Source organism: Pseudomonas sp. NPDC085632 (genome assembly GCF_044541255.1).
GTDB lineage: Bacteria > Pseudomonadota > Gammaproteobacteria > Pseudomonadales > Pseudomonadaceae > Aquipseudomonas.
The window spans coordinates 1-57,671 of the sequence record NZ_JBITSX010000012.1 but is presented as its reverse complement, the minus strand read 5'-3'; the positions used below and the strand labels follow the sequence as shown (position 1 = coordinate 57,671).

At 59.8% G+C, this 57,671-nt stretch carries 47 protein-coding genes and 3 tRNA genes (1 of these 50 running past the window's edge); 37 read left to right on the top strand and 13 right to left on the bottom strand.

What is annotated here, in order from left to right; translation table 11 throughout:
• The 14 genes from ACIF4X_RS11650 to ACIF4X_RS11585 form a co-directional block, all read left to right on the top strand.
• A protein-coding gene (locus tag ACIF4X_RS11650) for a fimbria/pilus outer membrane usher protein (RefSeq protein ID WP_397482234.1) crosses the window boundary here: on the top strand, window positions 1–2,128 show its 3' portion. The gene continues 287 nt to the left of window position 1, outside the view; the window shows 2,128 of its 2,415 coding nt (coding positions 288–2,415); the start codon falls outside the window, past its left edge; it ends in the stop codon at window positions 2,126–2,128.
• Between the two features lie 30 nt (window positions 2,129–2,158).
• The gene (locus ACIF4X_RS11645; protein WP_397482233.1) at window positions 2,159–2,893 is read left to right on the top strand and encodes a molecular chaperone; all 735 of its coding nucleotides are present in this window, start codon (window positions 2,159–2,161) and stop codon (window positions 2,891–2,893) included.
• Window positions 2,890–3,912 (top strand): fimbrial protein, encoded by a 1,023-nt coding sequence (locus tag ACIF4X_RS11640; RefSeq protein WP_397482232.1) that lies wholly within the window; start codon window positions 2,890–2,892, stop codon window positions 3,910–3,912. Before ACIF4X_RS11645 ends, ACIF4X_RS11640 begins: the two co-directional genes overlap by 4 nt.
• 115 nt (window positions 3,913–4,027) lie before the next feature.
• Window positions 4,028–5,215 (top strand): EAL domain-containing protein, encoded by a 1,188-nt coding sequence (locus ACIF4X_RS11635; protein WP_397482231.1) that lies wholly within the window; start codon window positions 4,028–4,030, stop codon window positions 5,213–5,215.
• 150 nt (window positions 5,216–5,365) lie between these two features.
• The gene (locus tag ACIF4X_RS11630) at window positions 5,366–5,992 is read left to right on the top strand and encodes a response regulator (RefSeq protein ID WP_397482230.1); all 627 of its coding nucleotides are present in this window, start codon (window positions 5,366–5,368) and stop codon (window positions 5,990–5,992) included.
• A complete protein-coding gene (locus ACIF4X_RS11625) occupies window positions 5,993–9,628 on the top strand; it encodes a transporter substrate-binding domain-containing protein (protein ID WP_397482229.1) in 3,636 nt (1,211 codons plus the stop codon).
• Window positions 9,629–9,758: 130 nt separating this feature from the next.
• The gene (locus ACIF4X_RS11620) at window positions 9,759–10,172 is read left to right on the top strand and encodes a DUF4398 domain-containing protein (RefSeq protein ID WP_397482228.1); all 414 of its coding nucleotides are present in this window, start codon (window positions 9,759–9,761) and stop codon (window positions 10,170–10,172) included.
• A gap of 10 nt (window positions 10,173–10,182) precedes the next feature.
• Complete coding sequence (locus tag ACIF4X_RS11615) at window positions 10,183–10,956, top strand: OmpA family protein (RefSeq protein ID WP_397482227.1); 774 nt, start codon at window positions 10,183–10,185, stop codon at window positions 10,954–10,956.
• A gap of 151 nt (window positions 10,957–11,107) precedes the next feature.
• Complete coding sequence (locus ACIF4X_RS11610; RefSeq protein WP_397482226.1) at window positions 11,108–13,252, top strand: autotransporter outer membrane beta-barrel domain-containing protein; 2,145 nt, start codon at window positions 11,108–11,110, stop codon at window positions 13,250–13,252.
• 96 nt (window positions 13,253–13,348) lie between these two features.
• Window positions 13,349–13,810 (top strand): hypothetical protein, encoded by a 462-nt coding sequence (locus ACIF4X_RS11605; protein ID WP_397482225.1) that lies wholly within the window; start codon window positions 13,349–13,351, stop codon window positions 13,808–13,810.
• Window positions 13,811–13,904: 94 nt separating this feature from the next.
• Window positions 13,905–15,110, top strand: coding sequence for an EAL domain-containing protein (locus tag ACIF4X_RS11600; RefSeq protein WP_397482224.1), 1,206 nt, complete (start codon window positions 13,905–13,907; stop codon window positions 15,108–15,110).
• 90 nt (window positions 15,111–15,200) lie between these two features.
• Window positions 15,201–15,644, top strand: a complete 444-nt coding sequence (locus tag ACIF4X_RS11595; RefSeq protein ID WP_397482223.1) for a chemotaxis protein CheY — start codon at window positions 15,201–15,203, stop codon at window positions 15,642–15,644.
• A gap of 135 nt (window positions 15,645–15,779) precedes the next feature.
• Window positions 15,780–16,406, top strand: coding sequence for a response regulator (locus ACIF4X_RS11590; protein ID WP_397482222.1), 627 nt, complete (start codon window positions 15,780–15,782; stop codon window positions 16,404–16,406).
• Window positions 16,407–16,416: 10 nt separating this feature from the next.
• Window positions 16,417–19,635: a transporter substrate-binding domain-containing protein gene (locus ACIF4X_RS11585; protein ID WP_397482221.1), complete on the top strand. Its 3,219-nt coding sequence runs from the start codon at window positions 16,417–16,419 to the stop codon at window positions 19,633–19,635.
• Between the two features lie 11 nt (window positions 19,636–19,646).
• Here the strand turns inward: ACIF4X_RS11585 and dkgB are convergent, their stop codons facing one another.
• Both dkgB and ACIF4X_RS11575 read right to left on the bottom strand, forming a co-directional pair.
• Complete coding sequence (gene dkgB / locus ACIF4X_RS11580) at window positions 19,647–20,450, bottom strand: 2,5-didehydrogluconate reductase DkgB (protein WP_397482220.1); 804 nt, start codon at window positions 20,448–20,450, stop codon at window positions 19,647–19,649.
• 243 nt (window positions 20,451–20,693) lie between these two features.
• Complete coding sequence (locus ACIF4X_RS11575; RefSeq protein ID WP_397482219.1) at window positions 20,694–21,602, bottom strand: LysR substrate-binding domain-containing protein; 909 nt, start codon at window positions 21,600–21,602, stop codon at window positions 20,694–20,696.
• A 104-nt stretch (window positions 21,603–21,706) separates the two neighbouring features.
• Here ACIF4X_RS11575 and ACIF4X_RS11570 point away from each other — a divergent pair, with 104 nt between their 5' ends.
• The 4 genes from ACIF4X_RS11570 (at window position 21,707) to ACIF4X_RS11555 (ending at window position 25,614) form a co-directional block, all read left to right on the top strand.
• Complete coding sequence (locus tag ACIF4X_RS11570) at window positions 21,707–22,573, top strand: pirin family protein (protein WP_397482218.1); 867 nt, start codon at window positions 21,707–21,709, stop codon at window positions 22,571–22,573.
• Window positions 22,574–22,659: 86 nt separating this feature from the next.
• A complete protein-coding gene (locus tag ACIF4X_RS11565) occupies window positions 22,660–23,343 on the top strand; it encodes an isochorismatase family protein (RefSeq protein ID WP_397482217.1) in 684 nt (227 codons plus the stop codon).
• Between the two features lie 56 nt (window positions 23,344–23,399).
• Window positions 23,400–24,026 (top strand): isochorismate family cysteine hydrolase YcaC, encoded by a 627-nt coding sequence (gene ycaC / locus ACIF4X_RS11560; protein ID WP_397482216.1) that lies wholly within the window; start codon window positions 23,400–23,402, stop codon window positions 24,024–24,026.
• A 145-nt stretch (window positions 24,027–24,171) separates the two neighbouring features.
• Entirely contained in the window at window positions 24,172–25,614 is a 1,443-nt protein-coding gene (locus ACIF4X_RS11555; protein WP_397482215.1) for a mechanosensitive ion channel domain-containing protein, read from the top strand.
• Window positions 25,615–25,617: 3 nt separating this feature from the next.
• On the opposite strand, the gene ACIF4X_RS11550 is transcribed toward ACIF4X_RS11555, so the two are convergent.
• Window positions 25,618–26,199: a GNAT family N-acetyltransferase gene (locus ACIF4X_RS11550; protein ID WP_397482214.1), complete on the bottom strand. Its 582-nt coding sequence runs from the start codon at window positions 26,197–26,199 to the stop codon at window positions 25,618–25,620.
• A gap of 129 nt (window positions 26,200–26,328) precedes the next feature.
• On the opposite strand from ACIF4X_RS11550, the gene xth reads away from it, so the two are divergent.
• Both xth and ACIF4X_RS11540 read left to right on the top strand, forming a co-directional pair.
• Window positions 26,329–27,123: an exodeoxyribonuclease III gene (gene xth / locus ACIF4X_RS11545; RefSeq protein ID WP_397482213.1), complete on the top strand. Its 795-nt coding sequence runs from the start codon at window positions 26,329–26,331 to the stop codon at window positions 27,121–27,123.
• 101 nt (window positions 27,124–27,224) lie between these two features.
• Window positions 27,225–28,058: an arylamine N-acetyltransferase gene (locus ACIF4X_RS11540; protein WP_397482212.1), complete on the top strand. Its 834-nt coding sequence runs from the start codon at window positions 27,225–27,227 to the stop codon at window positions 28,056–28,058.
• On the opposite strand, the gene ACIF4X_RS11535 is transcribed toward ACIF4X_RS11540, so the two are convergent.
• Together ACIF4X_RS11535 and ACIF4X_RS11530 are read right to left on the bottom strand one after the other, a co-directional pair.
• Window positions 28,055–28,381: a BrnA antitoxin family protein gene (locus ACIF4X_RS11535; RefSeq protein ID WP_397482211.1), complete on the bottom strand. Its 327-nt coding sequence runs from the start codon at window positions 28,379–28,381 to the stop codon at window positions 28,055–28,057. The genes ACIF4X_RS11540 and ACIF4X_RS11535 overlap by 4 nt on opposite strands.
• A gap of 3 nt (window positions 28,382–28,384) precedes the next feature.
• Entirely contained in the window at window positions 28,385–28,669 is a 285-nt protein-coding gene (locus ACIF4X_RS11530; protein ID WP_397482210.1) for a BrnT family toxin, read from the bottom strand.
• Between the two features lie 254 nt (window positions 28,670–28,923).
• On the opposite strand from ACIF4X_RS11530, the gene ACIF4X_RS11525 reads away from it, so the two are divergent.
• Window positions 28,924–30,447 (top strand): nucleobase:cation symporter-2 family protein, encoded by a 1,524-nt coding sequence (locus tag ACIF4X_RS11525; protein WP_397482209.1) that lies wholly within the window; start codon window positions 28,924–28,926, stop codon window positions 30,445–30,447.
• A gap of 228 nt (window positions 30,448–30,675) precedes the next feature.
• Here the strand turns inward: ACIF4X_RS11525 and ACIF4X_RS11520 are convergent.
• Window positions 30,676–30,751: transfer RNA gene (locus tag ACIF4X_RS11520), tRNA-Asn, on the bottom strand.
• A gap of 219 nt (window positions 30,752–30,970) precedes the next feature.
• Here ACIF4X_RS11520 and ACIF4X_RS11515 point away from each other — a divergent pair.
• A complete protein-coding gene (locus ACIF4X_RS11515; protein WP_397482208.1) occupies window positions 30,971–31,201 on the top strand; it encodes a hypothetical protein in 231 nt (76 codons plus the stop codon).
• Here ACIF4X_RS11515 and ACIF4X_RS11510 read toward each other — a convergent pair.
• Entirely contained in the window at window positions 31,198–31,398 is a 201-nt protein-coding gene (locus ACIF4X_RS11510) for a hypothetical protein (protein WP_053118898.1), read from the bottom strand. The two genes, ACIF4X_RS11515 and ACIF4X_RS11510, sit on opposite strands and share 4 nt — an antisense overlap.
• Before the next feature lie 155 nt (window positions 31,399–31,553).
• Entirely contained in the window at window positions 31,554–32,750 is a 1,197-nt protein-coding gene (locus ACIF4X_RS11505; RefSeq protein WP_397482207.1) for an amino acid aminotransferase, read from the bottom strand.
• A 337-nt stretch (window positions 32,751–33,087) separates the two neighbouring features.
• On the opposite strand from ACIF4X_RS11505, the gene uvrB reads away from it, so the two are divergent.
• Window positions 33,088–35,103, top strand: coding sequence for an excinuclease ABC subunit UvrB (uvrB, locus tag ACIF4X_RS11500; RefSeq protein ID WP_064116827.1), 2,016 nt, complete (start codon window positions 33,088–33,090; stop codon window positions 35,101–35,103).
• Window positions 35,104–35,241: 138 nt separating this feature from the next.
• Here uvrB and ACIF4X_RS11495 read toward each other — a convergent pair whose 3' ends face one another.
• Window positions 35,242–36,732 (bottom strand): MDR family MFS transporter, encoded by a 1,491-nt coding sequence (locus tag ACIF4X_RS11495; protein ID WP_397482259.1) that lies wholly within the window; start codon window positions 36,730–36,732, stop codon window positions 35,242–35,244.
• 49 nt (window positions 36,733–36,781) lie between these two features.
• A complete protein-coding gene (locus tag ACIF4X_RS11490) occupies window positions 36,782–37,831 on the bottom strand; it encodes an HlyD family secretion protein (protein ID WP_397482206.1) in 1,050 nt (349 codons plus the stop codon).
• A 229-nt stretch (window positions 37,832–38,060) separates the two neighbouring features.
• On the opposite strand from ACIF4X_RS11490, the gene gltX reads away from it, so the two are divergent.
• The 10 genes from gltX (at window position 38,061) to ACIF4X_RS11440 (ending at window position 47,242) form a co-directional block, all read left to right on the top strand.
• Entirely contained in the window at window positions 38,061–39,542 is a 1,482-nt protein-coding gene (gltX, locus tag ACIF4X_RS11485) for a glutamate--tRNA ligase (protein ID WP_397482205.1), read from the top strand.
• A gap of 203 nt (window positions 39,543–39,745) precedes the next feature.
• Window positions 39,746–39,821 (top strand) — tRNA-Ala (locus tag ACIF4X_RS11480).
• A gap of 80 nt (window positions 39,822–39,901) precedes the next feature.
• Window positions 39,902–39,977, top strand: a tRNA-Glu gene (locus ACIF4X_RS11475).
• A 182-nt stretch (window positions 39,978–40,159) separates the two neighbouring features.
• On the top strand, window positions 40,160–40,699 hold the full coding sequence (locus ACIF4X_RS11470; RefSeq protein WP_007913421.1) for a TetR/AcrR family transcriptional regulator: 540 nt from the start codon (window positions 40,160–40,162) through the stop codon (window positions 40,697–40,699).
• A 30-nt stretch (window positions 40,700–40,729) separates the two neighbouring features.
• Complete coding sequence (locus ACIF4X_RS11465; RefSeq protein WP_397482204.1) at window positions 40,730–41,563, top strand: alpha/beta fold hydrolase; 834 nt, start codon at window positions 40,730–40,732, stop codon at window positions 41,561–41,563.
• 46 nt (window positions 41,564–41,609) lie between these two features.
• Window positions 41,610–42,047 carry an acyl-CoA thioesterase gene (locus ACIF4X_RS11460; RefSeq protein ID WP_397482203.1) on the top strand — a complete coding sequence of 146 codons (438 nt, stop codon included), beginning with the start codon at window positions 41,610–41,612 and terminating at the stop codon, window positions 42,045–42,047.
• Window positions 42,048–42,131: 84 nt separating this feature from the next.
• On the top strand, window positions 42,132–43,091 hold the full coding sequence (locus tag ACIF4X_RS11455) for a tRNA-dihydrouridine synthase (RefSeq protein WP_007913426.1): 960 nt from the start codon (window positions 42,132–42,134) through the stop codon (window positions 43,089–43,091).
• A 121-nt stretch (window positions 43,092–43,212) separates the two neighbouring features.
• Entirely contained in the window at window positions 43,213–43,659 is a 447-nt protein-coding gene (locus tag ACIF4X_RS11450) for an Hsp20 family protein (RefSeq protein ID WP_016985252.1), read from the top strand.
• A gap of 188 nt (window positions 43,660–43,847) precedes the next feature.
• Window positions 43,848–44,543 carry a DUF1266 domain-containing protein gene (locus ACIF4X_RS11445; protein ID WP_397482202.1) on the top strand — a complete coding sequence of 232 codons (696 nt, stop codon included), beginning with the start codon at window positions 43,848–43,850 and terminating at the stop codon, window positions 44,541–44,543.
• The gene (locus ACIF4X_RS11440; protein ID WP_397482201.1) at window positions 44,540–47,242 is read left to right on the top strand and encodes a DUF805 domain-containing protein; all 2,703 of its coding nucleotides are present in this window, start codon (window positions 44,540–44,542) and stop codon (window positions 47,240–47,242) included. The genes ACIF4X_RS11445 and ACIF4X_RS11440 overlap by 4 nt, the downstream gene beginning before the upstream one ends.
• Here ACIF4X_RS11440 and ACIF4X_RS11435 read toward each other — a convergent pair.
• The 3 genes from ACIF4X_RS11435 to ACIF4X_RS11425 all read right to left on the bottom strand — a co-directional run bounded on the left by ACIF4X_RS11435 (window position 47,239) and on the right by ACIF4X_RS11425 (window position 53,254).
• A complete protein-coding gene (locus ACIF4X_RS11435; RefSeq protein WP_397482200.1) occupies window positions 47,239–48,930 on the bottom strand; it encodes an Hsp70 family protein in 1,692 nt (563 codons plus the stop codon). The two genes, ACIF4X_RS11440 and ACIF4X_RS11435, sit on opposite strands and share 4 nt — an antisense overlap.
• 86 nt (window positions 48,931–49,016) lie before the next feature.
• Window positions 49,017–52,295, bottom strand: a complete 3,279-nt coding sequence (locus ACIF4X_RS11430; RefSeq protein ID WP_397482199.1) for a PAS domain S-box protein — start codon at window positions 52,293–52,295, stop codon at window positions 49,017–49,019.
• Window positions 52,296–52,369: 74 nt separating this feature from the next.
• Complete coding sequence (locus ACIF4X_RS11425) at window positions 52,370–53,254, bottom strand: LysR family transcriptional regulator (RefSeq protein ID WP_397482198.1); 885 nt, start codon at window positions 53,252–53,254, stop codon at window positions 52,370–52,372.
• Between the two features lie 140 nt (window positions 53,255–53,394).
• Between ACIF4X_RS11425 and leuC the strand changes: the two genes are divergently transcribed.
• From leuC to leuB, 4 genes are all read left to right on the top strand, one after another.
• Window positions 53,395–54,813 carry a 3-isopropylmalate dehydratase large subunit gene (gene leuC / locus ACIF4X_RS11420; protein ID WP_016984527.1) on the top strand — a complete coding sequence of 473 codons (1,419 nt, stop codon included), beginning with the start codon at window positions 53,395–53,397 and terminating at the stop codon, window positions 54,811–54,813.
• Between the two features lie 10 nt (window positions 54,814–54,823).
• Window positions 54,824–55,468 carry a 3-isopropylmalate dehydratase small subunit gene (leuD, locus tag ACIF4X_RS11415; protein ID WP_397482197.1) on the top strand — a complete coding sequence of 215 codons (645 nt, stop codon included), beginning with the start codon at window positions 54,824–54,826 and terminating at the stop codon, window positions 55,466–55,468.
• 146 nt (window positions 55,469–55,614) lie between these two features.
• Window positions 55,615–56,382: a class I SAM-dependent methyltransferase gene (locus tag ACIF4X_RS11410; protein ID WP_397482196.1), complete on the top strand. Its 768-nt coding sequence runs from the start codon at window positions 55,615–55,617 to the stop codon at window positions 56,380–56,382.
• 54 nt (window positions 56,383–56,436) lie between these two features.
• Complete coding sequence (gene leuB, locus ACIF4X_RS11405; protein WP_397482195.1) at window positions 56,437–57,519, top strand: 3-isopropylmalate dehydrogenase; 1,083 nt, start codon at window positions 56,437–56,439, stop codon at window positions 57,517–57,519.
• Window positions 57,520–57,671 lie beyond the last annotated feature (152 nt).

Below are 57,671 nucleotides of genomic sequence, written 5' to 3'. Positions count from 1 at the left end.
TGAGGGTCAATGCGTGGATATGCGCGGCATTGAAAATGCTTCGATCAAGTACATGAAAAACCTTGGGCGCCTGTCGATCAGCCTGCCGCAGGCCACCTTCGAATACGACGACCCCAACTACATTCCGCCCGCCGCCTGGAGCGACGGGCTCAACGGCGCACTGCTCGATTACCGAGTGATCGCCAATAGCCGCGAAACCAATACGCCGTCCGGCGATTCGCGTTCACTACAGAGCTACGGCACGGCCGGGATCAATCTCGATGCCTGGCGCATCCGCGCCGATTATCAGGCGCGCCAGGAGTCCGGTAGCCAGAGCCATGATCCTCACGGCGAAGCGTTCCAGTTGAACCGTTTGTATGCCTATCGGGCGTTGCCATCGATTCGTTCGAAGCTGTCGGTGGGCGAGGATTATCTGAACTCCGACGTGTTCGACACCTTCGCCCTGCGCGGTGCGACCCTGAGCAGCGATGACCGCATGTTGCCGCCGAACCTGCGCGGGTATGCGCCGTTGATCAGTGGATTGGCGCGCACCAACGCGACCGTCACCGTGTCCCAACAGGGCCGCGTGTTGTACTCGACCACGGTAACGCCGGGCGCCTTCAGCATTCAGGATCTCAACAGCAGCGTGCAAGGCACCCTGGACGTGACCGTGCGCGAAGAGGACGGCACCGAGCAGACGTTCACCGTGGCCACCGCCGCCGTGCCGTTTTTGTCCCGGGAAGGTGAGTTGCGCTACAAGGTGTCCGCCGGTCAGCCGCGCCTGACTGGCAACGGCGGCACTGAGCCCGAGTTCGTGGCGACGGAGGCGGCCTACGGTCTGGCGAAAGACTGGACGGTGTACGGCGGCCTGCTCGGCGCTGCGGGTTACCAGTCCAACGCGATCGGTATCGGCAAGGATCTCGGCGTCTTCGGCGCGGTGTCGGGGGACGTCACCACCTCCCGGGCCAAACTGCGCTGGAGCGGTGAAACCGTGGTCGGCAACTCTTACCGGATCAACTATTCCAAGCTTTTTGATGCCATTGGCACCGACTTGCGTTTTTTGGGCTATCGCTTTTCCGACAAGACCTTCACCAACTTTTCGCAGTTTGTCGGCGATGCCGATTCCTATGCGCTGAACTCGGGCAAACAGCGTTATTCGGTGACCGTGGCCAAGCATTTTTCCTGGTTGTCGACGAGCTTCTCTTACGACCACTCGACCTATTGGGATGCGCCCGCCGCCGATCGTTTCGGGTTGACCGTGGCGCGCAGTTTCTCCCTAGGCAACGTCAAGAACATCAACGTCAACGTCTCGGCCTACCAGACCCAGAACAGCCGACAGAACGACTCGCAGATCTATCTTGGCGTGACAGTGCCACTGGGCGGCAACTCGATGCTGTCGAGCAATCTGCAGCGTTCGGGGTCCGGCAATTCCTCAGCCAGTGTCGGATATAGCCATGACGACGGCGAAGGCGTGAATTATCAGGTGTATGGCGGCGTCGGCGACAACCGCTACGTCAACGCCTATGTCGGCAAACGTGCGTCGAGTTACCGCGCCAATGCCTCGGCCTCCACCGATGGCAGCACCTATCGCTCGCTGACCGGCGAACTCGACAGCTCGCTGGTCGCCACCCGTTACGGCGTCTCGGCCCATGGCAACGGCACCAACGGCGATACCCGCTTGCTGGTGTCCACCGACGGCGTGCCGGACGTGGCCTTCACCGGCCAGACCCGCACCAACCGCGACGGCTATGCGGTGATGGATGGCTTGCCGTCGTTTCAGGCTTATGAGGCTCGGGTCAACGTCGAAAAGCTGCCGCTCAACACCGAAGTCTCCAATCCGATCCAGCGTCTGGCGCTGACCGAGGGCGCCATCGGCTACGTGAACTTTTCCACCGGTCAGGGCCATAACGCGTTTGTCGTGTTGACGCGCACCGACGGTAAACCGGTGCCGTTCGGCGCATCGGTGCAAGACAAGAACACCAACAAGGAAGTGGGCATCGTCGGCGAGGCGGGCGTCACTTATCTGTTGGGCATCAAGGCAGGGGCTGAACTGGTAGCGCGTTGGGATGACGCCGGCCAATGCAGTCTGGCCAAACTCCCTGAGGAGGACGTGGTGACCAATGTCGCCAAGCCTGCTCAGTGTCTGTAACCGCGTCTTCCAATGAATCCGGAGTCACCCATGTCTCGTCTCAATGTATTTACCGCTCATCGTCTGTGGCTGGCCGTCGGCCTTTGTCTGCCGCTGCTGGCCAGCGCCGCTGTGGTGCCGGATCGCACCCGTCTGGTGTTCGAAGAAAGTGCGCCGTCCGTCAGCGTCACGGTCAGCAACAAGAACCCGCAATTGCCGTTCATTGTGCAGTCGTGGATCGAGAACGAGAGCGGCCAGAAAGTCACGTCGCCGTTCATGGTCTTGCCACCGCTGCAACGTATCGAACCAAACGAAAGCAGCGTGCTGCGTATCGTCAAACTGCCCGAGCTGGCGCTGCCCGCGGATCGCGAGTCGGTGTTCTATCTGAACATTCGCGAGATTCCCCCGAAGAGCCAGGCAGTCAATTCGATGCAGATTGCCTTGCAGTCGAAGATCAAATTGTTCTATCGCCCAGCAGCGGTGAAGCGTGAGCGTGGTGAAGACCTCGCGCTGGGCCTGAAGCTGAAAATCGACCCGGCAGCGAAACAGCTGATTGTCGATAACCCGACGCCGTTTCACATCACCGTGGTGGGGCTGCTGGCCGGTCCGGAAAAAACCAGAATGCCGATCGACACGGTGATGATCGCGCCACGCGGCAATGCGCGGTTTGCCTTGAGCAACACGTCATTCAATACGTTGCGGGTGTCGAACATGAATGACTTCGGTGGCCAGTCCGACACGCTGTTCAACTGCGTGGCGAACGTCTGCAAGGGTGTGAAACCGTGAGGCTGCGCACGGCGCTGACCCGGCTGACGGTGGCGGCGCTGCTGATGATGGTTTCCCAATTCGCTTCGGCGATGGCCTGTAAAGCGCTGGACGGCAGCAGCAGTCTGAGCGAATACATCGGCCCGGTGTCGGTGCCGGACACGGTGCCGGACGGCACGATCATCTGGCGCTCGAAAACTCATGTGGTGCCGGCCGATTGCTGGAAAGCCTTCGATATCCACTTTAGAGAGGACGATCCGATCTATTTCTACGGCAACCCGGCGGGTCTCAACGCCACGCCGTGGGGCATCGAATTCGGCCTGGTCTATCGCGGCGTGACGGCCTGGGACGGTGACTGGAGTTCCAATCCGACGCAAGGCGTGAACAGCGGTTTCATTTCCCGGGGTTGCCCGGAGGCAACCAGCGATGCCGACATGGCTGCCTGCTCGCGGGTGACGCCAAGCATTGCCTTTCAGGTGGTGATCCGCAAGCGTGGGCTGTTGCCGTTGCAGCGCCCTTCGCAAGACACTTACGACGTCTTTCAGTTCGACGGCCTCTATGGCTTGAATGGCGGACCGGGCAATCCGTTCGGCAACTTTCGTTTTCAACTGTCGGGGCTGCAGAACATTGTCGGCACCGCGTGCACGGTCGATGTCACGGTGACACCGGAGCCGGGCATCGTCGATTTTGGCGTGATTCAGAAAACCACCACCGGTTTCTCGCCACCCAATCCGACCCGGCCCTTCAGCCTCGCGCTGGAAAAGAAGTGCAGCAGTGCAATCAACATCGGTGCGACGTTTGTTACCGCCAACCAGCAAGGGCTTTACAACATTCTGCCGACGGCGGGCAGCCAGTTCGGCATTCAGGTGCGCGATGCCCACAACAATCTGGTGCAGGTCAACGAGCCGTTTCCTTTGGCGAACTTTCCGGCGGACGTCAGCCATATCGATGTGCCGTTCAGCGCGTCGGTGGTGTCACTGGGCGATCCCGAGGTCGGACCGTTCGAAGCGATCATGGTGGTGCAGATTGTTTACTACTGATGACGCCGCAGTTCCTGGGAAATTTCCTACATGGGCGCAGGATAAGTCCTGCGTTCAACCCTGCTGGCGCAGGCCACTATCCCGTCTCCCGGGTCAATTGAGTGATTAAAGGAAGATGACCTCCCCACGTATTCTGGTGCTGGAAAATCATGAGTTTGCCCGCAACGTGCTGGTCAGGATGTTGCAACGCCTGAGCGTGTGTGACGTGCTGCAGGCGCCGGATGCCGAGCAGGCCATGGTGCAGATGCACCTGCAGGGCGGGGTCGATATCGTGATCTGTGACCTCACTGACCGGGGCCTCGATTGCCTGGAATTTCTGCGTGTCGCCAGCCACAGCGGCATGGTGCGCGCGGTGCTGCTGTGCAGTGAGCTGCCGCCGGAGCTGGCGCGTACCCTGGGGCAAATGGCCTCGCTGGCGGGGCTGCAATTGCTCGGGGTGCTAAGCCGGCCGGTGCAACTGCGGGCGTTGAACCGCCTGTTGTATCGCTATAAACACGGGCGGATTCCGCCGGTACTGGCGCCACCGAGCAAAGAGTTGCCCCACGAAGATGAAGTGCGGCGCGGGCTGGCGCTGGGTGAGTTTCGGGCGTGGTTTCAACCGCAGTTTCAATTGCACAGCGGTGCGGTGATCGGAGTGGAGGCGCTGGTGCGTTGGCAGCACCCCGCGCGCGGGACGCTGTTGCCTTGCGACTTTCTCTCCGCCGTGCTGGCGTATGACCTGACCGACCAGATGTTCAAACAGTTGCTCGAGCAGGGTCTGAACCTGCTGGGCATTTTGCGTCATCGCGGTGTGGCGTTGCAGTTGGCGTTCAACCTGCATGCCTCGCAACTGACCCACAGCGCCCTGGTGGAACACATCAAACGGGCGCTGGAGCGGCACGGATTCAACGGTTCGGTGCTGATGCTCGAACTGGCGGAGAACGGTTTGCTCGATTGCCCACCCGGGACTCAGGAGAATCTGCTGCGTTTGCGCCTGCTCGGCTGCGGATTAGCGGTCGACGATTTTGGCGTGGGGTTTTCCTCGCTGAAGCTGATGTGCCAGTTGCCGTTCACCCAGATAAAACTCGATGGGCGTTTTGTCCAGCACCTCGATCGTCAACGCAACCGGGCGATGGTCGCCAGCACGCGGGTACTGGCCCGCTCGTTGGGAATGGAGCTGGTGATCGAAGGCATCAGCAGTCCGAAGGTGCTTGAGCATTTGCGTGAACTGGAATGCGAAAGAGGGCAGGGCTATTACCTGGCCCGGCCCATGAACGGCCACGACCTGCTGCAATGGCTGGAGAAGCCTGAGGGCGAGCGCTGATCGTTGCGTGACGTTGTGCGGAATTTTTCAAGAATTTTCCTACACTCCGATGGTGCTCGTGTATGTTCGGCACGTGGATCATCTGGACTGCTGTCCCATTGTTGTTTGTGGCGTTGCCAAGTAGTTGATCAACGTCTTACAGGGGTTTTTATGCTTAAAGCGATCATCGTGGACGATCACCCGTTCATACGCTCTGCGGTCAAGATGCTGTTGAAACAGGAACATTTCGAAGTCGTCGCCGAGGCGGACAATGGCGCCGATGCTGTGCAACAGGCCCGCGAGCACGCCCCTGACCTGATCATTCTCGACATCGCCATGCCCAAGCTCGATGGCCTGGAGGTGATCTCGCGTATCCGTGCGCTGAACCTGTCCTGCAAGATCCTCGTGTTGACGTCGCAGTCGGCGCAGTTCTATTCCATGCGCTGCATGAAGGCTGGCGCGGCCGGGTACATGTCGAAAACCAACGACCTCGACGAGTTGATCAAAGCCATCAAGGTGGTGATGGACGGCTACACTTTTTTCCCTAATCTGGCCAGCAGCTCGGTGCGCCGCAGCGATGCCCAGGCCACCGATGTGGAACTGATCCAGAGCCTGTCTGACCGCGAGTTGACCATTCTGCAGCAACTGGCCAAGGGTTTGAGCAACAAGGAAATCGGCGAAGCCATGCTGTTGAGCAACAAAACCGTCAGCACCTACAAGACGCGACTGATCGAAAAACTCAACGTCAAGTCAGTGGTGTACCTCGCTGATTTCGCCAAGCGCAACAATCTGCTCTAGATGATTATTTTCGTCAGGAATGGCCTTGCCGGCCTGCTGCTGTTCGGCTCGATGGCGTTGTCGCCGGTGATGGCAGCCGCGCAGCCCGACACGCTGCAGTTGCTCGGTCGCTCGGACGTCGCCGAGTACGCGGTGTCGCTGGATGAACCGGACTGGGGCTGGTTGCGCCGCAAAGGACGCTTGTTGCTTGGCGACAGCAGCCCCGATTATTCGCCTTTCGCGATTACCGGCAACGGCAATGACTATGAAGGCCTGACGGCCGATTACGCCCAGTTGATCGAGCAATTGCTGCACGTCGACGTCGAGGTGCGGCGCTACGCCTCGCGTGGTGATTTGCTGGCTGCGCTGAAGAGTGGCCAGATTGATATGATCGGCACCGCCAACGGCTTTGAAGCCGCGGATCCGGAATTGGCGCTCTCTGCGCCATACGCCGACGATAATCCCACGCTGGTGACGCGCGTTGAGGAGAGCTACAACCTGCCGGAGGACCTGGCGGGCAAACGGGTGGCGATGCTCTATCACTACCTGCCGCCGGACACGGTCAAGGCGTTTTACCCCGACGCGCAAGTGCAGTTGTATCCCTCGACGCTGACGGCCATCGGTGCCGTGGCGTTTGGTCAGGCTGACGTCTATCTGGGGGACTTGCTCAGCTCCAATTACCTGATCAAGAAGAACTACCTCAACAACGTTCAGCTCAGCGACTTTTCGCGCATGGAAACCCAGCCCTTCAGTTTTGCCGTGACCCGGGAAAACGAGCGCTTGTTGCGCATCGTGGATGCGGCGTTAGCGGTCATTCCCGCTGAAGAGCGCATGAGCATCCGGCGGCGCTGGAGTGTCGGTGGCGTAGCCATTCCCGGGCAGCACCGGCTGCACTTCAGCGTCAAGGAACAGCGCTGGCTGGATCATCACCCGCGAATCAAAGTCGCGATCAACGAGAATTTTCTGCCATTGACCTTTGTCGATGAAGCCGGAAAGTTTCGCGGCATCAGTGCTGATGTGCTTGCCAAGATCAGCCTGCGCACGGGGCTGCAATTCGATATACAGCGTGTTGAGTCGGTGGGCGAGCTGATCGGTGAGGTGACCAGCGGCAAGGCCGACATGCTGGCGGCGTTCACGCCGAGCACCGAGCGCGAGGGTGAATTGCGCTTTACCCGGCCGTACCTGATCAACCCGTTCGTGCTGGTCACTCGCCGTGGCGGCGAACCGATGACGCTGGATCAGATGGCGGGCAAGCGCCTGGCGCTGATCAGCGGCAACATTCTGCGCGAGTACCTCATCGAGCAATACCCCAAGGTACAACTGGTGCCGGCAGGCAACGCCGCCGAGGCCATGGAGATGGTCGCGCTGGGCAAGGCCGACGGCGCGATCAATTCGCTGGTCAGTGCGCGCTATTTGATCTCGCGTCAGTACCGCGACACATTGCAGGTCACCAGCACGGTCGGCACCCAGCCTGCACGCATCGCACTGGCCACCAATCGCGGTGCGCTGGAGCTGTACTCGATCCTCGACAAGGCCCTGTTGAGCATCAGCCCGGAAGAAATGGACGAGTTGACCAACCGCTGGCGCAGCGAAGTGGTGGTGGACGACAGTTACTGGTTACGCAATCGCGCGATGATCATCCAGGGTTTCGTGATCGCCGGGGTATTGCTGCTGGTGGCGCTGGGCTGGATTGCCTATCTGCGTCTGTTGATGCGCAAGCGCCGGCAGGCGGAAATCGCGCTGAATGATCAGATGGAATTCATGCGCGTGCTGATCGACGGCACGCCGCATCCGATTTACGTGCGCGATCGCGAAGGCCGCCTGGTGATCTGCAACAGCGGTTACCTGCAAGTGTTTGGCACCGAACGCGAAGCGGTGATCGGCCAGCGGGTGACGGACGGCGTGCTCAGCGACCGGCAGCAGGCGCAGACCTTCCACAATGATTACCTGCAAGTGATGGATGACGGCTTGCCAAGCATCCAGGATCGCAGCCTTAATCTGGCGGACGGCCGCGCGCTGACGATTTACCACTGGATGCTGCCGTATCGCGACAGCGACGGTACAGTCGCCGGCATGATCGCAGGCTGGATCGATGTCAGCGAGCGCCAGCACCTGTTGCAGGAACTGCAAATCGCCAAAGACGTCGCCGATGATGCGAACCGGGCCAAAACCACTTTTCTGGCGTCCATGAGCCACGAAATCCGCACGCCGATGAACGCTATCATTGGCATGCTCGAACTGGCGCTGAAGAAAGCCGATCAAGGCGTGCTCGATCGCTTCGCCGTCGAGGTGGCGTCGGGCGCCGCGCGGGGTTTGCTGGATTTGATTGGAGACATCCTCGACATTGCGCGCATCGAGTCCGGCCGCTTGTCGCTGGCCCCGGAGCGCGCCAATCTGCGGGAGCTGGTGGAATCGGTTGCGCGGATTTTTGAAGGTCTGGCACGGCAGAAACAACTGCGTCTGCAACTGGATCTGGACGCCCTGAGCAATGTCGATGTGTTGATTGATCCACTGCGCTTCAAACAAGTGCTGTCGAACCTGTTGAGCAATGCGATCAAGTTCACGGACACCGGGCAAGTGATGTTGAGCGTGCAGGTCGAGGTCAGCAACGATGAGCGGCTGAACCTGCGCCTGCGGGTCAAGGACAGTGGTCGCGGCATCTCGGCGGCGGATCAGGCGCAATTGTTCAGTCCGTTTGCCCAGGCCGGCAATCATGGGCAGTCGGCCCGCAGCGGTTCCGGGCTGGGCCTGATGATCAGCCGCACGCTATGCGAAATGATGGGCGGCAGCCTCACGTTGAGCAGTGAATTGGGGCAGGGCACGCAGATCGAGGTGCTGTTGAGTCTGCCGACGCTTGATCCTTTGAGCGTCGCGCCGGAGCAGCAAAGCGAGGTGCTGTCGAGCCAACACAGCTTGAATATTCTGGTCATCGACGATTACCCGGCCAACCGTCTGTTGTTGTCGCAACAACTGAGTTATCTGGGGCATCGGGTGACGGATGCCGAGGACGGTGCGCACGGCTTGCGCGCCTGGCGCAAACAGAGCTTCGACGTGGTCATAACCGACTGCAACATGCCGATCATGAATGGCTACGAGTTCGCGCGGGCGATCCGTGATGAAGAGGCTGCGCGAGGTTTGCCGCGCAGCCTGGTGCTGGGATTCACCGCCAATGCCCTGGCCGAAGAAAAGGATCGTTGCGCCGAGGCCGGCATGGACGATTGCCTGTTCAAACCGATCAGCCTGAAAGATCTGAATCTGCGCCTGGCTAGCGTGGTGCCGCGGCCGCGGTCGTCATCCGAAGAGCAGGACGACGTTGCTGCTTGCGGCGACATCGATCTGGGCAGTCTTGAACAATTGACACGTGGCGACCGTGCTTCGATCAACAGTCTGTTGGGCGATCTGGCCACCAGCAATGCGCAGGACATGGCCCAACTGATGCGCCTGTTTACCCAGCACGACATGCCCGGGCTCGCCAATCTGGCCCATCGGGTCAAGGGCGGCGCGCGCATTATCAAGGCGCAAACCCTGATCCAGGCCTGTGAAGCACTGGAGGTCGCCAGCGAAGGGCTCGACACGCAGGTGCTCACCGCAGCGGTGGATGCCTTGCAGCAATCAATGGAGCGTTTGGCGGAGCAACTGGACGAGCGCCTGGCGTAACAAACTATTTCCAGTTTCCCTGTCTTTCTTGCGAATTTTCCTACATTCGTCATTGCCCCTCTGTCGCTAACGTGCGGTGGTCTCGGCGTACAGCCGAGCTCACTTCACTGGTTAACATTTGGAGCTGTTGATGACCCTTCCACGTATGTCTTCCCGTGCACGACTGGCCGTCTGTGGACTGGCCGTCGCTGCCGCGTTGAGTGCCTGTGCCAGCGCGCCGATTCCGGAACAGCAGATCAGCTTGTCCAAGGACGCGGTCAACCGTGCGGTCTCGGCCGAAGCGACGCAGTACGCCCCGCTGGAAATGAAGGCCGCGCAAGACAAGATGTTCGAGATGGAACGCGCCCTTGGCGAAAAAAACTACCCGCAAGCCAAGTTGTTGGCCGAGCAGATCGAAGCCGATGCCAACCTCGCCGAGCGTAAATCGCGCGCGGTGAAATGGCAGAAGCAATTGACTGACGCGCGCAACGGCATTCAGGTGCTCAAGCAGGAAATGCTGCAAGACCCGGTCACCGGTTTCAACCCGCCCGCCAGCGCTCTATAAGGACCTGCCCATGCCAAATTTCAAACTGTTGCCCGCCGCTTCGCTGATCGCCGTGATGCTTGCCGGTTGCGCCACGCCGCCTGAAAATCCGCAACTGCTGCAAGCCCGCGAGCAGTTCAGCGCGCTGCAAAGCAAGCCCGAGTCCAACACGCTGGCGGCCATTGAAACCAAATCTGCGTTTACCGCGCTGAATGCGGCCGATCAGGCCTCGCAGAAGGATCGCAAAGCTGCGCAGATCGATCAGCTGGCGTATCTGGCCAGCCAGAAAATCGCCTTGGCCGAGCAAACCATTGCCGGTCGTCAGGCGGAAGCCGGGCTGAAAAAAATCGATGCCGAGCGCACGCAGGTGCAACTTGATGTGCGCACCCAGCAGTTGAAAGCGCTGCAAGCGATGAAGGCAAAACAGACCGATCGTGGTCAGGTCGTGACCTTTGGTGACGTGTTGTTCGACACCGGCAAGGCTGACCTGAAATACGGCAGCCAGCGGCAGTTTCAGCAACTGGCCGACTTCCTCAATGACAACCCGGAGCGCAAGGTGCGGGTCGAAGGATTCACCGATGATGTCGGCAGCGAAGGGACCAATCAGCGACTGTCCGAGCGTCGTGCCGCCTCGGTGGCTCGGGCGCTATCGAAGCTGGGTGTCGATCCCCAGCGCATTCTGACCCAGGGTTACGGCGAGGAGTATGCGGTTGCCGATAACGGTAATGCGGCCGGTCGGCAGCAGAACCGCCGGGTCGAAGTGATTGTGTCGAACGGCGCCGCCGCCGTGGACGCCCGTCACTGATTCCTTGGGTGCCAGCCGCTCACCCGCAATGGCTGAGCGGCTATTCAAGTGTGACGAGAGTGGGAAATTTCCTACAAACAAAAGGAAATTTCCTGCTCTTTTTTTCTCCCCCGATCTCTAAATTCGCTACCTCATCACTGAGGTACAAAGCATGAAGATTGTCCCGGCAAAAACCTGTCCTGCACTGACCCTGTCACCCCTGGCTCTGGCCGTCGTCATGTTGATGCCGGTGCATGCACAAGCCTTCACTGCCACTGTCAACAATGGCGCTGTGGTCGATGGCGAAACCGTTATCGGTGGCCAGCAGAGCGTTGGCGATAACGGCACCGCCAATAACACCTTGATTGAGTTGACGGGCACCCAGGCGGTGTTCCGCGATGGCGTGTCGAATGACGCGACGGTACTCGGTAGCCAACGGGTGCAGAGCGGCGTTTCCAACCGCACGGTGGTGGGCGCCACGGGGTCGCAATTGGTCTCGACCTCCGGCATTGCCAACGACACCGTGCTCAACGGCGGTTCGCAAACCGTACAGACCCCCAACAGCTTCGCCAACCGTACGGTGATCAATCAGGGCGGGGTCCAGACTGTTCAGCTAACCGCAACGGCGGTGGATACCCTGGTCAACGAGGGTGGGGTGCAGATTCTCACGGATCTGGGCACATCCCAGGGCAGTCGGATTCTCAGTGGCGGTGAGCAGCGTTTGACCACCACCACCTTCGGCGGCGCGATCGCCACCGATACGCTCATCGACGGTGGCGTGCAAAACGTCTATGGCCGCGGCACGGCCAACAACAGCACGGTCACTAATGGCGGGCAGGTCAATCTCTATGCCGACGCTCAGGCCAACGGGCTGGTCGCTCAAACGGGCGGTACCGTCAACGTGATGGAAAACGCGGTGAAGACCGTTGACTCACTGACCCTCAACGGTGGTCGTCTGGCCTTCGCCCCGAGCAGCGATGGCACTTTCAAGACCTTCACGGTCGGTGCTCTGTCCGGCAGTGGCAGTGTGTTGATGAACAGCGACATCGCCAATCAGCAGAATGATTTGCTGGTGGTGCAGGGCGTTGGCCAGGCCAGCGGCGATCACACGCTGATCGTTGGTGATTCAGGGCATGAGCCGACGACGTCGGACGGCCGCCTGCTGCTGGTCGACACCAACGGTGGCAATGCGAAATTCGGTCTCTACGGCGGACACGTTGATGCCGGTGCATTTCGTTATACCTTGCAGCAGCAGGGCGATGACTGGGTCTTGGCCAGCGCGGGTAACGTTCCGGTGGATCCCGTAACGCCAGTCGATCCGGTGACGCCGGTTGATCCCGTCGCCCCCGTCAATCCGGTAGATCCGGTCGCGCCACCACGGCCAATCGACCCGGCACCTGAGCATTTGTCCAAGGGCGCCAACGCCGCCATCGCTGCACACACCGCTGGCGCCAGTTTGTGGGGCGCGCAGATGAACGCGCTGGTCAAACGTCTCGGCGAACTGCGCATGGGCAAGGATGACGGCGGCGTCTGGACTCGCGCCATCGGCAAGCGATTCGATATCAGCGAACACTCCAGTCGTGCCTACACGCAAGATGTCACCGGTCTGGAAATCGGTGCCGACAAGGCGTTCGCGTTGGACAGCGGCAAGGTCTACGTCGGCGGCATGCTTGGCACCGCGCGCTCGGATCTGGATTTCGGTGAAGGCGCTACGGGCAATATCGAAAGCCGCATGTTCGGCCTCTACGCCACTTGGCTGAACGATAACGGCGTGTATGTCGACAGCGTGTTGAAGTACAGCCGTTTTGACAACGAGATCAAGACCCCAACCAATCTCGGTCAGGCCGTGAAAGGTTCCTACAGCACCAATGGCATCGGTGCCGACATTGAAGTCGGCAAGCGCATTGATCTGAAAGAAGGCTGGTTCGTCGAGCCACAACTAGAACTCACGGCAACCCGGACCCAAGGCGCGAGTTACACCGCCAGCAACGGCTTGCGGGTCAAGTCAGATGATCTCGACTCGCTGCAAAGCCGTGTCGGTTCACTGTTCGGCCGCAGCCTCGAACTTAGCAACGGCATGAAAGCCCAGCCGTATATCAAAGCGTCGTACGTGACCGAGCACAAAGGCAACAGCAAGGTCAGTGTGAACGGCAACAAGTTCGATGCCGAGCTTGCGGGCAACCGCGTCGAACTCGGCTTTGGCGGCGTGTTGCAGGTCAGTGAAAAAAGCAAAATCTCGCTGGATGCCGAATACGCCAAAGGCGAGGGTATCGAGCAACCGTTCGGGGTCAGTCTGGGTTATCGCTACCTCTGGTAAATCGAGATCAGCCACGTCGGCTCATCCCGACGTGGCGGATGTCTGGAAAGTGCCTCAGAGCATTCCTGGTGTCTTTTCAGATTCGTCCTACAGGTTTTGCTGGCTCTTTTGCCTAGTGTGGCGCCTATCCCACCACGAGCGGTGACGTTTTCTCTCACTGTTGAAACCATGTCCTACAAAAGCTGGCGAATTCTGATTGTTGACGAACAGCCCGCCCTACAAAACCGAATCGGCAAAGCCTTCAAGGAACTGGGCTGCCGAGGACTGACGCGGGTCCACTCGTTTCGTGAACTGCTGGGTGTGACCCATTATTCCTGCGAGCCCTTTGAGCTATTTGATCTGATGATCATCAATGCGCAACTGATCGTCGCTGCCGGAGTGGACCCGGTTCGATTTTTTCAGACCAACACCCAGATTCGCCACGCGGTGATTCACGACGCTCACCGTGGCCAGCCGCAGGCCGAGACGATTTACGCCAACCACCGACGTCAACTGATGCTGATCCGTAGCGCCGATCGGGACACGCTTGGCCCTTTGCTGGAGCACTTTGATGTTTAGCAATACGCCCACCCGGGTCGACACGCTGGTTGACGATTGCAACAGGCGATCGGCGCCAGCTCGATCTTTCCATTTCTTGCCCGAGCCATTACTCATGCCCGAACTGCCTTTACGTGTATTAGTGCTGGAAGACCATGCTTTTCAGCGCTCAGTCGCGGTCAACATGCTCCGTAGCCTTGGCTGCCGCGAAGTCTTCGAAGCCAGTGACGGTGCGCAGGCGCTGGAATTGCTGGCACGCGTCGGCACGGTCGATATTGCCTTGTGCGATTTGCAGATGGAGGGCATGGACGGCCTGGAGTTTCTGCAGCGGGTTGGTGCATCAGGGCAAGTCAAATCCGTGATCATCAGCAGCTCGTTGTCGGCGGACCTGCGTCGAGCGGTGCATCAGATGGTGGCGTTGCTCGGCCTGGAACTGTTGGGCGATGTCGGCAAGCCTTTGCACGTGCAGGTGCTGGCAAATCTGCTGCGCAAATCGATCGACAGGCCGGTCCAGATGCAACCTGCGGATAGCGTGACGCTGGCCAGCGACAAGACGGTTCGGCAGGCACTCGCACAGCATCAATTGCATGCCTGGTATCAACCCAAGTTCAACCTGTCTACCGGCGAAGTCTGTGGTGTCGAAGTACTGTGTCGCTGGCACCATCCGACCCAGGGTGTCATCCCGCCAGCGCTGTTCATGCCGGTGCTCGAACGTTGCGGCTTGCTCGACGAGTTGCTGTTTGCCCAGATCGATCAGGCCCTGACGGTGCAACGCAGTGCTCGTGCTCAGGGCTTTGCATTGAATGTCGCGTTCAATCTGCAAGCGGTTCAGTTGGCGAATGCGCAGTTGACGGCGACGTTGAAAACGCTGCTGGTCCAACACAGCGCCTGCGGTGCGAACCTGACCTTCGAATTGACTGAAAGTGGCCTGCTCGAAGCCCCGGCCACCAGCCTGGAGAGCCTGGTACGGCTGCGGATGATGGGTTGTCAGTTGTCGATCGATGATTTCGGCGCAGGATTTTCGTCGTTGCAGCGCCTGTGCCAGTTGCCATTCAACGAGATCAAGCTCGACGCTGAATTCGTGCGCAACCTTGAACACGAACCGCGTTGCCGGGCAGCGATCAGCAGCACCCTGGCGTTAGGCGAAACACTCGGCATGACGGTGGTGATCGAAGGCATCGAAACCGATGCACAACGCTGCGAACTGCTGGCGCTCGGATGCACGCAAGGGCAGGGCTACTGGTACGCACGGCCGATGTCCGGCCCCGACCTGTTGGACTGGCTGCAGCGACGCAGTGCTCGGCAAACCACCAATGAATAACCTCTTTTTTCGGAAGATTCCTACAGAACTCTACACGTGGCTTGCGTAGTCTTGCCGCACCCAGAAATCGCAAATCCCGGGAGATTGAACATGATCAACAAAGCCCTGCGCATCCTGATCGCCGACTCGCAGCATTTTCACCGGATGAAAATCGAGCGTCTGTTCAACAGCCTCGATTACTACCGCGTGGCGCCGGTACAGAGCCTTACCGAACTGCTGACGCTGGTGGACTACGGTTGTGAGCCGTTCGATGTGGTGGTCGTCAATGCCGAGCTGGCGCCAGGTTCGCTGGATCTGCCGGGGTTTTTCCTGAATAACCTGCTGGTTCGTCAGGCGTTGATCTACAACGACGACACGGCGCCGGTGCAACCGGCTTCGGGTTTCGCTCAGGAAAATGTGCAGATCAGCCAATTGGCGTTGCCTTCAAAACAGTCGATCAGTCAGTTGATGGCGCTGGTCGACGTACCCGACAGGCCGCGCGAGTTGGCCGTCCACAGGCCATACCTGTCTGTGCAAAGCGCTGCTCATGCATAAAAACTCGCTGGCTGCAACTGTCAGGTCTGACAGGTGATCTGCTCTCCGTTCCATGTAACAGTCCCGGGGCAGCCACTGAGTCTGGATCAGCCCGAAGCGGTGGCCTGTTCGTCGGACCTTGCACTGGGAGTGGTCATGAAGTCAGCGTTGATCGTCGACGATCATCCGGTGGTGCGCGCTGCCATCCGAATCGTGTTGCAAACCGAAGGATTCAATCAGATATACGAGGCGTCTCATGGCAACGAGGTGGTTTCGCTCATTCGTGAACACAAGCCTCGATTGGTCATACTCGATCTGAATTTGCCTGTACTGGACGGGCTGGAAGTCATGGCTCGGATCAAGACCAATGATCTTCGTTGCCGAGTGCTGGTTTTCAGTACCCACGAACCCATGTTCTATCAGGAACGCTGTGTGCGTGCCGGGGCCATGGCCTACGTGACCAAAACCAATAAACTGGAGCAGCTGCGCATTGCCATTCGGGCGGTGATGTCGGGCCATGCCTATTTTTCCTCGTTCCCGGACAGTTTCAGCACGCTGAATGCCGTGCAAACCACAGAAAAACAGATGATCGATCAGCTCTCCGACCGTGAGTTGAGCATTTTCCGGCAACTGGGGCTGGGCAAATCCAACAAGGCGATTGCCGAGGAGATGCACTTGAGCTACAAAACGGTCAGCACCTATAAAACCCGTCTGATGAAAAAGCTCGGGGTCAGCTCAGCAGTGCATTTGCGCGATTTCGCCAAGCGCAATCATGTGATCTGAGCGAACGGCCATGAGGCAGGGACGCTGGATTATCTGGCTATGGTTGAGCCTGATGGCCAGCTGTTGGGCGAATGACGCGCCGCAGATGCTGCAAGTGCTGACACGTGGCGGGCTGGAAAAAGCTCAGATGCGCCTGGACGAACAGGACCGGCAATGGCTGCGTGAGCACCCGGTGCTGCGCATGGGGATTTCCGGAGCGGATTACCCACCGTTCGAAATCACTCGCAATCAACATGAACTCGAAGGGCTCACTGCGGATTACGCTGATCTGCTGGCACAGTTGCTTGGCGTGCGCATCGAGGTGCAGCGGTTTGCCAACCGCGATGCCGTGATGGCGGCACTCAAGCGCGGCGATCTCGATCTGCTGGGGACCTCCAACAGTTTTGAAGCCGCCGACCCGGAGTTCATCCTGTCCCGGGCTTACGCCGAAGATCAGCCGATGCTGGTGACCCGGGTCGACGAGCCGTTGCCGAGCGATCTGGCCGGCAAGCGCCTGGCCATGGTCGAGGACTATCTGCCGCTGGCGAGCGTGCAAGCGTTCTATCCCCAGGCCAGCGTGCGGCGTTATCCCTCGGCAATGGATGCGCTCGGGGCGGTAGCGTTCGGCGCGGATGATGTGTATCTGGGCGACTTCACCAGTGCCAACTACTTGATCAACACCAATTATCGTAACGATCTGCAACTGGCCGGCCCGGCGGGGCTGGATGCCAACGCGTTCGCGTTCGCCCTGCTGCGCAGCGATGTGCGCCTCAAACGCATCGTCGATCGGGCGTTGGCGGCCATTCCCATGGAGCGTCGCCAACGGATCGAACAGCGCTGGAGCGCTGGCCTTGCCGAGATGGCTGAGCAGTCGCGGGTGCAGCTCAGTGCAAATGAGCAGGAGTGGCTGGACCAGCATCCCGTTATCCGGGTCGGTGCCATCGATGACTTCGCGCCGCTGACCTTTTTTGATGCCGATGGCCGTTTCAGCGGGCTGTCGGCGCAACTGCTGAGTCTGATCAGCCAGCGTAGCGGGCTGAATTTCGAAATCGTGCGCGGCACGTCGCTGGATCGGCAGATTGAACAGCTCAAGGCCGGTGAACTGGATGTGTTGCCGGTGGTGACGCCGAGCAGCGAGCGCGAAACAGAACTGCAATTTACCCGCGCTTACCTGAACAATCCGTTTGTGCTGGTCAGTGCAATGACCGCGCAGGGGCCGCTCAACCTTGATGACCTGACCGGTAAACAACTGGCGATATATCGCGGGCATCCGTTGCGCGCTTACCTGTTGGGCCGCGTGCCGCGCATCCGTCTGGTCGAAGTCAAAAGCCCCGCCGAAGGCATGGCGCTGATTGCCAAGGGGCAGGTCGACGTCACGGTGAGTTCATTGCTGGTGGCGCGCTTTCTGATCGCACGTCACTACCGAGAGCGTCTGCGCGTTACTGGCACCATCGGCGATCAACCGGCGCGCATTGCGTTGGCGACGGCCCCGCAGATGCCGGCCCTGCACTCGATCCTGAACAAGGCGCTGTTGAGCATTGCCCCGCAACAGATGGACGAACTGGTTGAGCGCTGGAGCCACGATGTGGTGGTGGAAGACAGTTATTGGCTACGCCATCGTCGCGAGATTCTCCTCGGTTTTGCCGGTGCAGCGGTGTTGCTGGCGCTTGCACTGGGCTGGATCGTTTTTCAGCGCCAACAGATTCGCCGGCGCCAGCAGTGGCTGCAGCAATTGCAGGAGGCCAAGGACGCCGCTGACGACGCCAATCGCGCCAAGACCACGTTTCTGGCGACCATGAGCCATGAAATCCGTACGCCGATGAACGCCTTGATCGGCATGCTCGAACTGGCCCTGAAGCGCGCCGAGGAAGGCGTGACCGATCGATTGGCCATTCAGGTGGCGTCCAATGCCGGGCAACAATTGCTGGCGCTGATCGGCGACATTCTCGACATCGCGCGGATCGAGACCGGGCATTTGTCCCTCGCCCCCGAACGCGCCAACCTGCGTGAGCTGGTGGTGTCGGTGTGTCGGGTGTTTGAAGGGCTGGCGCGACAGAAGCGTTTGTTGTGGCACATCGAACTCGATGCTCGCAGCGATGTTGACGTGCTGATTGATCCGACGCGATTCAAGCAAGTGCTGTCGAATCTGCTGAGCAACGCAATCAAGTTCACCGAGGAGGGTGAGGTCAGTCTGCGGCTGGTGGTGACCGCAACGACGTCCGAGCGCCTGGCGGTGAAGGTGCTCATTGCAGACAGTGGGGTAGGGATCAGCCACGACGATCGGCGCCGGCTGTTCAGCCCGTTCGTACAGGCGAGCAATCACTCGCAGTCGGCGCGCAGCGGTTCCGGACTGGGTCTGGTGATCAGTCGCAGCCTCTGCGAAATGATGGGTGGCACGTTGCGACTCGACAGTGCGCTGGGTGAAGGAACGCAAGTCGAAGTCAGCCTTGAACTGCCGCTGTTGGCCGCGCTTGCTCAGCCCGCTGCAATCGCGCAAACCGTGGTCAAAGCGAGCTGTTCACTTAATGTCCTGGTGGTGGACGACCATCCGGTGAACCGCTTGCTGTTGTGCTGGCAGTTGAGTGAACTCGGCCACCGCACGGTCGATACCGAGAACGGTGACGAGGGCCTTGAGCGATGGCGGACGCAGGCATTCGATGTGCTGATCACCGATTGCAACATGCCGCGGCGCAACGGTTATCAACTGGCGCGGGCGATCCGTGATGAAGAGTCGCTTGCCGCTCGCCAGCCGTGTCTGATCCTTGGCTTTACTGCCAACGCGCAGGCTGAGGAAAGGACGCGCTGCCTGAATGCCGGCATGGACGAATGTTTGTTCAAACCGATCCGCTTGCACGACCTCGCGCAGGCGTTGACGGCTGCCCGTCATTGCGAGATGACGCTAGACCCTGGCGAGGTGCCGGCGCTGGTGGAAATCGACCTGAGCACATTGGAGCAAATGGCCGGAGATGATCGTGCGTTGATCGGACAGTTGCGCAAGGAAGTGTTGAACAGCTTGCAGCTCGATCTGCAAAGTCTCGAAGTATTGCAGCGAGAGCAGAATCGCCAAGGGCTGCGTGAATTGGCGCATCACATTAAGGGCGGGGCGCAGATGGTCGGCGCGGCGCGGGTGGTGGCGGCGTGTGTCGAGCTTGAGCAGGCGTGTCGCGAAGCGCACGCGGCGCCGTTGGGCATGGCAAGCGATACGTTGCGTGAGGCCATGGCCGGCCTCGCGCAACGTCTGCAAAGCTGACGCGTGTCGGCTCAGTCCCAGTCAGGCGCGATGCCTTTCGGGCTGGTCAGGCGATGGCCGCGATCGAGTGTGGCAATCAGCGCCATGTCGGCATCGCTCATGGTCAGCGCCGTGGCGGCAAGGTTGCTTTGCAGGTTGGCGCGTTTGGTCGACGACGGGATCACCGCGTAGCCCGACTGCATCGCCCAGGCGAGGGTGACTTGCGCCGGGGTGGCTTGCAGGCGTTCGGCGATCTGGTGGATCAGCGGATCTTTCAGCACTTCACCGTAGGCGAGGGTCATGTACGAAGTGATGTGGATGCCTTGGCTGCGGGCGAACTCGACCACCTTGCGGTTTTGCAGGTACGGATGCAGTTCGATCTGGTTGGTCGCGATGTTTTCTGCACCGACCGCAGCAATCGCCTGCTTCATCAAATCGATGGTGAAGTTGGACACGCCGATCTGCCGGGTCAGGCCCAGACGCCTGGCTTCGAGCAGGGCGGCCATGAATTCTTCGACGGGTACCTGGTTTTCCGGCGATGGCCAGTGAATCAGCGTCAAGTCGAGGTAGTCGGTCTGCAATTTCTGCAGGCTCTCCTTGAGGCTGTCGATCAGGCGATCCTTGGCGAAGTTGGCGACCCAGATCTTGCTGGTGATGAACAGCTCTTCGCGCGGGATGCCGCTGGCTGCGATGGCTTGACCGACATCGGCTTCGTTTTCGTAGATTTGCGCGGTGTCGACGACCCGATAGCCGAGTTCGAGGGCGGTACTGACCGAATCGATGACCACCTGGCCTTGCAGGCGAAACGTACCAAGACCGAAAGCGGGAACAGACATGGAAGACTCCAGGGTTGCAGTGGGAATAGGCTGGAGTATCCGTGTCTGAATCGTTGAGAAAAACAGCGTGTGAGGCAAAGCACTGTTGAACAGAAGTCATGAATCAAATGTTCATTTTGTGTTGTCCGGGCTGGCCCCATCGCTGGCAAGCCAGCTCCCACAGAGATTTGTGTGAGTGATGAATTATGTGTACACCCCGAAACCTGTGGGAGCTGGCTTGCCAGCGATGGGCGCACCGCCGATTCAGGCAATGTCGCTGTGGGCAAACTCCTCGCCGAGAAAATCGATCAACGTACGCACCGACGGCAGCAACCCGCGCCGCGACGGGAAGATCGCATGCACCACCCCGCACTTCGGCGCCCAGCCCGGAATCAGCTCCACCACACGTCCCGCCGCAATGTCCTCACGCACCACCACGCTCGGCAAATGTGCCACGCCAACCCCGGCAATCACCGCCTGACGCAAGGCAATCAAATCATCGGTGACCATCCGCGGCGTATGGCGGATCAGCGCCGTGCTGTCATTCGGCCCAAGCAATTCCCACTGATATTCACGCTGCGCCGCGCCCCAGTGCAGGCTCGGCAGACCGTTGAGGTCCGCAGGCGAGGGCGGTGACGACAGGCGTTCGACAAACTGCGGGCTGCCGACCACCGATTGCGTGCTGTTGCCCAACACTTTCATGACCATGTCGGTGTTTTCCAGCGGCGGAAAACGCACTCGTAGCGCAATGTCGAATCCTTCGTGAATCAGGTCGACACGACGGTTGGTGCTCTCGATGAACAACTCCACCAGCGGGTACTTGAGCATATAGCGCGTGAGCATCGGCCCGACCCACGAATTGAGCAGCGCCGTCGGGCAACTCAGGCGCACCAGACCTTGCGGTTCGGAGCGGTTGCGTTCGATCAGTTCGGCGGCGCTTTCGGCTTCGATGCGCATGGCCAGGCAGCGCTGGTAATAGGCCTGGCCGATTTCGGTCAATGAACAATGACGGCTGGTGCGGTGCAGCAGACGTACGCCGAGACGCTCCTCAAGCTCGGCGATGCGCCGGCTGAGCTTTGATTTGGGCATGTCCAGCGCCCGCCCGGCGGCAGCGAATCCGTGGTGCTCGACCACTTGGGTGAAGTAATAGAGGGTGTTGAGGTCTTCCACCATCGTTCTCCAGATAGAACGCTAAGGCTGATTTTTGCAGTCTAGTGCATTGATGGTCATGGATTTAAGCTTAATCCATCGCGTCACTCACCCCATTGGAGACAACCATGAAAAACATCATCGGTATCTACACCAGCCCGCGCGGCCATTGGGTCGGCGATGGTTTCCCGGTTCGCACGCTGTTTTCCTACGACAACCTGGGCAAACACATCAGCCCGTTCCTGCTGCTTGATCACGCCGGCCCTGCCGATTTCACCCCGACCACCGAACGGCGTGGCGTTGGTCAGCATCCGCACCGTGGTTTCGAAACCGTGACTATCGTTTATGAAGGCGAAGTGCAGCACCGCGACTCGACCGGCAGCGGCGGCATCATCGGCCCGGGCGATGTGCAATGGATGACCGCGGCGTCGGGGATCCTCCACGAAGAGTTCCACTCGGAAAACTTCGCCAAAACCGGCGGCAAACTGGAAATGGTCCAGCTTTGGGTCAACCTGCCGGCCAAGGACAAAATGGCCGCGCCGGGTTACCAGACGATTCTCGACAGCGACATTCCGAGCATCGCGCTCAAGGACAACGCGGGCAGCCTGCGCCTGATCGCCGGTGAGTTCGATGGCCACACAGGCCCGTCGCGCACTTTCACACCGATCGACGTGTGGGATCTGCGCCTCAACGCCGGCAAGTTGCTGACGCTCGATCTGCATGAAGGCCGCAACACTGCGCTGGTGGTGTTGAAAGGCTCGGTGCAGATCAACGGTCTGGAATCGGTGCGCGAAGGGCAGTTGGCGCTGTTCGAACGTGACGGCCATCAGATGACGCTCGAAGCCAGCCAGGACGCGGTGGTGTTGCTGCTCAGCGGCGAGCCGATCGACGAACCGATCGTCGGCCACGGCCCGTTCGTGATGAACACCGAGCAGGAAATCCACCAGGCGTTCGCCGACTTCCAGTCCGGCCGCTTCGGCCAGATGCACGCTTAACGCACCACCACTCCGCTCTACACAGGACGCGTAGGCCGGTTCGCAGGCCAGGGATGGCTGTTGCCTAGAGAAAAGAGGAAACGCCCATGAACACTGTCAATGCCGCGAACTTCGACGGCCAGAAACCGACCATCGATGCCAGCGACGCAGCGATGCTGCTGATCGACCATCAGAGCGGTCTGTTCCAGATCGTCAAGGACATGGATGTGCCGCAACTGCGCGCCAATGCCGTAGCGCTGGCGCAAGCCGCGACCCTGTTGAAGATGCCGGTGATCACCACAGCCTCCGTACCGCAGGGGCCGAACGGGCCGTTGATCCCCGAGATTCACGAAGCTGCACCGCATGCGCAATACGTGGCGCGCAAGGGCGAGATCAATGCCTGGGACAACCCGGAGTTTCACGCGGCGGTCAAAGCCACCGGCAAGAAAACCTTGGTGATCGCTGGCACGTTGACCAGCGTGTGCCTGGCGTTCCCGTCCATCGCCGCTGTGCATGAGGGCTACAAGGTATTTGCCGTGGTCGACGCGTCCGGCAATCACTCGAAACTTGCCACTGATCTGACCGTTGCCCGTTTGGCCCAGGCCGGGGTGGTGCCGATCGACATCATGGCTACGCTTTCCGAGCTGCAAGGCTCGTGGAACCGTCCCGATGCCGAGCAGTGGGCGGCCGTCTACGCCCAGGCCATGCCGCATTATCAATTGCTGATCGAGAGCTACCTCAAGGCTCAGCAAGTCGCGAACGAACACGAAGTGCTGGATTCCCAGCGCTGATCGAGTCCCCTGAGGCCGACCCCCGTCGGCCTCTACCACCCGCGAGGGTTACTGCTATGACCACTCAATACAAACGTCTGGACAAGAACAACGCCGCAGTGCTGCTGGTCGACCACCAGGCCGGGCTGCTGTCACTGGTACGCGACATTGATCCGGACAAGTTCAAGAACAACGTGCTGGCGCTGGCCGATCTGGCCAAGTACTTCAAACTGCCAACGATCCTCACCACCAGTTTCGAAACCGGCCCCAACGGCCCGCTGGTGCCGGAGCTGAAAGCACTGTTCCCGGACGCGCCGTATATCGCCCGTCCGGGCCAGATCAACGCCTGGGACAACGAGGATTTCGTCAAGGCGATCAAGGCGACCGGCAAGAAGCAGTTGATCATCGCCGGTGTGGTGACGGAAGTTTGTGTGGCATTTCCGGCGCTGTCGGCACTGGAGGAAGGCTTTGATGTATTTGTGGTCACCGATGCCTCCGGCACGTTCAATGAACTCACCCGCGATTCGGCATGGAGTCGTATGTCCAGCGCTGGCGCGCAATTGATGACCTGGTTCGGTCTGGCCTGTGAACTGCACCGCGACTGGCGCAACGACATTGAAGGGCTGGGCACGCTGTTCTCCAACCACATCCCGGACTACCGCAACCTGTTCACCAGCTACAACAGCCTGTCTGACGACAAATAACCTAAGTTACCCACACCCCCCTGTAGGAGCTGCCGCAGGGTTTTGCGGGTTTTTTGCGGGTGTGTTCATGCTCTGAAATCAATTGCTCCTACACTTGCTCAATCTGTGCGATCTTCTCGCGATTGGCCTTCGTCGGAGTTGTTTGATGCTGTCTCTGCTCACCGAACATCCGTTGTTTTGCGCGCTGATCCTGATCCTCCTCGATCTTGGGTTATGGCGCCTGATCAGCTCCCATGGCAGCGAGTGGAAACTGCTGGTGCGGGTGCTGATTTTCAGCTTGTTCAGCGTGCTGCTGTTCAATGAAGGCCTCAACCCGATGGAGCCGGCGCCGTGGGCCGACAACGTGCCGCTGCACCTGGCGGCGACCGGGTTGCAAATTGGCTGGTGGCTGTTCGGCGCGCGCACCCTGACGGTGTTGATCGGCGCGGTGATGATGCAACGGGTCGGCCACACCGGGCGGCTGTTGCAGGATTTGCTCGGCGCGGTGATTTTTCTCATCGCGATCATTGCGGCACTGGCTTACGTGCTCGATCTGCCGGTCAAAGGCGTGCTGGCAACCTCCGGAGCGTTGGCGATCATCGTCGGCCTGGCCTTGCAGAGCACGCTCAGCGATGTGTTCTCCGGGATCGTCCTCAACACCACCAAGCCTTATCAACTGGATGACTGGATTTCCATCGACGGCACCGAAGGCCGGGTCACCGATATCGATTGGCGCGCCACGCGCCTGCAAACCAGTCAGGGCAGCATGGCGGTGATTCCCAACTCGCTGGCGGCCAAGGCCAAGATCATCAACTTCAGTCGGCCGAGCAATATGTTCGGCGTCGCGGTCAGTGTGCAGGTCAGCCCTCACGCGCGGCCCAGTTCAGTGATCGATGCGCTGGAGCGGGCGATGCAGGGCTGTCGTCAGTTGCTGGATACACCCGCGCCAAGTGTGGCGCTGAAAAGCTCCGGCAGCAGTGGCGCGGAATACGAGATCAGCGGTTTCGTCGCCTCGATGGGGGAGAAGCGCGTGGTGCGCAATCAGCTGTTCGATCTGGCCTATCGGCATTTGCAGGCGTCCGGGGTGAGTTTGCTATCGAGCAATGAAACCGGTGCGCCGGCCAACCTTTCGCGGCCACGGGCATTGCTCGACAGCTCGCCGATTTTTTCGACGTTGCGCCAGGAAGAGAAAGAAACCTTCAGCCAGAACATGACCCTGCAAACCTTCCGCGCCGGTGAAACCATCCTCGCCGCCGGGGAGGTCAGTGATCACTTGTTCATCATCGAGTCCGGCGTTGTCACCGTAACGCTGACCCGTCACGGTACGCCGTTCGAATCCGGGCGCATGGGCCCGGGCGAGGTCATTGGCGAAGCGGGGATTCTTTCCGATACGTCGGTGCCGGCGACGTTTGCCGCGAAAACCTTTTGCGCCTTGTACCGCATCGAGAAAACTTACTTGAAGCCGTGCCTCGATGCCCGCCATGACATCAGTGACGCGATGAAAACCTTGCTCGATTACCGCCTGCACAAGGCGCAATCGCTGACCGAGGATGTGCCGGTAGTCGTGCCGAAAAAGGGTTTCTTGCAGTGGCTGCGCAACCGCGCCTGAGCATCATGCGTAGGCGGCGAGTTTCTGTTCCAGCTGCAGGCGCACCTGTGGCCACTCGTCGTCGATGATGCTGAAGCGCACCGAGTTGCGCTTGCGCCCGTCCGGCATGATCCGCTCGTGGCGGACGATGCCTTCCTGTTGCGCGCCAAGGCGCAGGATCGCGTTGCGCGACTTCTGGTTGGTCTCGTCGGTGGTGAACTGCACGCGCACGCAATCGATCACCTCGAAGGCGTGGCGCAGCATCAGGTACTTGGCTTCGGTGTTGACGAAGGATTTTTGCCAGCTCGCCGAAATCCAGCTGCTGCCGATTTCCAGCTTGCGATTGAGCGGGTCGATCTTCCAGAAACGCGTTGAGCCGATCACTTCGCCAGTGTCTTTCAACACAATGACGAACGGCATCACGGTACCGGCGTCACGGCCATCGAGGGCTTTTTTCAGGTAGCTGTCGACGGTGCTCGCCGACGGCACGACCGTGACGGTGAGGTTCCACAATTCGCCGTCAGCGGCAGCGTGGAGCAGGGCAGCGGCATCTGAATACTGGAGCGGGCGCAAGAGGATGCGCTGACCTTGCAGCGTGGTTTGCATGGGATTCAGGTCTCGGCGGAGCGGGCGAATGGCGAGGGCCTATTACGCCGCACCGGGTGGATCCGATGCAACCGGCGTGATGTTCACGCGGTCACAATTTCCACAGCCCATGGGCAGGAGCCTCAGTTGATGAAAAACCTGCGGATCGCCACCTACAATGTCAACGGTTTACGCGCGCGTTTGCCGAATCTGCTGGATTGGCTCAAGCGCGAGCAACCGGACATTGCCTGCCTGCAAGAACTCAAATCGGTCGACACGGCATTCCCCGCCGCCGAACTGGAAGCCGCCGGTTACGGCGCGATCTGGCAAGGCCAGGCCTCGTGGAACGGCGTGGCGATTCTCGCCCGCGACGCGCAACCGCTGGAGAGCCGCCGCGGACTGCCCGGCGACCCTGATGACAAGCACAGCCGTTATCTGGAAGCGGCGGTGCACGGCGTGCTGGTCGGTTGCCTGTACCTGCCCAACGGCAATCCGCAGCCGGGGCCGAAGTTCGATTACAAACTGGCCTGGTTCGAACGGCTGATCAGTTACGCGAAAGACCTGCAAAGCAGTGATCACCCGGTGGTGCTGGCCGGCGACTACAACGTCGTGCCTACCGACATGGACATCTACAACACCCGTTCCTGGCTCAAGGACGCGTTGCTGCAGCCGAAGAGTCGCGAGTGTTATCAGCGTTTGCTTGATCAGGGCTGGACCGATTCGCTGCGGCATCTGTATCCCGAGGATCGTCTCTACACGTTTTGGGATTACTTCCGCCAGCACTGGCAAACCAACTCCGGCCTGCGCATCGATCATCTGCTGCTCAACCCGGCGCTGAGTCCCTATTTGCATGAGGCCGGGGTAGACGCCTGGGTGCGCAATGAACCGCATGCCAGCGACCATGCGCCGACGTGGATTCGTATCGGCTCACGCAAGAAGCGTTAGCAGGCGATTGGCGAAATCAATTGTCGAAAACACTGCCCGATCCCGTATACATGGCGACCATCAACGCAGTGACCTGCGGCCCCATGCATAAGGACTTAGCAATGAGCGAGCCACGCCTGACGAACCTGAAGCTGTACCTGCAACGTCTGGGTTTTGAAACGCCACCGGAACCGACACTTGTAACCCTGCGCCTTCTGCAATTGCGTCACACCGGCGTGTTTCCCTTCGAGAACCTGGCGACGATCAGCGGGGCGCCGGTGTTGATCGATCTGCCGTCCATTGAAGAAAAAGTCTTGCTCGGTGGGCGCGGTGGTTACTGCTATGAACTGAATAACCTGTTCTTTGCCCTGTTGCTGGAGCTGGGGTTCGACACCCGGGCCATCAGCGGGCGCGTGGTGATGAATCAGCCCGAGGGCAGCTGGACAGCGCGTACGCACCGTTTGAGTCTGGTGACTATCGACGGCGTACGCTACATCAGCGATGTCGGCTTCGGTGGCATGGTGCCGACCGCGCCGCTGCTCCTCGATACCGAGACTGAGCAAGCGACCCCTCACGAACCTTATCGCATTGAAAAACAGGCCGACGGCTACATGCTGCAGGCCAACGTGGCGGGGGAATGGCGGCCGATGTACCTGTTCGACCTGCAGCGCCAGGAAGACATCGATTACACCATTGGCAACTGGTACGTCTCGACGCATCCGGAGTCACCGTTTACCCAGCGTCTGATGGTCGCGCGTACTGGCGATGGCTGGCGCAAGACGCTGAACAACGGCAGCTTCGCTGTTCATCGCATGGGCGCCAGCAGTGAGCGGCGCGAGGTGACGCAGGTCGATGAGCTGATTGAATTGCTGGCGCGCGAGTTTGCTCTGCACCTGCCGGATCTGCCCCACATACGGCAGGCTCTGGCGCGGATGATTGCACCGGTTTCCGTTTAGGGCTTGGCGTCTGGCTCCAGCACTCGGCGGATTTCCCCGACCGCTGCCGACAGTTTTTTCTCGAGACTCTTGAGGTCTGCGGCGGTGATGCCTTTCTTGAATTGCCCGCTCGATTCGGCTTGTTCCGGTTTGGCGATGGCATCGAGCAGGGCATGACGCAGGGTGTTATTGATTACCGTCTGATAACCGAACCCTTCGCTCTCTGCGACCGTACGCGCCGCTTCGATGACGGCGTCATCGAGCATGATGGTGATGCGTGTTTTACCCTTGTTGAGCGCCACTGCGCCGCGTTTGCCCTGAGAGAAGTCATATTCGTCTTTCATCGGTCAAGCCTCCAGAAAATAAGCGCAGCGTTCGCTCGATGTGGCGGCACGTGCAGAAATGATTCGAACAACATTCGCTTCCCGGTAAATGTACGCAACGACCAACAAGCGCCCTTTGCCGTTGAGGCCAATAGTGATCCAGCGTTGTTCGTCATGATCGTTGTCCTCGACCGTCAGTGCTCGTTCGTCGTCAAAGACCGGCCCGGTCTCGGCGAGGCTGACGCCTTTGTGCTTGAGTTTGTTGGCTGCGTTCTTGCTTTTGTCGTACTGAATTTCGAATGACTTCATTATGCATACTTTATATGTATAAAAAAGAGCGCGACGATGCCGTCGGTCGCCATGAACAATTCAGCCTAGTGCGCACGCGGGCAGGTGCAGGAAAGGATGTGTTGCCGGATTTGTGGGGGATGGAACCGGCGGGATAGAAGGTTGGATGGCTACCTATCCATTTTGTGATCGATAAGTTGTATACAACTCTATGGACATTTGTCACGAGTATTGAATACAGTGTGCGCATAACAAAAACCAGGGAACCCCCCACCATGAAAACGCCCCATGTTTCACACCAACGGCCCGAGGACGAAAATCTCGGGGTCGGCGCGAATATGGCTTACGGCCTGCAACATGTTCTGACCATGTACGGCGGTATCGTTGCGGTGCCACTGATCATCGGCCAGGCGGCCGGCCTGTCGCCGGCGGACATTGGTTTGCTGATTGCTGCTTCATTGTTTGCGGGGGGGCTGGCGACACTGCTGCAAACCCTGGGTCTGCCGTTTTTTGGCTGTCAGTTGCCGCTGGTGCAGGGCGTGTCGTTCTCCGGCGTGGCGACCATGGTCGCGATCGTCAGCAGTGGCGGGGAGGGCGGCTTTCAATCCGTGCTCGGCGCGGTAATTGCGGCGTCGTTGATTGGCTTACTGATCACGCCGGTGTTCTCGCGCATCACCAAGTTCTTCCCGCCGCTGGTCACTGGCATCGTGATCACCACCATTGGCCTGACGCTGATGCCGGTGGCCGCACGCTGGGCGATGGGCGGTAACAGCCATGCGCCGGACTTCGGCAGCATGCAGAACATTGGTCTGGCGGCGGTCACGCTGGTGCTGGTGTTGTTGCTGAGCAAAGTCGGCAGTTCGACCATCTCGCGTCTGTCGATCCTGTTGGCCATGGTGATCGGCACGGTGTTGGCGGTGTTCCTCGGCATGGCGGATTTCTCCAGCGTGACCACCGGGCCGATGTTCGGCTTCCCGACGCCGTTCCATTTCGGCATGCCGACGTTCCACTTCGCCGCGATCCTGTCGATGTGCATCGTGGTCATGGTGACGCTGGTGGAAACCTCTGCGGACATTCTGGCGGTCGGTGAAATCATCGGCACCAAGGTCGATTCCAAGCGTCTGGGCAATGGTCTGCGGGCGGACATGCTGTCGAGCATGTTTGCGCCGATCTTCGGTTCGTTCACTCAGAGTGCGTTCGCCCAGAACGTCGGGCTGGTGGCGGTGACCGGGATCAAGAGCCGTTACGTGGTAGCCACTGGCGGCATCTTCCTGGTGATTCTTGGCCTGCTGCCGTTCATGGGGCGGGTCATCGCCGCGGTGCCGACGTCGGTACTCGGCGGCGCCGGTATCGTGCTGTTCGGCACGGTGGCGGCGAGCGGTATTCGCACGCTGTCCAAGGTGGATTACCGCAACAACGTCAACCTGATCATCGTCGCCACCTCGATCGGTTTCGGCATGATCCCGATTGCCGCACCGAACTTCTACGATCACTTCCCGAGCTGGTTCGCGACCATTTTCCACTCGGGCATCAGCTCGTCGGCGATCATGGCGATCCTGCTCAATCTGGCCTTCAACCACTTCACTGCCGGTAACTCGGATCAGCAGTCGGTGTTTGCGGCGGCGGAAGAGCGGACCTTGCGTTATCGCGATCTGGCGGCGCTGCGTGAAGGCGACTACTTCAGCGACGGCAAGCTGCATGACTGCGACGGCAAGGAAGTGCCGGTCATCGAGCCAGATGACCACGATCATGGGCACGGTGCGCCGAAGGTGCAGGTGAGACCCAGCGAGCACGTCTGACGACGGTGTCTGAATAGGAAAAGGGCCGATCTGTTTTGTACAGATCGGCCCTTTTTATTTGAAGATCAAAAGATCGCAGCCTTCGGCAGCTCCTACACAGAACTCATACGCTGCCGATTCTGCGGATGAACGCTGAATCTGTAGGAGCTGCCGAAGGCTGCGATCTTTTGATCTTTTCAGCGCCCACAAAAAAGCCCCTGAATCTTTCGATTCAGGGGCTTTGCTATTTGGCTCCACAACCTGGACTCGAACCAGGGACCCAATGATTAACAGTCATTTGCTCTACCAACTGAGCTATTGCGGAATTGGTGCGTATGTTACTGATTCAAAAAGAGAAGTCAAGCATCGATTGCAAGAGTGAGTGAATTCTCGGGGCGGACGGTGGTTTGTCAGCGATTGGCGGTTACCAGAACGGCAGCAGAGGTCTACCATGGCCGCCCGGAAGTGGTCACACGCGCTGCCGGCCATTCGCCGAAAAGGTACGCGTCATGAAGCATTCAATCCGCAACAACGAGGTGTTCGCATGAGCATCGCGCAAATCAGCCTGCCCAAAGGCGTTGGCCCTCACGCCGAAAAACTCTTCGACGCAATCACTCAGGCCTGCACCGCTGAAGAATTGAACCGCGCCGGCGGCAAGGCCGAAGGTTTTGTCCTCGGTCTGGAAAGCACCAAAGCGATCAAAAGCCAGATCGCTGAATCGCTGTACGTCGCTTATGACGATGCCGCCACTCAGCGCGCGAGCGAACTGGCTTAACTGCCAAAGGTGATGGTGCCCAGCATCAGTTTGGCGTAAGCCGCTGTGGCTGCCAGTTGCACCAGCCACAGCACCAGGCCACCGAGAAACACCCCGGCAGCCACTTGCAGCACCAGGCTTTTTTCGCGTTTGGCCGATGCGCGGGGGATGAAATCATCCAGATCGTCACGGTCGGCGCGCAGGTTGTCGTTTTTCATTGGGCTTCTCACAAAGTTCTCGGATGTACACAAAACCTGTGGGAGCGAGCTCCCACAATTTAAATCTGTGTGCAGTCTAGAGGGTATGGGGATTGTTTCGTGGCAATAAAAAACGGGAAGCCCCAAGGCTTCCCGTTTTTCGTCACGCAGCGAAATCAGATGACCTGAACAATCGCGTCTGTCACAGCCTTGATGTTGCTCTGGTTCAGCGCAGCCACGCAGATGCGGCCGGTGTCCAGGGCGTAGATGCCGAACTCGTTACGCAGGCGATGCACTTGTTCAGTGGTCAGGCCGGAGTAGGAGAACATGCCACGCTGACGACCGACGAAGCTGAAGTCGCGGCCCGGGGCTTTCTCTGCCAGCAGATCAACCATCTGCGTACGCATGCCACGAATGCGCAGACGCATTTCGGCCAGCTCGGCTTCCCACTGCGCACGCAGTTCCGGGCTGTTCAACACCGCAGCGACGATGCTTGCACCGTGGGTCGGCGGGTTGGAGTAGTTGGTGCGGATCACGCGTTTGACTTGCGACAGTACGCGCGCGCTTTCTTCTTTCGATTCGCTGATGATCGACAGGGCGCCAACGCGCTCGCCGTACAGCGAGAACGACTTGGAGAACGAGCTCGAAACGAAGAAGGTCAGACCGGATTCAGCGAACAGGCGCACGGCAGCGGCGTCTTCGTCGATACCGTCGCCAAAACCCTGGTAGGCCATGTCGAGGAACGGCACGTGACCTTTGGCTTTAACCACTTCCAGCACGTTGTTCCAGTCCGCCGGGGTCAGGTCGACGCCGGTCGGGTTGTGGCAGCAAGCGTGGAGGATAACGATCGAGCCGTTCGGCAGGGCGTTGAGGTCTTCGAGCATGCCGGCACGATTCACATCGTGGGTAGCAGCGTCGTAGTAGCGGTAGTTCTGCACCGGGAAGCCAGCGGTTTCGAACAGCGCGCGGTGGTTTTCCCAGCTCGGGTCGCTGATCGCGACGACAGCGTTCGGCAGCAATTGCTTGAGGAAGTCGGCACCGATTTTCAGTGCGCCGGTACCGCCGACGGCCTGAGTGGTGATGACACGACCGGCGCTGATCAGCGGCGAGTCATTGCCGAACAGCAGCTTTTGCACAGCCTGGTCGTAGGCGGCGATGCCATCGATCGGCAGGTAACCGCGCGAAGCGTGTTGAGCGACGCGAATCGTCTCGGCTTCGATCACGGCGCGCAGAAGTGGAATTCGCCCCTCTTCGTTGCAGTAAACACCCACGCCCAGGTTGACCTTGGTGGTCCGGGGATCGGCGTTGAATGCTTCGTTGAGGCCCAGGATTGGATCGCGGGGTGCCATTTCGACAGCGGAGAACAGGCTCATTATTGCGGCGGCTCTGAATGGAGAATGGAGGGACGTGTCGCGCTCCAGCCGGATGCACTAGAGCGGTGCACAAACGGGGAGCTAGTATAGAGGCCATTACTGAACAATGGCGACAGGCGATTCGGCTTTTACGGTAAGTTTTTCCGATTATTTCTTGACCGTTAGTCGACTGCGCGTGTCAGAGTCTTTACCGGATGTAGGACGTTTGCCTTGAAAGGTGAGGCAATCGCCACCACATTGAGCACAATCCAGGTTTTTTCTTGCGCGACACCGGTCGTTTGCGGTCGTCCCCGTGGTGCTCCGCTTTGCTCGGAATGCCGCGATCCCAGAGGTGTATATGTCCGAATTCCAGCTCGTCACCCGCTTCGAGCCCGCCGGCGACCAGCCGGAAGCCATTCGCCAATTGGTCGAGGGCATCGAAGCCGGGCTGGCGCACCAGACGCTGCTCGGTGTGACCGGCTCGGGCAAGACCTTCAGCATCGCCAATGTCATCTCGCAGATCCAGCGTCCGACGCTGGTGCTGGCGCCGAACAAAACCCTCGCCGCGCAGTTGTACGGTGAGTTCAAAGCGTTCTTTCCGAACAACGCCGTCGAATACTTCGTTTCCTACTACGACTACTACCAGCCCGAAGCCTATGTGCCGTCGTCCGACACGTTTATCGAGAAGGATGCGTCGATCAACGACCACATCGAGCAGATGCGTCTGTCCGCGACCAAAGCGTTGCTGGAGCGCAAGGACGCGATCATCGTCACCACGGTGTCTTGCATCTACGGTCTCGGTAGCCCGGAAACCTATTTGAAGATGGTGCTGCACGTCGATCGCGGCGACAAACTCGATCAGCGTGCGTTGCTACGGCGTCTGGCCGACCTGCAATACACCCGCAACGACATGGATTTTGCCCGCGCGACCTTCCGCGTGCGTGGCGATGTGATCGACATCTACCCAGCGGAATCCGATCTGGAAGCGATCCGCATTGAGCTGTTCGACGACGAAGTCGAAAGCATTTCCGCGTTCGACCCGCTGACCGGCGAAGTCATCCGCAAGATGCCGCGCTTCACGTTCTACCCGAAGAGCCACTACGTGACGCCACGGGAAACCCTGCTCGACGCCATCGAACACATCAAGGTCGAACTGCAGGAGCGCCTTGAATACCTGCGCAGCAATAACAAACTGGTGGAAGCTCAGCGGCTTGAACAGCGCACCCGTTTCGACCTGGAAATGATCCTCGAACTGGGTTACTGCAACGGCATCGAAAACTACTCGCGCTACCTGTCCGGGCGTCCGGCCGGTGCCGCGCCGCCGACCCTTTACGATTACCTGCCGGCCGACGCGTTGCTGGTGATCGACGAGTCCCACGTCAGCGTGCCGCAGGTTGGCGCGATGTATAAGGGCGACCGTTCGCGTAAGGAAACCCTCGTCGAGTACGGCTTCCGTCTGCCTTCCGCGTTGGATAACCGGCCGATGCGTTTTGACGAGTGGGAAGGGGTCAGCCCGCAGACCATTTTTGTCTCGGCGACCCCGGGCAATTACGAAGCCGAACACGCCGGGCGTGTGGTCGAGCAAGTGGTGCGGCCGACGGGGCTGGTCGACCCACAGGTTGAAGTGCGTCCGGCGCTGACTCAGGTCGACGATCTGCTCTCGGAAATCGGCAAGCGTGTGGCGGTCGAGGAACGGGTGTTGGTGACCACGCTGACCAAGCGCATGGCCGAAGACCTTACCGATTACCTCGCCGATCACGGCGTGCGTGTGCGTTATCTGCACTCGGACATCGACACCGTCGAGCGGGTCGAGATCATCCGCGATCTACGCCTTGGCACCTTTGATGTGCTGGTCGGGATCAACTTGCTGCGTGAAGGTCTGGACATGCCGGAAGTGTCGCTGGTGGCGATTCTCGACGCGGACAAGGAAGGTTTCCTGCGTTCCGAACGTTCGCTGATCCAGACCATTGGCCGCGCGGCGCGAAACCTCAATGGTCGGGCGATTCTCTATGCCGATCGCATGACCGGATCGATGGAGCGTGCGATCGGTGAAACCGAGCGGCGTCGCGACAAGCAGATAGCGTTCAACCTGGAAAACGGCATTACGCCGCGCGGAGTGATCAAGGACGTCGCCGACATCATGGAAGGCGCCACCGTGCCGGGCTCGCGCAGCAAGAAGCGCAAAGGCATGGCCAAGGCTGCCGAAGAAAACGCCAAATATGAAGCCGAGTTGCGCTCGCCGAGCGAGATCACCAAGCGCATCCGTGCGCTGGAAGAGAAGATGTATCAGCTGGCGCGGGATCTGGAGTTTGAAGCGGCGGCGCAGATGCGTGATGAGATTGCCAAACTGCGCGAGCGGCTTTTGGCGGTTTGATTGATGTTGCCTGGTCGGGCCTCATCGCCGGCAAGCCAGCTCCCACAGGTTTCTTTGGTGTTCACAAAATTTGTGTTCACCATCAATCCCTGTGGGAGCTGGCTTGCCAGCGATGGGGCCAGACCAGACACAGCAAAATCAGTGAGATTCCCCAGCCTTCAGCCCTTGCGGCAATTTTTTGGTCAACAAAATCGCCAACATGCTGACCCCCAACGCAATCCCGACAAAATGAAACGCATCGTTGTACGCCATGATCGCCGCTTGCTGATGGACGATCTCGCTCAGCTTGCCCAGCGCCGCCGTGTCGCTGCCAAATCGATCGGTCATTGACGCCAGCCGCTCCGCCACCTGCGGATTGGTCGGCACCACCGCCTCACGCAAATAATCGAAGTAAGTCTTGGTGCGCGCATCCAGCAGCGTCGCCAGCAGAGCAATGCCAATCGCACCGCCAAGGTTACGCAGGATGTTGAACAGACTCGACGCCGACCCCGCGTCCTGCGGCAGGATGTACGCCGTAGCGATCAAGGAAATCGTCACCATGATCAACGGCTGACCCAGCGCGCGAATGATCTGAATCTGATTGAACTGTGGCCCGGCGAAATCCGGGTTGAGCACCCCCGAAGAAAAACTCGCCAAACCAAACAATCCGAAACCCAGTGTGCACAGCCATTTCGGCGAGACAAACTTCATCAGCTTCGGCACCAATGGAATCAGAAACAGCTGAGGCACGCCCATCCACATGATCACTTCGCCGATCTGCAAGGCGTTGTAGTTCTGGATCTGCGCCAGGTACAGCGGCAACAGGTAGATTGAGCCGTACAGCCCGACACCCATGCCCAGGCTGGAAATACTCGACAAGCCAAAATTGCGATTACGCAGAATCCCGAGGTTGATCAGCGGATTCGGTTTGGAAATCTGCACGATCACAAAGGTGATCAGACTCAGCAGGGCGATGCTGCCCAGCGTCACGATCAGACTCGATTCCAGCCAGTCCTTGCGATGGCCTTCTTCCAGAAAAACCTGCAAGCAGCCGAGACCGATACCCAGCGTGAGGATGCCGGTGTAGTCGGTGCTTTTCAGCAGCTCCCAATGCGCTTCCTTCTTCTCCAGCCCGTACATCAACCCGGCGATCATGATCAGGCCCGGCGGGATGTTGATGTAAAAGATGTATTCCCAGCCCCAATTCTCAGTGAGCCAGCCACCCAGTGTCGGGCCGATGGACGGGGCGAACGTCGCGGTCATGGCAAACATCGCCATGCCTTTGGCGCGGTGGTGTTCGGGGAGTTTGATCAGGGTCAGGGTGAATGCCAGCGGGATCAGCGCGCCGCCAGTGAAACCCTGCATGGCGCGAAAGACGATCATGCTTTCAAGGCTCCAGGCCATCGAGCACAGCAACGACGAAGCCAGAAAACCCAGCGACACCCACACCGCCAGACGCCGCGCCGACAGCAACTGCACCAGCCACGCGGTCAGCGGGATCATGATGATTTCCGCGACCAGATACGAAGTCGAAATCCACGAGCCTTCTTCCAGCGTCGCCGACAGCGCGCCCTGAATATCTTTCAGCGACGAGTTGGTGATCTGGATATCGAGCACGGCCATAAAGGCACCGAGCATCACGCTCATCACCGCAATCCAGTCGCGCCGGGTCGGTTCGCCGACCGGGCGGATCAGCGAATCACCGGCCATTGTCCGGGGCGTCTTTGATGTTCACGGTAGCGGTCACCGACATGCCCGGACGGATCTTGCCGTGCAGCGGGTTGTCAGCCTTGAAGGTCAGCTTCACCGGAATTCGTTGCACGACTTTAGTGAAATTGCCGGTGGCGTTGTCCGGCGGCAACAGACTGAACTGTGCGCCAGACGCGGCGAACAGGCTCTCGACCCGCGCTTCGATCGGCGTGTCGCCATAAGCATCGAAGGTCAGCTCGGCTTTTTGTCCGGGCTGCATACGGCCGATCTGGGTTTCCTTGAAGTTGGCCTGCACCCAGATGTCTTCATCCGGGACGATCGACAGCAGATAAGCGCCGGCCTGCACCACTTGGCCATTACGGGCGGCGCGCTGGCCGACGAGGCCGCTGATCGGCGCGTGGATTTCGCTACGGGTCAGGTTGAGTTCGGCTTGCGCCAGATCGGCGCGGGCGTTGGCGATCTGTGCATCGAGGCGTTTGATTTCCGCGTTCAGGGCGTTGACCTGTTGGCGCTGGCCCTGTGCGTCGGCCTGCGCCTTGGCCACTTGCGAGCGGGCGATATGGGCGTCGGCAGAGAGGGTGGTCACCCGTTCTTCGGAAACGTAACCGGGTTTGCGCAGGGTTTCGGCGCGCGACAAATCCATCTGCGAGCGGCCAAGTGTCGCTTGGGTGGTCGCCACTTGCGCGTCGCTGGCGGCGATCAAGCTCGATTGCTGAGTCAGTTTGCTTTGCGCCTGCAGGCGTTCGGCTTCGCGGGTGGCGAGGGCGGCATTGGCGCGGTCGATGGCCAGGTGGAAATCGTTCGGCTCGAGGCGCACCAGCAACTGGCCTTTTTCCACGTGTTGATTGTCCTGCACCAGTACTTCATCGATGCGCGCGCTCAATTGGCTCGAGACACGGGTGATTTCGCCCTGGACATAGGCGTTGTCGGTGCTTTCATAAAAGCGTCCCTTGAAAAACCAATGGGCGAAAAAGCCCCCGGCGATCAGCAGGACGAGCAGCAGGAAAATCAACAGGCGACGCTTGAGTTGGGCAGGCATGGGCAAACTGTAGTCGAGGAATTGTAAGGAAAGTTATCAGCAGACGAATCTGGCATACAGCCGATAAACGGTAAATGCCATCCGCTGATATTTGCCCATTCACCACGGCTTTACGGGCGTTCCAGACGCAAACTTGGCTTAAATGCCCTGCCCGCTGGAGCGGGGCGGGTATCGCCTGTTACCATTCGCCGCTTGATTGTTTTGCTTTTCATTCTTTTCGAGACATGCCATGACCACCGTCCGCACTCGCATCGCGCCATCGCCTACCGGGGATCCCCACGTAGGTACCGCTTACATCGCATTGTTCAACTACTGCTTTGCCAAGCAGCATGGCGGTGAGTTCATCCTGCGGATCGAAGACACCGATCAGTTGCGTTCGACCCGAGAGTCCGAACAGCAGATCTTCGACGCCCTGCGCTGGCTGGGTATCGACTGGAGCGAAGGCCCGGACGTTGGCGGCCCGCACGGCCCGTATCGGCAGAGCGAGCGCGGTGACATCTACCAGAAGTACTGCCAGCAACTGGTTGAAATGGGCCACGCGTTTCCGTGCTTCTGCACCGCTGAAGAACTCGATCAGATGCGCGCCGAGCAAATGGCGCGCGGCGAAACTCCACGCTACGACGGTCGCGCGCTGCTGCTGTCGAAAGAAGAAGTCGCGGCCCGTCTGGCCGCCGGCGAACCCCACGTGATCCGCATGAAAGTGCCGAGCGAAGGCGTTTGTGTGGTGCCGGACATGCTCCGTGGCGACGTCGAGATCCCGTGGGATCGCATGGACATGCAAGTATTGATGAAGACCGACGGCCTGCCGACGTACTTCCTCGCCAACGTGGTCGACGATCACCTGATGGGCATCACCCACGTGCTGCGCGGCGAAGAATGGCTGCCATCGGCGCCGAAACTGATTCTGCTCTACGAATACTTCGGCTGGGAACAACCGGAGCTGTGCTACATGCCGCTGCTGCGTAACCCGGACAAGAGCAAGCTGTCCAAGCGCAAGAACCCGACTTCGGTGACGTTCTACGAGCGCATGGGCTTCATGCCTGAGGCGATGCTCAACTACCTCGGTCGCATGGGCTGGTCGATGCCGGACGAGCGCGAGAAGTTCTCGCTGCAGGAAATGGTCGACAACTTCGACCTCAAGCGTGTTTCCCTCGGCGGGCCGATCTTCGACATCGAGAAGCTGTCGTGGCTCAACGGCCAGTGGCTGCGTGATCTGCCGGTGGAAGAGTTCGCCAGCCGTCTGCAGACCTGGGCATTGAACCCGGAATACATGATGAAGATCGCGCCGCTGGTTCAGGGGCGCGTTGAAACCTTCAGCCAGGTTGCACCGCTGGGCGGCTTCTTCTTCGCCGGTGGCGTCAATCCGGATGCCAAGCTGTTCGAATCGAAAAAGCTCTCGGGCGATCAGGTTCGTCAGTTGATGCAGTTGATTCTGTGGAAGCTGGAAAGCCTGCGTCAGTGGGAGAAGGACAACATCACCGCGACGATTCAGGCAGTGGTTGAATCCCTTGAGTTGAAGCTGCGCGATGCGATGCCGCTGATGTTTGCTGCGATCACCGGGCAGGCGAGTTCGGTATCGGTGCTCGATGCCATGGAAATCATTGGCCCGGATCTGACCCGTTTCCGTCTGCGTCAGGCGATTGACCTGTTGGGCGGCGTGTCGAAGAAAGAAAACAAAGAGTGGGAAAAGCTGCTGGGCGCTATCGCTTAAGCACGTCTGACTCTGCAGGAACCACTGAAGGCCGGGATCTTTTGATTCCGGCCTTCGGCGTTTTTCCCCCCGAATTTACGGGGGAGGGCGGTAAGTGATTGTTATGCCGACGAAAAACTTTGAATTTTTTCAAAAATAAGTTTGACAGGCTTTCGATACGCCCTTAAGATTCGCCCCGTCCTCAGCGATGACATCAACGATGAGGGGCTATAGCTCAGCTGGGAGAGCGCCTGCATGGCATGCAGGAGGTCAACGGTTCGATCCCGCTAAGCTCCACCAATTTTACACTTCAAGGTCTGGCCACACCGGTCTTGAAGCGATCAACACTTAGCGTTGATCAGTTGTATAGAAGGGTTTGCGTCCCCTTCGTCTAGTGGCCTAGGACACCGCCCTTTCACGGCGGTAACAGGGGTTCGAGTCCCCTAGGGGACGCCACGATTACCCGCTCTGCGGGATTTTATAAGGGTCATTCAATTATTGAATGGCCCTTTTGTTTGTCTGGCGTTTGGCCAATTCTCCTTTTTCCTTACACTGTGCTTCAGACCAGCGGTCATATCCTTGACTTGCAGAATATTATTATGCGAATAATATTCTAGTCGTAATATTCGGAGGCAACGATGAACGATAAAAAAGCTCAAACCCGCGAACGCATCCTCAAGGCCGCCAGCGCCGCACTGATTCAGCGCGGCCCGGCTGACCCGAGCGTGGGCGAAGTGATGGGCGCAGCCGGCCTGACCGTCGGTGGCTTCTATGCGCACTTCGAAAGCAAGGACGCGATGATGCTCGAAGCATTCAAGCAATTGCTCGGCCGCCGCCGCGACCTGATTGCCGACATGGATGCCGAATTGACTGGTGAGGAGCGCCGCGCCTTGGTCGCTGCCTTTTACCTTTCGCGCAAACATCGCGATTCCAGCGACGCGGCATGCCCGATTCCAGCCTCGATCGGCGAGTTGGGTCGTTTGCCGGAATCGTTCCGTATCGCGCTGAACGAACACCTCGAGTTGATGATTGCGCAGTTGGCGTCCAGTCCCGAGGACACCGACAAAGCCCTGGCCGACGTGGCCTTGATGGTGGGTGGTCTGGCGCTCGCCAGGGCGCTGGGCCCGGGAGACTTATCCGATCGATTGCTGCGCGCTGCCAAGTCGGCGGTGCGTTGACCTGAAGGCAGCACGCCTGAGGAGAGAGCGATGAACACGTTGAAGTGGGTTCGTGGCGTTAATGGCACCTTGGGCTGGATTGCACCGAAACGGGTGGCGAGCAAAATGCGTCTGGCGTTCATGACGCCACGGTCGCTGCCGCTAAGGGATTGGGAGTTGCCGCTGCTGGCCAGTTCCGAGCGCATCACTTTGCGCTTCGGTCTCTCCGCGTTGCGCTGGGGTCAAGGCCCGACCGTCCTGCTGATGCACGGCTGGGAAGGGCGGCCAACCCAGTTCGCCGCGCTGATCACTGCACTGGTCGACGCCGGTTACACCGTTGTGGCGCTCGATGGTCCGGCCCACGGTCGCTCGCCGGGGCGTGAAGCCAATGTCGTGTTATTCGCTCGGGCAATGCTCGAAGCCGCTGCTGAACTGCCGCCACTGCAAGCGGTTATCGGCCACTCCATGGGTGGCGCCAGTGCCATGCTCGCTGTGCAACTGGGTTTGCGCACCGAAACTCTCGTCAGCATCGCCGCGCCTGCGCGAATTCTTGGTGTGCTGCGCGGTTTTGCCCGCTACGTCGGTATGCCGCCGCGAGCCCGTTCCGCGTTCATCCGCCAGGTCGAACAAGACGTCGGCATGCGCGCCGCTACTCTCGACGTTGCCCATTATCAACTGGATATGCCCGGCCTGATCGTACATGCCGAGGACGACAACTTCGTCTCGGTCAAGGAATCGCAACTGATCCACGAATCCTGGTTCGACAGTCGCTTGCTGCGGCTTGAGGGCGGCGGTCATCAGCGCGTGCTGGCCGACCCTCGCGTGGTTGATGGCGTGTTATCACTGCTGGCCGGCCGCAGCCTTCAGGCGCGCCAATCAGCGTGAGCTCCGTTACACTGCCCCGGTTGAATACATTGACCGGGAGTGGGGCATGGGCTGGGATCGGGCAACGCCGTTTACCATTGATCTGCAAGTAGGCGCCGAGGACATTGACGGGCTGGGCCACGCGAATAACGCGGTGTACGTGACCTGGCTGGAGCGTTGCGCCTGGCGCCACTCGCAGCGTCTGGGCCTGGATCTGGTCGAATATCGGCGTCTGGATCGGGCGATGGCCGTGGTGCGTCACGAGATCGATTATCTGGCGGCGGCCTATGAAGGCGACGAACTGCAATTGGCGACCTGGATCGTCGATTGGGACCAGCGCCTGAAGATGACCCGGCATTTCCAGCTCAAGCGCCCGAGCGACAACACCACGCTGTTGCGCGCGCAAACCACGTTTGTCTGTATCGAGCTGTCCACGGGCAAGCCGAAGCGCATGCCGGCCGAGTTCATCGAAGGCTACGGCCCGGCGATCCAGATCCCGGCTTGACACGATCCCTACAGGTGGTCGTGGGTTTAAGCCGCTCAATCCAGTAAACTGCCGCACGTTTTTTCCTTGAGTAGTGTTTTCCCCATGCAAATTGCTCTGGCGCCCATGGAGGGGTTGGTCGACGACATCCTCCGCGACGTGCTGACCCGCGTTGGCGGCATCGACTGGTGCGTGACCGAATTCATTCGGGTCAACGACCAGTTGCTTACGCCGGCCTATTTCCACAAGTTCGGCCCGGAGTTGCTCAACGGTGCGCGCACCGCGTCCGGTGTGCCATTGCGCGTGCAATTGCTCGGTTCCGACCCGGTGTGCCTGGCGGAAAACGCCGCGTTGGCCTGCGAACTCGGCTCCGAAGTGATCGACCTCAACTTCGGCTGCCCGGCCAAGACTGTGAACAAGTCCCGTGGTGGTGCGGTTCTGCTCAAGGAGCCGGAACTGCTTAACCAGATCGTCGAGCACGTGCGCCGCGCTGTGCCTGCACATATCCCCGTGACCGCGAAAATGCGCCTTGGCTTCGACAGTCCGGACGGTTCGCTGGTCTGCGCCACGGCGTTGGCCGAAGGTGGCGCCGAGCACATCGTGGTTCACGCCCGAACCAAGATGGACGGCTACAAACCGCCAGCACACTGGGAGTGGATCCCGCGCGTGCAGGACGTGGTCAAGGTCCCTGTGTTCGCCAATGGCGATATCTGGAGTGTTGAAGACTGGCGGCGTTGCCGCGAAATCAGTGGCGTCGAAGACATCATGCTCGGTCGCGGTCTGGTGTCGCGCCCGGATCTGGCCAGGCAAATCGCTGCCGCCCGCGCTGGTGAAGAAGTGGTCGAGATGACGTGGGCCGAGCTGATGCCGCTGATCCAGGACTTCTGGCTGCAAGCCAAAGCGCAGATGACCGCTCGCCAATCGCCGGGCCGTTTGAAGCAATGGCTGGCCATGCTGACGCGCAATTATCCCGAGGCGACCGAGCTGTTTACCGTCCTGCGTCGGGAGACTGAGCCGGATCACGTCTCGCGTCTGCTCGGTCTGCCGGTCGCCGAAGCGGCCTGAAAAAAATCTGCAAATAGTCTCTTGAAATCATTTCAGCGGTCCCTATCTAAGGGGTACGCGATGCCGAATTCGGGTCGCGGAGTCAAAAAACCTTGCTGATTGTTTTCAGGAGATTTGAACCATGAGTACTGCATTTTCCCTCGCGCCACTGTTCCGTTCCTCGGTAGGTTTCGACCGTTTCAACGACCTGTTCGAAACTGCCCTGCGCAACGAGCCAGGCAGCAGCTACCCACCTTACAACGTCGAAAAGCACGGTGATGACCAGTACCGTATCGTCGTTGCCGCCGCCGGTTTCCAGGAAGAAGACCTGGAGCTGCAAGTCGAGAAAGGTGTGCTGACTATCAGTGGTGGCAAGCGTGATGCCAACGAAGGCGTGACCTTCCTGCACCAGGGCATCGCCCAACGTGCTTTCAAGCTGTCCTTCCGTCTGGCCGATCACATCGAGATCAAGGCGGCGGATCTGAGCAATGGTCTGCTGAGCATCGACCTGTTGCGCGTGATCCCGGAAGAGGCGAAAGCCAAGCGCATCCCGATCAATGGGGTGCAGAAGCCGGCGTTGCAGCACTGAGTCATGTGCCGCAACACAATCGTCTGAACAGACGATGAGCCGCTGAATGAAGGCCCCGATACGTCGGGGCCTTTTTTGTGCGCGCAAGAAAAGCGCTGTTCGACTTTGCCGCTGGCGGTGGTTTCTCTACAATCCGCGGCAGTTTTGCCGACCCCCATTCCTCACCGGTCGGCCTGGAGCCTTTTTTCATGGACGAGATTCAACAGCGCTGGCTGTGCGCCCTGTCTGCGCCAATGGCGGCGATCAATACCGGCGCCAGCTACGACGACCCGGCGTTCTGCAACGATCGCTACATCGATCTGCAGGACAGTTGGGGTATCGATGACCGTGGCCAACTGTTCGACATGCTCGAACGGATGACCGACGACGGCCATGCCAAGCACCTCAGCGCAGCCTATCTGGCGTGGCAGCGTTGTCTGCCGAGTGAATGGCAGGCCTTGCTTGACGATCTCTCTCCCCGTGAACGCACCCTGCATGAGTTTGCCAGTCGCACGTTCGGCAGTTGCGGGCCGGGCGGGATTTTGTCCTGGGACTATGGCCGCATGGGTTTTCTCTTGCGTTGCGCGGTGCGCAATCAGTGGATTGACCTCGACGAAAGCAATTGGCTGCACAGCCGTTTGGCCCTCAGAGCGCAATTTCACTACGGCAGCTGGATGGCTTACTTCGATGGCTTTGTCGTGGGCCGGACTTTCTGGTCCTGCCTGAGCGCCAGCGACGATGAGCTTGCGCGTGAGCTGGACCGACAAGGCGCCAACCCCCTTAACCTGCGGATTGCCCGCGGCCTTGCCGAGAACATTCCTCAGTTCCTTGCTGATCTGCCGTGGCACAGGGAAATTGATTTGCCGCCACGCCCGGCATCGCTCAAGGAGTTCGACTGGTCATGAGTTGCTGGATCCGCCTGGGCATTGAGCCTACCACCGACGAAACCCTGATTCGCAATGCTTACCGCGCACGTTTGCCAGCGCATCACCCGGAGACCGATCCGCAAGGCTTCCAGGCGCTGCGCGCGGCCTACGAAAACGCCTTGCGTCTGGCGCGTGAGGAAGAGGAAGAAGAGCCCGAGGACGAGTACGAGTCCCAAGCCTCAGAACAGACTGTTGTTGAGGTCCCTCCAGTGTTCGGCGATTTTTGCGAGCTGCTGGATGATCCCGCGCGCCGGTTCAATTTCGCCGCGTGGCAGGCCTTTATTCGAGGGCTGGATGAGCTTTCGCTGGACGTGCTCGATGAACTCAGCTGGCCGCTGTACCACCGGATGGCCGACGCCGGTCCGTTGTCGTATCGCTGCGCGAATCTGTTGGCCAAACGCATGGCCTGGGATCAACAGTTGCTGGATCTGGGCTTCGACGACGCGCATCAGGTGGGATTCTTTCTGCAGCGAATCGAAACGCCGGACCCGTTCGACACGGATCTGATGAGCACATGGTCAGAGGCCGCCCAGACCGAATCGCTTTGGTACGCCCGCAGCCTCGATTTTATCTTCAGCCAGCGCCCCCTCCACGAGTTCGCCGACTTCGCCAGTCGGCACACCTGCCTGCCGTTGCCGAATGATGCCGCGTTCCTCAAGCGGCTGTTGGTGCAGTTCACTCAGGCGGGCATCGGCGTGCCAACATTTTTGCAGTGCTGCGTCGAGCAGCAGCTTGCAGCACCGGATGATGTCGACTGGCTTTACCTGTTGGCCTGTCAGAGCAGTCTGCTCGGGCGGGACGATCAGGCATTGCCGTGCTGGATCCGGCTGTGGAACGAGCATCGCCATCCGATGGCGGAAAGTCGTCTGCTGGAGCTGTGCGCCAAGCGCCAGCCGACTTTTCTGCCCCTGCTGATTCAGGCATTCGATCGCCTGCAGGGCATCTCTGACTGGCCGGAGGATCTTGGCGATGGCGACCAAGTGTATGGCAGTCCGTCACAACATCCCGAGACACTGAATCGTTGGCTGGGTGTCGGAAGGCTGAAGCTTGAGAGCCTTGCGCAAAGCTTTGTTGATTGGCGCATGACGGGTGATGAACTGCCGTTGCTCGCGCAATTGCTGGGCGAAAATGCCGACAGCCGATTGCTGCATCTGTACCGGCATGCCTGGGCGCTGCATCGCGGTGATACAGCGTTGTTGCAGCAGATTGTGGATGCACCGCTGCCCATCGATGCTCTCGAAAGCCTGGTGATGAGCGGGTTCAAATATCAGGCTAAGCAACACCTGCGCTGGCTGGGCGAGGCACCGATTGCGCTGGCCATGAGCGCGTTCAGCGCCGCGGACTCAGGTTCGCGGTCATTGCCGCAGGTGCTGACCGACGGCGAGCCGCACAAGGTCTGTCGTCTGTGGTTGCGGCGCTTGCGGCCTTACAGCGACGCTGCGCTGGAGCGATTGGCAGATGCGTTCAAGCTGGCTGCGGTCAAAGACGACTGTGATTTGTCCGAACTCGATTTGATTCTGCAGTTGAGCCGACGCGGGATTCAGTTGCCACCGGTCGGGCTCGGTGAGGCCACTTGGGAGTGGCACGCGCAGACCTTGTTCTTGCTGGCGTTGCTGGGCCAGCCTGAACGCTGGCTGCAAATGATTGATGTGCAGTGCCTGGAGCGCCTGCCCTTCAATCCGGCTCATCCTTTGAGTCGACTGCAGCCACTGTTGCGGCGCTTGCTGCGCGAGCAAGGCAGTTGTAACGGTTTGCTCGGATGGCTGCAAGGCAATGACCCGGTGCACGGCTTGTTGGTGCAGCAATTGTTCAGCGTACAGCAGGCACTCGACAGCGTGCGGTTGCCGGCCAATAGCCTGCTTTACACCTGCCTCGAAAGTGATCGTGCGGCATGCGGCGACGACTTGCTGGGTTTGATGATGTTCTGGGGCGTGCTCTATCACGACCCGAGCCTGAGTGCCGAGCAGCATCGCGCACTGCTGCAATCGATCGCGGCGATCAGCTGTGAGGATGCTTGGTTCGAAGGCTTCCGCGACGGTTTGATCAAAGGCGAACCGGTGTGGCCGCCGCGCAAAGTGCTGACGGATTTTGGTGTCGACAAACTGCTGGCGTATGAAGCGCTGGATGCGCTCAAGGGCTTGATTCGTTATGGCGCTGCTGGCGTGCCGAAAACCCGGGTTCTGCGGCAGTTGCAGCAGGGCAAGGACGATGTGCACAACGGCGTCGGCCTGCGCCTGGCCTTGTGCGCGTTGCTGTCCTGGTCGGAGCGTTTGCTGCTGGCGAAAAGCGATGTGCAGCCGGTACCGGCGACAGCGATCTGGCGTCTCGGTTCGCGGTTGGGGCGCAAGGCTTTTATCGCTCAGGTCTTGGGGTGTTTGGTGATTGCGCCGGTGGCAGGGTTGATCAGTGGCACCACGGGCGCAGGCATTCTTATCCTGCTATTGGGCGTGCTGCTGGTGTTCGGCGCCATTCTGCGTCGATTGCACGACATGGGCAGAGGCATTCCGACGTTGCTGATCTTCATGGCGCTGACGCCGTTTTTGCCATTCCTGCCGTTGGTGTTGTTCGGGCTTGCCGGTGACAAGTTGCCCAACCGCTATGGTGTGCCACCGGACAGCGGCGATAGCGAGATGCTGTCCGGCGGTTTGCAGGTGGCTTTGCGGCGGCTCAACGGCTAGAGGTGCAGTTGATCCAGCGCCTTGTTCAGCTCTGAGCGATGGCTGGCAATCTCCGCTGATTGCTGGCCGCCGAGCACGGTGGTGAAGCTGTGCAGCCACTCGGCAATGTGCTCGCGTTGCGTGCCGAGGCTCTGCATCCATGCCCGTTCCAGACGGGCCAGCAACGTGCGGTTGGGCAGTGCGTCGCGTGGATGGACCTTCAGCGTTGACAGCCGATTGTGGCTGTCTCGGCGTGCCTGCTCATCCAGGCCGGTGGGGCTGCGGTCGATGCTGTGACTGTGGCGGTCGCCGGTTTCGAGCAGGGTGACGTCCACCTCGAGCAACCCGTTGATGTCATAACTGAAACGTACATCCAGCGCCTGGATGTGTGCGGTGGGCGTCAAGGTGACATCGAACGCATCAATGAGAATGTTGTCGCATACCCACGGCCGCTCACCCTGATAGACCGCGATGCGCAGCAGTGCTTGCTGAGGGTGGGTGGTGAAATAGCGCTCCACCCGGGACGTCGGGATGATGGTGTTACGTTCGATGATCGGCGAGAACGCGCCGTCGATTTCTTTACCACGGATGGTCTCGATGCCCAACGTGTACGGGCAGACATCCGTCAGGATCAGTTCTTCCACCGCCCCGTCACGCGCCTTGCACGCGGCCTGCGTTGCCGCCCCCAGCGCAACAATCGTGTCCGGATCAAGGTGCCGATAAGGCAGGCGCCCGAACAGTGTTGCAACCATTTGCTGCACCGCCGGCATGCGCGTGGCACCGCCGACCAGCACCAGGCTGTCGAGGTCGCGGGGCTTGAGTCGGGCATCGCGCAGCGCCTGTTCGATCGGTGCGCGCAAACGCGCCAGCAGCGGTTCCCAGATTTTCACCGCAGCCGCTTCGTCCAGCGACCATTCGAACGTCTTGTCAGCATGGCGCCAGCTCAGTGGTTGGAGCCCTTCACCGAGTTTGCATTTGAGCTGTTCCAGCGCGTCGCCGAGGCTGGCCATGCTTTGCGCGTCGACCATGGCCGGGGTCAGTTGCCAGTGTTTCAGGCAGGCCTGCAACAGTGCGGCGGTGAAGTCTTCGCCACCTAAAAAGTTGTCGCCGGTAGAGGCGTGCACTTCGATCAGTGGCAACGCGTATTCCAGCACCGTGACGTCGAAGGTACCGCCGCCGAGATCGAAGATCAGCGTGCGTTCGAATTTCTGCTCATGCAGCCCATAAGCCATCGCGGCGGCAGTTGGCTCGTTGATCAGGCGTGTCACCGAGAGCCCGGCCAGTTCGGCGGCAAACAGCGTGCGTTTGCGTTGTTCGTCACTGAAATACGCCGGCACGGAAATCACCGCTTCCGACACCGGGTGGCCGAGAAAGGCTTCGGCGTCCTGCTTGAGTGAGCCGAGCACCAGCGCCGACAACTCTTCCGGGCTGAACTGACGTGCACCGAGCTGAACTTGTTTATCGCTGCCCATGAAACGCTTGAACGCCGCAGCGGTGCGATCCGGGTGCGTGGTCAGGCGGGCGCGGGCGGCTTTGCCGACCAGAATGGTGTCGTCTTCATCGAGGCTGACCACCGATGGCGTCAGCACGTCGCCCAGAGCGTTGGGAATCAGTCGGGCCTGACCGTCCTGCCAGACGGCGATCAGACTGTTGGTGGTGCCAAGGTCGATGCCCAGCAGAGCCGGGCGGGGGAGGGTTGCATCCTGCATGACAGATCTCGAAACGGCGCAAAAACCGCGACCCTACAGGTTGCCGCAAACCGTGGCAATTGCGCTTCTGTTGCAACGTGCACCGGTTATGGCAGGAGCTTTTTCAGATCCTCCAGCGCAACCGGTCGACTGTGCAGATAACCCTGATACAAATGGCAGCCCAAACCTTGCAGGAACGCGAGCTGCTCCGGGGTCTCCACGCCCTCGGCGATCACCTCCAGCTCCAGGCTGCGCGCCATGGCAACAATCGCGCGGATAATCTCGGCATCGTTCGGATCGGTCGTCGCATCACGAATAAACGACTGATCGATTTTCAACGTGTCGACCGGCAGGCGCTTGAGGTAGGTCAGTGACGAGTAGCCGGTGCCAAAGTCATCCATCGCAAAGCTCACGCCGAGTTTTTTCAGCCGGCGCATTTTGCTGATGGTGTCTTCCAGGTTCTGGATGACGATGCCTTCGGTGATTTCCAGTTTCAGCAGCGAGCAGGGCAGGCCGTGGCTGCTCATGCTGTGCTCGATGCGCTCGACGAAGTCGTTCTGACGGAACTGCCGTGGACTGATATTCACGCACAGGCTGAAATTCAGCGGGTCGACCCGTTTCTGTGCGATCAGTTGTTTGAAGGCATTGCAGGCTTCGTCAAGGATCCAGGTGCCGACTTCGAGAATCAGGCCGCTGTCCTCCAGCACTTTGATGAACTCGGTAGGAGACTGCGCGCCCAGTTCCGGGTGATTCCAGCGCACCAGGGCTTCGGCGCCGATGATGCGGTTGTCGCGGGCATCGACCTGCGGCTGAAAGTGCACGTTGAATTCACCGCGCGACAGCGCCAGGCGCAGGTCGGTCTCCATGCGCAGCCGTTCGCTGGCCGCTTTCTGCATGGTGTTGTGGTACATCTGCGTGGTGTTACGCCCGGAATCCTTGGCCCGGTACAGGGCAATGTCGGCGCGTTTGAGCAGGTCGGTCGGCGTTGAGCCGTGATCGGGGATCAGCGCCACGCCGATGCTCGGCGTCACTTGCAGGCGCTGGCCGTCGAGGAACATCGGTTCCGAGAGCAATTCGCGCAGGGTGTCGGCCAGATTGCGCACTTGTACGCTGACCTCATTGCGCGAGCCTTCAAGACCACTGAGCAGCACGACAAACTCATCGCCACCGAGGCGCGCGACCGTGTCTTCCATGCGTACGCTGGCTTCGAGCCGCGCGGTGATGATTTTCAGCACCGTGTCGCCGACCGGATGGCCGAGGGAGTCATTGATGTGCTTGAAGTGATCGAGATCGAGAAACAGCAAGGCACCACGCAGGTTATGGCGCTTGAGCAAGGCGATCTGCTGGCTCAGGCGATCCATCAGCAAGGCGCGGTTGGGCAGGTTGGTCAGAGGATCGTGGTAGGCGAGGTGACGAATCTGCGCTTCGGCGTTCTTCAACAGGCTGACGTCCCGTGCTGTCAGCAGCAGGCACGCGGTCTCATTGAGGGTAATCGGCTCGACCGAGACCTCCACCGTGAGCAATTCGCCGCGTTTGTTGCGGCCGAGCATTTCCTGGTGGTGCACGCGGCCCTTGATCTGCAGTTCGGCGAGTAATGCCGAGCGCTGTTTTTCCTCGGCCCAGATGCCCACTTGATACACGGTTTTGCCCACGACCTCTTCGGCACGATAGCCGGTGAGACGGCAGAAACCGTCGTTGACCTCAAGATAACGTCCGGTGTCGCGCTCGGTGATGGTGATGGCGTCGGGGCTGGAGTGAAACGCCTTGGCGAATTTCTCTTCGCTGGCTTTCAGCGCCGCTTCCGAGCGCTGTTGCTGGGTAATGTCGCGCAGGGTGGTGACGATGCACGGTTGATCGCCGACGCTGATCTGCCGACTGGAGATCACGCAAGTCAGCGACTGGCCGTCCTTGTGCTGAACGATGATCGCGACGTTGCTCAGGCCCTGTTCGCGAATCACCCGTTCAATGCGTTGCAGGCTTTTCGCCGAGGCGTCCCACAGGCCTATTTCTTCGGCAGTGTGGCCAATGACGTCGGCGGCGCTCCAGCCGAAAGTCTGGGTAAAGCTGTTATTGATTTCGATGAACTCGCCACTGTCCTGGCGAGTCACGCAGATCGGGTCGGGGCTGACCTGGAACAGCGTGGCGAATTTCTCTTCCGAGGCCACCAGCCGCTGTTCGCGTTCGACCTGATCGGTGATGTCGAGCAGCGTGCCGGCCATGCGCAGCGGCGCGCCATTATCGTCACGGTAGAGGCGGGCACGGCTTTCCAGATACCGTGAGCTGCCGTCCGGCAGTTGCACGCGATAGGTCAACTGATAATTGCCCGCCGGGCCTTCGCGCAGGCTACGGTAGGCGTCGCGCATGCTGTCGCGCTCTTCGCCGGGTACGCCTTCAAAAAACTCTTCAAACGATTCATGAAACGGTATCGGTTCGAGCCCGTGCAATTGCGCCGCCCGCGCCGAGCCATAGAGCATGCCGCTGGGAATGTGCCAGTCCCAAGTGCCGAGCTGCGCCGAGTCCAGCGCCAGATCGAGGCGTTCCTGGCTGTCCTTCAAAGCGTGTTCGGCGGCTTTGCGCTCAGTGGTGTCAAGGAAGGTGCTGAGCAGATACGGCTGACCTTCAAGTTCGACTTTCTGCGCACTGAGAATGCCGTCGTGAATCTGCCCGTTACTGGCGCGAAACTGCACCTCCATGCTGATCAGTTCGCCCTTGGCCTTGGTCTTCTTGACCAGTTCGCCGCGTTGCTCCGGATGCACCCACAACCCCAACTCCAGCGTGGTACGACCGATGGCGCTCTGCACCGGCCAGCCGAACAGGCTTTCGAAATACTGGTTGGCTTCGCTGATCAGGCCGTCTTCCTGGCGAGTCAGCAGGACCATATTCGGGCACAGGTGAAAAAGTGTCGCGAAACGTTTCTCGGAGCTGCTCAGGGCTTGCTCGCGTTGGCGCTGGTGGGTGATTTCGCGAATCACCCCGATCATTCGGGGGCGGCCGTTTTTATCCGGTAACAAGCTGCCGCTGATCTCCAGCCAGTGCAGGCTGCCGTCAGGCCAGCGGATGCGGTGGTGCATCGCTTGTTCCAGCGGCGCCCCGGCAATCACCGCGTGGAAGGCGCGAACGGTTTTCGCCCGGTCTTCCGGCGGCAGCAGGTCGAGGTACTCCAGATCTTCGGGCAGCGGTTGCCGAGGATCGAAGCCGAACAAGGCCTGGGTGCCGCGTGACCAACTGATCTGCCCACGCTCGATATCCCAATACCAGGCGCCGAGCCGTGCGCCGTTGAGTGCAGCCAACAACTGCGGCGCACTCTCCCAGCTCTGCTCGGAATGTCGCGGGTCAATCGCCTGAATACGCGGCATCGGCGGAATTCGGTCAACAGATTTCGGCATTGTGGACAGGCCTTGAGCTGATGGTGGCGTTAGGCACAGGGGTAGCGGCTCTATAGGAGTAGCACAAGTTGGCCTCAAGTCCCTGGCAGATCGATTTGTGCATCCAGCAAGGCCATAAACGCTCTTGCCGCATTCGATAGCGTCCGTTCGGTGTGCAAGATATAGCCTAGCTGGCGACTGAGCTGTATGCCCGGCAATACGATGCTCGCCACCTGTTCGTCGAGCATGGTGCGTGGCAAAACGCTCCAGGCCAGACCAATCGACACCATCATCTTGATGGTTTCCAGGTAGTTGGTGCTCATGGCGATGTTCGGCGTCAGTCCCTGGGCCTCGAACAAGCGTTGGACAATATGGTGGGTAAAGGTGTTGCCGCCGGGGAAAACTGCCGGATGACCGGCAATGTCCGCCAGACTGACGGCACCGTTATTGATCAGCGAATGCTCCGGGGCGACCACGAAATCCAGCGGGTCGTCCCACACCGGGGTGGCCTTGACCAGTGCGTGAGGCTCCGGCGCCAGGGTGATGACGGCCAGTTCAGCGCGGCCATGAAGAATTTCTTCGTAGGCCACTTCCGAATCGAGGAACTGAATATCCAGCGCCACCTGTGGGTAGCGGCGGGTGAACTCCCTTAATAACGGTGGCAAACGGTGCAAACCGATATGGTGACTGGTGGCCAGGGTCAGGCGCCCGCTGACTTCGCCGGTCAGATTGGTCAGGGCACGACGGGTGTCATCCAGTACGTTGAGAATTTGATAAGCCCGCGGCAGCAGGGCGCGGCCGGCCTCGGTCAGACCGACTTCACGGCCCAGCCTGTCGAATAGGCGCACCTTCAATTGTTGCTCCAGCCCGGCGATACGCTTGCTGATTGCCGGTTGTGTCAGGTGCAAGCGTTCGCCGGCGTTAGAGAAGCTACCGGTTTCGGCAATCGCGATAAAAGCGTTGAGGTTGGCCAGATCCATGTACGTATTCCAGTTGGTTATCCAAAGCATAAAAAATATGAATTTGAGTTATTTAATCTAACCCCATAGGATCGGCCTCACAAGCCAAAGGGTTATTGATAAGCCCAGGGCATAGAAACAAGCTGATGAGGAACCGTCTGATGGCCGGCAAAACGCTCTACGACAAGCTCTGGGATTCGCATTTGGTCAAGCAGCGCGACGATGGCTCGGCGCTGATCTATATCGATCGTCACATCATCCACGAAGTGACCTCGCCACAAGCCTTCGAAGGCCTGCGTCTGGCCGGGCGCAAGCCTTGGCGCATCGATGCCAACATCGCGACCCCGGACCACAACGTACCGACCACCCCAGAGCGCAAGGGCGGCATCGAAGCCATTGCCGATCAGGTCTCGCGTTTGCAGGTTCAGACCCTCGACGACAACTGCGATGAATACGGCATCGTCGAGTTCAAGATGAACGACGTGCGCCAAGGCATCGTCCACGTGATCAGCCCGGAGCAGGGCGCAACCTTGCCGGGCATGACCGTGGTCTGCGGCGACTCGCACACCTCGACCCACGGCGCCTTCGGTGCTTTGGCTCACGGTATCGGCACCTCCGAGGTCGAGCACGTGCTCGCCACCCAGTGCCTGGTCGCGAAGAAAATGAAAAACATGCTGGTGCGCGTTGAAGGGCAATTGCCGTTCGGCGTGACTGCCAAGGACATCGTCCTCGCGGTCATCGGCAAGATCGGCACCGCCGGCGGTAACGGCCACGCCATCGAATTCGCTGGCAGCGCGATCCGCGACTTGTCTGTCGAAGGCCGCATGACCATCTGCAACATGTCCATCGAAGCCGGCGCCCGCGTGGGTCTGGTGGCAGCGGATCAGAAGACCGTCGACTACGTGAAGGGCCGTCCATTCGCCCCGAAAGGCGCGGAATGGGACATGGCCGTCGAAGCCTGGAAAGACCTGGTCTCCGATGCCGACGCTAAGTTCGACACCGTGGTAGAGCTCGATGCTGCGCAGATCAAGCCGCAAGTCAGCTGGGGCACTTCGCCCGAGATGGTCTTGGCCGTTGACCAAAACGTGCCGGATCCAGCGAAAGAAATGGATCTGGTCAAGCGCGACTCGATCGTCCGCGCCTTGAAGTACATGGGTTTGACCGCCAATCAGGCGATCACCGACATTCAACTGGATCGCGTGTTCATCGGTTCCTGCACCAACTCGCGGATCGAAGATTTGCGCGCTGCGGCGGTGATCGCCAAGGGTCGTAAAGTTGCTTCGACCATCAAGCAGGCGATCGTGGTGCCGGGCTCGGGTCTGGTCAAGGCGCAAGCCGAAGCCGAAGGCCTCGACAAGATTTTCCTCGAGGCCGGTTTCGAATGGCGTGAGCCGGGTTGCTCGATGTGCCTGGCGATGAACCCGGACCGTTTGGAGTCCGGCGAGCACTGCGCCTCGACCTCCAACCGTAACTTCGAAGGCCGTCAGGGCGCCGGTGGCCGTACCCACCTCGTCAGCCCGGCCATGGCGGCGGCGGCAGCGGTGAACGGTCGTTTCATCGACGTTCGCGAATTGATTTAAGGAGCGCAGCATGAAAGCTTTTACTCAGCACACGGGTCTTGTCGCGCCTTTGGATCGTGCCAACGTCGACACCGACCAAATCATTCCGAAACAGTTTTTGAAGTCGATCAAGCGCACCGGTTTCGGCCCGAACCTGTTCGATGAATGGCGTTACCTCGATGTCGGGCAACCGTATCAGGACAATTCCAAGCGTCCGTTGAACAAGGACTTCGTCCTCAACGCCGAGCGTTATCAAGGCGCCAGCGTGTTGCTGGCCCGCGAGAACTTCGGTTGCGGTTCCAGCCGTGAACATGCGCCGTGGGCGCTGGAAGAATACGGTTTCCGCAGCATCATCGCGCCGAGCTATGCCGATATCTTCTTCAACAACAGCTTCAAGAACGGCTTGTTGCCGATCATCTTGAGCGACGCCGAAGTCGATGAACTGTTCAAGCAGGTTGAAGCGAATCCGGGTTATCAATTGCAGGTCGATCTGCAGGCGCAGACCGTGACGCGTCCGGATGGCAAGGTGTACAGCTTCGAGATCGATGCGTTCCGCAAGCATTGCCTGTTGAACGGTCTCGACGATATCGGTTTGACCCTGCAGGACGGTGATGCGATTGCGACGTTTGAGGCCAGGCATCGTGTGAGCCAGCCGTGGTTGTTCCGCGACGCGTGATTGATTCGGAATTGATGTAGTCAGGGCCGGCCCCATCGCTGGCAAGCCAGCTCCCACAGGTTTTGTGAACACCGCAAATCCCTGTGGGAGCTGGCTTGCCAGCGATGAGGCCGGAACAGGCACCACAAGATCAAAGGGAAGTCCCCATGACCAGCACCGCCCAACACACCCAGGTCGTACAAAAGCAATTCGGTGAACAGGCCGCCGCCTACCTGAGCAGCGCCGTTCACGCGCAAGGCACCGAATTCGCCCTGCTACAGGCTGAGCTGGTCGGGCAGGGCGAGGCTCGCGTGCTGGACTTGGGTTGCGGCGCCGGTCACGTCAGTTTCCACGTCGCGCCGCTGGTCAAGGAAGTGGTCGCCTACGACCTGTCGCAGCAAATGCTCGACGTGGTCGCCGCCGCTGCCGTTGATCGCGGTATGAGCAACATTGCCACGGTCAACGGCGCCGCCGAGCGTCTGCCGTTTGCCGACGGCGAGTTCGACTTCGTGTTCAGCCGTTATTCGGCGCATCACTGGAGCGATCTCGGCGTGGCCCTGCGCGAAGTGCGCCGGGTGCTGAAGCCGGGCGGTGTGGCGGCGTTCGTGGATGTGTTGTCACCGGGCAGTCCGTTGTTCGACACTTACCTGCAAAGCGTCGAAGTGCTGCGCGACACCAGCCATGTGCGCGATTATTCTGCCGCTGAATGGCTGCGCCAGGTCAGCGAGGCCGGGTTGCATGTGCGCAGTACCACGCGTCAGCGCCTGCGTCTGGAGTACACCACCTGGGTTGAGCGCATGCGTACACCCGAGGTGATGCGTGCGGCGATCCGCCAGTTGCAGCAATCGATGGGCAACGAAGTGCGCGAGTATTTTGAGATTGATGCCGACGGCTCGTTCAGTACAGATGTGATCGTACTGATGGCTGAGCGATAAGAATTTTTCCGGGCGCGCCTGAGATGGCGCACCGACTGAAGACACGAGGAAAGCATGAGCAAGCAGATTCTGATTCTCCCAGGTGACGGTATTGGTCCGGAAATCATGGCCGAAGCGGTCAAGGTGCTGGAACTGGCCAACGACAAGTACAGCCTGGGTTTCGAGCTGAGCCATGACGTGATCGGTGGCGCCGCCATCGACAAGCACGGCGTGCCGCTGGCTGACGAAACCCTCGACCGTGCCCGCGCTGCCGACGCCGTACTGCTGGGTGCCGTTGGCGGTCCGAAATGGGACACCATCGAACGTGACATCCGCCCTGAGCGCGGCCTGCTGAAAATTCGTGCGCAGTTGGGCCTGTTCGGCAACCTGCGTCCGGCGATCCTGTACCCGCAACTGGCCGACGCGTCGAGCCTGAAGCCGGAAATCGTTGCTGGCCTGGACATCCTGATCGTCCGTGAGCTGACCGGCGGCATCTACTTCGGCGCGCCACGCGGCACCCGTACGCTGGAAAATGGCGAGCGTCAGTCCTACGACACGCTGCCGTACAGCGAAAGCGAAATCCGCCGCATCGCCCGCGTCGGTTTCGACATGGCCATGGTCCGTGGCAAGAAGCTTTGCTCGGTGGACAAGGCCAACGTGCTGGCGTCCAGCCAACTGTGGCGTGAAATCGTCGAAGAAGTGGCCAAGGATTATCCGCAAGTCGAACTGAGCCACATGTACGTCGACAACGCCGCCATGCAACTGGTGCGCGCGCCGAAGCAGTTCGACGTGATCGTCACCGACAATATGTTCGGCGACATTCTGTCCGACGAAGCGTCGATGCTCACCGGTTCCATCGGCATGCTGCCGTCGGCCTCGCTGGATTCCAACAACAAGGGCATGTACGAGCCTTGCCACGGTTCGGCGCCGGACATCGCCGGCAAAGGCATCGCCAACCCATTGGCGACCATCCTGTCGGTGTCGATGATGCTGCGTTACAGCTTCAATCTGCACGACGCGGCCGATGCCATCGAGAAAGCCGTGAGCGTGGTGCTGGATCAAGGCTTGCGCACCGGTGACATCTATTCGGTCGGTTGCACCAAAGTCGGTACGCAGGAAATGGGCGACGCAGTAGTCGCCGCGCTGCGGAATCTGTAATCTCTCGGGCCCGCTGCGAAATTCAATACAAAGCAGCGGCCCACTTTTCAAGAAGGTGTAGTTGCGATGAAACGTGTAGGTCTGATCGGTTGGCGCGGGATGGTCGTCGCGGGGCCGACGCTGGCGGGGAATATCATTGGCGGCAGTTTTAT

What these genes read in the sequence shown, in the direction of transcription:
- ACIF4X_RS11645 (WP_397482233.1), top strand. Translation starts at nt 2,159, where the DNA reads ATGTCTCGTCTCAATGTATTTACCGCTCATCGTCTGTGGCTGGCCGTC.
- ACIF4X_RS11635 (WP_397482231.1), top strand. Translation starts at nt 4,028, where the DNA reads ATGACCTCCCCACGTATTCTGGTGCTGGAAAATCATGAGTTTGCCCGC.
- ACIF4X_RS11630 (WP_397482230.1), top strand. Translation starts at nt 5,366, where the DNA reads ATGCTTAAAGCGATCATCGTGGACGATCACCCGTTCATACGCTCTGCG.
- ACIF4X_RS11625 (WP_397482229.1), top strand. Translation starts at nt 5,993, where the DNA reads ATGATTATTTTCGTCAGGAATGGCCTTGCCGGCCTGCTGCTGTTCGGC.
- ACIF4X_RS11620 (WP_397482228.1), top strand. Translation starts at nt 9,759, where the DNA reads ATGACCCTTCCACGTATGTCTTCCCGTGCACGACTGGCCGTCTGTGGA.
- ACIF4X_RS11615 (WP_397482227.1), top strand. Translation starts at nt 10,183, where the DNA reads ATGCCAAATTTCAAACTGTTGCCCGCCGCTTCGCTGATCGCCGTGATG.
- ACIF4X_RS11610 (WP_397482226.1), top strand. Translation starts at nt 11,108, where the DNA reads ATGAAGATTGTCCCGGCAAAAACCTGTCCTGCACTGACCCTGTCACCC.
- ACIF4X_RS11600 (WP_397482224.1), top strand. Translation starts at nt 13,905, where the DNA reads ATGCCCGAACTGCCTTTACGTGTATTAGTGCTGGAAGACCATGCTTTT.
- ACIF4X_RS11595 (WP_397482223.1), top strand. Translation starts at nt 15,201, where the DNA reads ATGATCAACAAAGCCCTGCGCATCCTGATCGCCGACTCGCAGCATTTT.
- ACIF4X_RS11590 (WP_397482222.1), top strand. Translation starts at nt 15,780, where the DNA reads ATGAAGTCAGCGTTGATCGTCGACGATCATCCGGTGGTGCGCGCTGCC.
- ACIF4X_RS11585 (WP_397482221.1), top strand. Translation starts at nt 16,417, where the DNA reads ATGAGGCAGGGACGCTGGATTATCTGGCTATGGTTGAGCCTGATGGCC.
- dkgB (WP_397482220.1), bottom strand. Translation starts at nt 20,450, where the DNA reads ATGTCTGTTCCCGCTTTCGGTCTTGGTACGTTTCGCCTGCAAGGCCAG.
- ACIF4X_RS11575 (WP_397482219.1), bottom strand. Translation starts at nt 21,602, where the DNA reads ATGGTGGAAGACCTCAACACCCTCTATTACTTCACCCAAGTGGTCGAG.
- ACIF4X_RS11570 (WP_397482218.1), top strand. Translation starts at nt 21,707, where the DNA reads ATGAAAAACATCATCGGTATCTACACCAGCCCGCGCGGCCATTGGGTC.
- ACIF4X_RS11565 (WP_397482217.1), top strand. Translation starts at nt 22,660, where the DNA reads ATGAACACTGTCAATGCCGCGAACTTCGACGGCCAGAAACCGACCATC.
- ycaC (WP_397482216.1), top strand. Translation starts at nt 23,400, where the DNA reads ATGACCACTCAATACAAACGTCTGGACAAGAACAACGCCGCAGTGCTG.
- ACIF4X_RS11555 (WP_397482215.1), top strand. Translation starts at nt 24,172, where the DNA reads ATGCTGTCTCTGCTCACCGAACATCCGTTGTTTTGCGCGCTGATCCTG.
- ACIF4X_RS11550 (WP_397482214.1), bottom strand. Translation starts at nt 26,199, where the DNA reads ATGCAAACCACGCTGCAAGGTCAGCGCATCCTCTTGCGCCCGCTCCAG.
- xth (WP_397482213.1), top strand. Translation starts at nt 26,329, where the DNA reads ATGAAAAACCTGCGGATCGCCACCTACAATGTCAACGGTTTACGCGCG.
- ACIF4X_RS11540 (WP_397482212.1), top strand. Translation starts at nt 27,225, where the DNA reads ATGAGCGAGCCACGCCTGACGAACCTGAAGCTGTACCTGCAACGTCTG.
- ACIF4X_RS11535 (WP_397482211.1), bottom strand. Translation starts at nt 28,381, where the DNA reads ATGAAAGACGAATATGACTTCTCTCAGGGCAAACGCGGCGCAGTGGCG.
- ACIF4X_RS11530 (WP_397482210.1), bottom strand. Translation starts at nt 28,669, where the DNA reads ATGAAGTCATTCGAAATTCAGTACGACAAAAGCAAGAACGCAGCCAAC.
- ACIF4X_RS11525 (WP_397482209.1), top strand. Translation starts at nt 28,924, where the DNA reads ATGAAAACGCCCCATGTTTCACACCAACGGCCCGAGGACGAAAATCTC.
- ACIF4X_RS11515 (WP_397482208.1), top strand. Translation starts at nt 30,971, where the DNA reads ATGAGCATCGCGCAAATCAGCCTGCCCAAAGGCGTTGGCCCTCACGCC.
- ACIF4X_RS11510 (WP_053118898.1), bottom strand. Translation starts at nt 31,398, where the DNA reads ATGAAAAACGACAACCTGCGCGCCGACCGTGACGATCTGGATGATTTC.
- ACIF4X_RS11505 (WP_397482207.1), bottom strand. Translation starts at nt 32,750, where the DNA reads ATGAGCCTGTTCTCCGCTGTCGAAATGGCACCCCGCGATCCAATCCTG.
- uvrB (WP_064116827.1), top strand. Translation starts at nt 33,088, where the DNA reads ATGTCCGAATTCCAGCTCGTCACCCGCTTCGAGCCCGCCGGCGACCAG.
- ACIF4X_RS11490 (WP_397482206.1), bottom strand. Translation starts at nt 37,831, where the DNA reads ATGCCTGCCCAACTCAAGCGTCGCCTGTTGATTTTCCTGCTGCTCGTC.
- gltX (WP_397482205.1), top strand. Translation starts at nt 38,061, where the DNA reads ATGACCACCGTCCGCACTCGCATCGCGCCATCGCCTACCGGGGATCCC.
- ACIF4X_RS11470 (WP_007913421.1), top strand. Translation starts at nt 40,160, where the DNA reads ATGAACGATAAAAAAGCTCAAACCCGCGAACGCATCCTCAAGGCCGCC.
- ACIF4X_RS11465 (WP_397482204.1), top strand. Translation starts at nt 40,730, where the DNA reads ATGAACACGTTGAAGTGGGTTCGTGGCGTTAATGGCACCTTGGGCTGG.
- ACIF4X_RS11460 (WP_397482203.1), top strand. Translation starts at nt 41,610, where the DNA reads ATGGGCTGGGATCGGGCAACGCCGTTTACCATTGATCTGCAAGTAGGC.
- ACIF4X_RS11455 (WP_007913426.1), top strand. Translation starts at nt 42,132, where the DNA reads ATGCAAATTGCTCTGGCGCCCATGGAGGGGTTGGTCGACGACATCCTC.
- ACIF4X_RS11450 (WP_016985252.1), top strand. Translation starts at nt 43,213, where the DNA reads ATGAGTACTGCATTTTCCCTCGCGCCACTGTTCCGTTCCTCGGTAGGT.
- ACIF4X_RS11445 (WP_397482202.1), top strand. Translation starts at nt 43,848, where the DNA reads ATGGACGAGATTCAACAGCGCTGGCTGTGCGCCCTGTCTGCGCCAATG.
- ACIF4X_RS11440 (WP_397482201.1), top strand. Translation starts at nt 44,540, where the DNA reads ATGAGTTGCTGGATCCGCCTGGGCATTGAGCCTACCACCGACGAAACC.
- ACIF4X_RS11435 (WP_397482200.1), bottom strand. Translation starts at nt 48,930, where the DNA reads ATGCAGGATGCAACCCTCCCCCGCCCGGCTCTGCTGGGCATCGACCTT.
- ACIF4X_RS11430 (WP_397482199.1), bottom strand. Translation starts at nt 52,295, where the DNA reads ATGCCGAAATCTGTTGACCGAATTCCGCCGATGCCGCGTATTCAGGCG.
- ACIF4X_RS11425 (WP_397482198.1), bottom strand. Translation starts at nt 53,254, where the DNA reads ATGGATCTGGCCAACCTCAACGCTTTTATCGCGATTGCCGAAACCGGT.
- leuC (WP_016984527.1), top strand. Translation starts at nt 53,395, where the DNA reads ATGGCCGGCAAAACGCTCTACGACAAGCTCTGGGATTCGCATTTGGTC.
- leuD (WP_397482197.1), top strand. Translation starts at nt 54,824, where the DNA reads ATGAAAGCTTTTACTCAGCACACGGGTCTTGTCGCGCCTTTGGATCGT.
- ACIF4X_RS11410 (WP_397482196.1), top strand. Translation starts at nt 55,615, where the DNA reads ATGACCAGCACCGCCCAACACACCCAGGTCGTACAAAAGCAATTCGGT.
- leuB (WP_397482195.1), top strand. Translation starts at nt 56,437, where the DNA reads ATGAGCAAGCAGATTCTGATTCTCCCAGGTGACGGTATTGGTCCGGAA.